We start from the raw sequence: 57,054 nt of genomic DNA, 5'->3' as shown, positions 1-57,054 counted from the left end.
GGGGGTCGTAGGCGGTGTCGTCACCGGGGCATCCGGCGCCACATGAATTGCGGGATCAGGCCCATCACGAAGAAGGCCACGTTCAGGCGGCCGGGGACCGCGACGCGGGTGGCGCCCTTGCCGAGGGCGCGCACGACGGCGTCGGCGACCTGGCCGGGGGTGCTGGACATGGGGGCCGGGTCCATGCCGGTGGTCATCCGGCCGATCACGAAGCCGGGGCGTACCAGCAGGAGCTGGACGCCGGTGCCGTGCAGAGCGTCACCGAGGCCGGCTGCGAAGCCGTGCAGACCGGCCTTGGCGGAGCCGTAGACGTAGTTGGCCCGGCGCACGCGCACACCGGCGATGGAGCCGAACACGACGATCTGACCGAATCCCTGCGCGCGCAACAGGGTGGCCAGTGTCGTCAGGACGCTGACCTGGGCGACGTAGTCGGTGTGCACGACGGCGACGGCGTGCGCCGGATCGCTCTCGGCGCGATCCTGATCGCCGAGCACACCGAACGCCAGCACCGCGGTCCCGATGCCACCGTGCTCGGCGGCGAGCTTCTCCAGCAGCGGCGCGTGGGTGGCGGTGTCGTCGGCGTCGAATTCGACAGCGTGGACGGCGCTCGCGCCCGCGGCACGCACCTGCTCGATCTCGGAGTCCAGAATGCCCGCGCGACGGGCGGCCAGGATCACCACCCGTCCCGGCGCCAGCCTGCGCGCCACCTCCAGGCCGATCTCGCTGCGCCCACCCAGGACCAGGACCGGTCCGTCACTCGTCTGCGTACCCATGCGCCCAGTCTGTCACCTCCGCCACCCGCGAGATCGCCGTCCCCGGCGCCGGGCCGGGGCGGAGGCTGTCGCCGGACGACCGGCCATGGGCGTCGCTCGGTCGGGCGCGACGCACAGTTCTGCCCGGGCGCGCTCCACGGCTCGGCGGCGGGACGCCGCGGCGGTCACCTCTCCCGGCCGGGATCGCATGGCGCACCGGCACCTGGCCGGCTCGGGTGACCTCGACAGCGATGGCGCCCGGCGCGGCGGCTAGCGTCGACGCATGCCGATCACCACCGCCTCGCTGTCCCCCGCCGCGCTCGCCTTCGTCACCGAGCGGCACCTGGCCACCCTCACGACCCTGCGCGCGGACGGGACCCCGCATGTGGTCGCGGTGGGCTTCACCTGGGATCCCGAGGCCGGGATCGCGCGGGTGATCACCGACGGCGCGTCGGTGAAGGCGCGCAATGCGGCGCGGGGCGGGTACGCCGCGGTGAGTCAGGTCGACGGCCCCCGCTGGTTGACGCTGGAGGGCCCTGCCACGGTGCTCGACGACAGCGACGACGTCGCCGAAGCCGTCCGCCGCTACACCGAGCGCTACCGGGTACCGCGTGCGAACCCGACGCGGGTCGTCGTGGCGATCCAGGTGCGCCGGGTCCTGTCGTCGAGCACGCTGAAGTAGCTGCCCGCGAACCGGTTACAGCTGCGTGAGTCCGTGCGGCCGGTTGTTCATCGACTCCACGCCGTCGGCGGTGACCACGACGATGTCCTCGATGCGGGCACCCCACTCGCCGCGGAAGTAGATGCCCGGTTCGATGCTGAACGCCATGCCGGGCTCGAGCACGAGGTCGTTGCCCGCGACGATGTAGGGCTCCTCGTGGACCGACAGGCCGATGCCGTGGCCGGTGCGGTGCACGAAGGCGTCGCCGAGGCCCGCGTCGGCCAGCAGAGTGCGCGCGGCGGCGTCGATGGATTCCGCGGTCACCCCGGGGCGCACGGCGGCGACAGCGGCGGCCTGGGCCGCCTCCAGCAGCGCCATCCGCTCGGCCACCTGCTTGCTCGGCGCGCCGAGCACGTAGGTGCGGGTGGAGTCGGAGAAGTAGCCGGGTTCCACGGGGCCGCCGATGTCGATGACGACCACGTCGCCGGCCTCGATGACGCGGTCGGACACCGCGTGATGCGGATCGGCGCCGTGCGGTCCGCTGCCCACGATGACGAAGGCCGCCTCGGTGTGGCCCTCCTCGATGATCGCGGCGGTGATGTCGGCGGCCACCTCCGCCTCGGTGCGGCCGGGCCGCAGGAACTCGCCCATCCGCGCGTGCACGCGGTCGATCGCCGCGCCCGCCCGGCGCAGGGCGTCGATCTCGGCCTCGTCCTTGATCATTCGCGACTGCCGCAGCACCGGCGTCGCCGACGCGGGCAGCCCGGTGGTCGACTCCGCGAGCGGGATCAGGTGCAGCGCGGGCATGGCGTCGGCCACGGCGATCCGCGAACCGGCGTGCAGTGTCGAGCGCACCAGCTGGTACGGGTCGACACCGTCGACCCAGTCCATGATCGGCAGCCCGAGCTCACCCGCGGCCGAGCCCTCCAGGGCGGCCAGCTCCAGTTTCGGGATCACGACCGAGGGCGTGGCCCCGTCGGCGGGGATCACCAGACAGGTGAGCCGTTCGAAGGATTCCGCGGCCGAACCGATCAGGTACCGCAGATCGGGACCGGGGGTGATCAGCAGGGCGTCCAGATGCGCCGCGCGCATCAACTCCACCGCCCGCTCCAGCCGCTGACCGTAGACCTCCGCCGCGAACCTGGCATCCGTGTGCGCGCTCATAGGTTCCGACGTTACCCGGCGGGACGGGGCCCGCACAGGAACGGTTGCCCGATCGTGGCCTTGCGCGACACCGGCGGCCACCGTCGCGGCCCTCGGGCACCGCGTCGGTGGCTCGGGGCACAATCGAGCCCGTGACCGATGACCAGAATCCCCGTGGCCCCCTGCTGATCCTCGACGGCGCCAGCCTCTGGTTCCGCGCCTACTACGCGATCCCCGACAAGCTCAGGGCGGCCGACGGGCGCTCGGTGAACGCGTTGCGCGGCTTCACCGACATGGTGGCCTCGCTGATCACCAAGCACCGGCCGAGCAGGCTCGTGGTCGGTCTCGACCTGGACTGGCGACCGCCGTTCCGGGTGGCGCTGGTGCCCTCGTACAAGGCGCACCGCCTCGACACCAGCGTCGGCGCGGCGCCCGGCGCCGAGGAGGTACCCGACACGCTCACCCCGCAGGTCGAGATGATCATCGAGGTGCTCGCGGCCGCGGGTATCGCCACCGGCGGCGCCGAGGGGCTCGAGGCCGACGACGTGCTGGGCACCCTCGCCAGCCGGGAACGCCGCGATCCGGTGGTCGTGGTCAGCGGCGACCGCGATCTGCTGCAACTGGTGCGCGACGATCCGGCCCCGCCGGTGCGCGTGCTGTACGCCGGCCGCGGGCTGGCCAAGGCCGAGCTGTTCGGGCCCGCCGAGGTCGCGGCGAAATACGGTGTGCCGCAGCAGAACGCCGGCCCCGCCTACGCCGACATGGCGACCCTGCGCGGCGACGCCTCCGACGGGCTGCCCGGCGTCGCCGGGATCGGGGACAAGTCGGCAGCGCAACTCATCTCGAAGTTCGGTTCCCTCGACGCGCTGATGGCGGCCGTCGACGATCCGGAGGCGGACCTCGCCAAGGGGCTGCGCGCGAAACTCGTGGCGGCACAGGACTATCTGAAGGCCGCGGCGCCGGTGGTCCAGGTGGTCCGCGACGCCGAGGTGATCCTGTCCGGACCCGAAGCGCTGCCGATCACCCCGGCCGACCCGGACCGGCTGCTCGCGCTGGCCACCGCCTACAACGCGGAGAGCCCGATCACCCGCCTGGTCACCGCGCTCACCGCGGTGCACCGCGCCTGAGACGACGCCGGGCCGCCCGCGAATACGCGAGCGGCCCGGAACGACTACGGCCCCAGCCTAGTTCGGGCGACCGACCTCGTAGGTGCCGTCGTCCTTGGTGATCTTGATGCTGACCTTCTTGGCCTCACCGCTGACCTTCAGGTCGCAGGTGAAGGTCGCGTCGACCTCGACCTTCTGGCCCGACGGGCACGACACGTCGGAGACGTCGGCGATGCCGTAGGAGTCCTTCAGCACGCGCGAGACGCCGTCCTGGACCGCGGTGTTGTCGAGTTCGTCGGAGGAGAACACGACGAGCAGCAGGCCGATCACGGCGGCGAGCACCAGCACACCGGCCACGACGAGGCCGATCACCAGCCCCTTGCCCTTCTTGGCGCCGGGCGCCTGCTGCGGCTGCTGTCCCCACTGCTGCTGCGGCTGCTGACCCCACTGCTGCTGGGGCTGCTGGCCCCACTGCTGGGCGCCGGCCGCCTGGGCGTTCCAGTCCTGCGGCGGCGGCTGGGTCTGACCCCACTGCTGCTGCGGGCCGGTCGGCTGCTGCGGCGGCTGACCCCACTGCGGCTGCTGGGCGGGCTGCTGCGGCTGCTGTCCCCACTGCTGCTGCGGCTGCTGGCCACCCCAGTGCTGGGTGGGTTGTGCCTGTTGCGGGTCCTGCGGCGGTTGCGCCGCACCGCCCCAGTGCTGGGTGGGTCCGGCGCCGCCGGCCCCCTGCTGACCTCCCCAGTGCTGGGTGGGATCGTTGCTTCCCTCCCCTGGGCCATTCGGTCCGTACGGGCCGCTCATCCACTCGCCTCCACTCGCATCGTTGTACATACGGTAGCCCCCCGCGCCAGGCCAGCCGCTTTCGCACGACTCCGCCATCACGGTCGGTACGCCAGGAAATCAAATCACAGACGAATCCACTACGCGGCGTCCACTGCGACGACACCCCGCCGCACCGCGCGCACGGCCTTGGCCGCGGTACCCGCGATCTCGGTGTCGTCGGCGGTGTTGTGGATCTGGTCGAGCAGGTCGATCACCTGTCGGCACCAGCGCACGAAGTCGCCCGCCGACAGCGGCGTGCCCTGATCGCCACTGGCCAGCAACGCCTCGGCCAATGCGTCGCCACGCGCCCACTTGTAGACGCCGCCGACGAAACCGAGGTCGGGTTCGCGGGTCGGCGGCAGCTTGTGCCGCGCCTCGTCGGCCCGCAGCTGCGACCACACCTCGATGGTGGCGCCCACCGCCCGCCGGATGGGTTCGGTGGGTCCGGACGCGGTGAGGAACCCGCCTTCGGAGCGGGATTCGTACACCAACGTGGACACCACGGCCGCGAGTTCGGCCGGGCCGAGACCGCGCCAGATCCCCTGCCGCAGCGCCTCGGCGACGACCAGATCGCTCTCGGCGTAGATCCGGGCCAGCCGACGGCCGTCGGCGGTGACCTCACCGCGCTCGACGAACCCGCGCTCCTCGAGCAGGCCGACGATGCGGTCGAAGGTGCGGGCCAGCGAATTCGTCGTCGCGGCAACCTTCTGGCGCATCGACTCGGTCTCGCGGGCCAGCCGCGCGTAGCGCTCCCCGGTGCGGCTCATCTGCTCGCGGTCGGGGCGGCTGTGCGCCGGATGCGAACGCAGGCTGCGCCGCAACGTCGACAGTTCCCTGTCCTCGCCCGCGCGGGTGTGATCGTTGCGCCTGCGCCTGCCCGGCGCGGAGATGCCGGTGCTGCGCAGGGCCGAGGCGAGATCGCGGCGGATGCGCGCGGTGCGGTGGTCGACGCGGCGCGGCAGCCGCATGTGCCCGAGCGCCTCCGCGGGCACCGGGAAGTCGGCCGCGGAGATCCGGCCCGCCCAGTGGTCCTCGGTGAGCACCAGGGGCCGCGGATCGCCGGGGGTCTGATCGGGTTCCAGGATGACGGCCAGACCGGCACGGCGGCCCGACGGGATGGCCACCACGTCGCCGCGGCGCAGCCCGATCAACGCCTTGACCGCCGCCCCGCGCCGATCGGCCCGCCCCTGCTGTTGCAGCTCGCGTTCACGCTGCTTGATCCGGTCGCGCAACGACAGGTACTCCATGAAGCCGCCGTCGACACCGCCGAGCTGGCTCTCCAGTTTGCGCAGCGCGCCCTGGTTGCGCTCGATGCCGCGGACCAGGCCGACGACCGAACGGTCGGCCTGGAACTGGGCGAAGGAGCGCTCGAGCAGGCCGCGCGCCTCCTGCGCGCCCAACCGGTCGATCAGGTTGATCGACATGTTGTAGCCGGGCCGGAAGGAACTGCGCAGCGGATAGGTCCTGGTGGAGGCCAGGCCGGCGACGGCGCTGGTGTCGACCTCGGGCTGCCAGAGCACCACGGCGTGGCCCTCGACATCGATGCCGCGCCGCCCCGCGCGGCCGGTGAGCTGGGTGTACTCCCCCGGCGTGAGTTCGGCGTGCGATTCGCCGTTGAACTTGACCAGGCGCTCGAGCACCACGGTCCGCGCGGGCATGTTGATGCCGAGGGCCAGGGTCTCGGTGGCGAACACCGCGCGCACCAGGCCCTGGACGAACAGTTCCTCGACCGTGTGCCGGAAGGCCGGCAGCATGCCCGCGTGGTGCGCGGCGAGGCCACGGTGCAGTGCCTCGCGCCACTCCCAGTAGCCGAGCACCTCGAGATCACCCTTGGGCAGGTCGCCGGTGTGCTTCTCGATGATCTCGTCGATCCGCTCGGCCTCGCCCGGCCTGCTCAGATCGAGCCGGGCACGCAGGCACTGGGCCAGCGCGCCGTCGCAGCCCGCGCGGCTGAAGATGAACGTGATCGCCGGGAGCAGGCCCTCCTCGTCGAGACGGGCCAGCACCTCGGGACGTGGCAGCGGCCGGAAGTTGCCGCGGCCCCCGCGACCGCGCGGTCCGCCGTAGCCCTGCATGCGGTCGGCGGCCTCGCGCTGGCGGATGAACCGCACCAGGTCCTCGTCGACGAGGACCTTCTGATCGCTGGACTTGGTGTCGAACAGGTCGAACATCCGCTTGCCGACCATCACGTGCTGCCACAGCGGCACCGGCCTGGTCTCGTCGACGACCACCGCGGTGTCGCCGCGGACGGTCTCCATCCAGGCGCCGAACTCCTCGGCGTTCGACACCGTCGCCGACAGGCTCACCAGCCGCACGTCCGGGGACAGGTGCAGGATCACCTCTTCCCACACCGCGCCGCGGAACCGGTCGGCCAGGTAGTGCACCTCGTCCATGACGACATAGGACAGCCCACGCAGCGCGTCGGAGGACGCGTAGAGCATGTTGCGCAGGACCTCGGTGGTCATCACCACGACCGGCGCGTCGGGGTTGATCGACTGGTCACCGGTGAGCAGGCCGACGCTGTCGCGGCCGTAGCGCGCGGTCAGGTCGGCGAACTTCTGATTCGACAGCGCCTTGATCGGGGTGGTGTAGAAGCATTTGCCGCCCGAGGCCAGCGCCATGTGCACCGCGAACTCGCCCACGATCGTCTTGCCCGCGCCGGTGGGCGCGCACACGAGCACGCTGTGCCCGTCCTCCAGGGCCGCGCAGGCGGTCCGCTGGAAGGGGTCGAGTTCGAAGGAGATTTCGCTGGCGAACTGCGCCAACTCGTTGGCCCGCGCGGGAGAATCGGTCACCCGTCAGAGGGTATCGGAGTAGTCCGACACCGGACGGGTGGTTTTCTCCGGGGGCGCGACGGGGTCGGCGGGAGCCACCGGCTCCGGCGTGTCCAGCGGCGAGGCCTCCTCGTCGGAGAGCGGGCCCCAGCCCTCGGCGGCTTCGCGGCGGGCCCGGCGCGCGTCGTTGAACCGGGCGAACTGCACCGCCAGTTCGAACAGCACCGTGAGCGCGAGGGCCAGCGCGAGCATCGAGAACGGGTCCTGCGGGGTCACGACGGCCGCGAAGACGAACAGGCCGAAGATGAGCCCGCGCCGCCACGCCTTGAGCTTCTCGTAGGGCAGCACGCCCACCAGGTTCAGCCCGATGATCACCAGTGGCGTCTCGAAGCTGACGCCGAAGATGATCAGCAGCTGGATGATGAAGCCGAAATACTGGGAACCGCTGAGCGCGGTGATCTGGACGTTGTCACCGATGGTGAGCAGGAACGACAACGCGTGCGAGACGACGATGTAGGCCAGCACCGCGCCCGTGACGAACAGCACGCTGCCCGCGGTGACGAACCCGACCGCGTACCGGCGTTCCTTGGCGTAGAGGCCAGGGGTGATGAACGCCCACAGCTGATAGAGCCAGAACGGCGCCGCCAGCACCACGCCCGCGGTGAAGCCGACCTTCAGGCGCAGCATGAACTGCTCGAACGGCGCGGTCGCCAGCAGACGACAGGCGCCGTCGGGGCTCAGGCTGGCGCGGGCCGACTCGGGCAGCGCGCAGTAGGGGCCACGCAGGATCTCGCCGAGGCTCTCGAGCCCGAGGAACGAATGCGCGTACCAGAAGAAGCCGATCAGCGTGGTGACCGCGATGGCGGCCAGCGCGAGCAACAGCCGCGTGCGCAGTTCCTGCAGGTGCTCGACCAACGACATGGTGCCGTCGGGATTCGTCCTGCGCTTGCTGCGCCGTGGATCGAACGGAATACGCATGGTGGGTGGTGGCCTCTAACCCTCGGTCCGGCGGATGCTCGACGAAACAGCACTCAGCCCCGGAGCTCCTCGTCCGCGCTCCGGGGTGCACACCGGGGTCAGACCGACTTCTGGCCCTGCTGCGGGTCGGCGATCGGCGCCTGCGCCTGCGGTGCCGAGGCGGACAGCTGCTGCTGCGGCGCCGGCGCGGCGGGCTGGGCGGCCGGTGCGGCCGACTCCGACTGCATCTGGCCGACCTCACTCTTGAAGATCCGCAGCGACCGGCCGAGCCCGCGCGCCGCGTCCGGCAGCCGCTTCGCGCCGAAGAGCAGGACGAACAGCACAGCGATGATCAGCAGGTGCGTCCAGCTGAAAGCGCCCATTTTCAGATACCTCCAAAGACCGTGGTGACTACCGATGCTACCTGCCGACCGCGCGTCACGGTCCCGCGCCCGAGGCGGTGTTCGCCACTCGTTCAACCACGGACGGCGGCCGCCGCCGCGGTGAGTTCGGCGAACAACCGGCTGCCGCTGAAGCGGCGCGTGTCCCCGGCCTCCGCCTCGCGGATCAGCTCCGTGAGCCGTCGATTGACCGGCGTCGGGTGGCCGACCATCTCGCCCAGCCGCACGATTTCGCCGCACAACCACGCGATTTCGGTGCGCCGGCCCAGCGCGAGGTCGTCGGCCATCGACGAGCGCGCCAGTGGGTCGATAGCCAGCACCTTGCCGAACACCCGACGGAAGATCGGGTCGGGCACCCGCAGCAGATGCACCATCAGTTCGGGGGGCACCGGCGTCAGCTGGGCGGGCCGAATTCGCGCAGTGTTCATCACCGCGAGCGCTTCGGCCTGCGCGAGCGCGAGGCAGCGCCGGTAGTCGCGCTCGGCGAGTTCCTCCCGCAGCGGGCGCCCCGACAGCGCGTTGATGGGGTTGTTCAGATTGAGCAGCAGCTTGGCCCACTGCACCGGGCGCAGGTCACGGTGCCTGCGCAGCGGCAGCCCGGCGGCGCGGAAGCGCTCGGCGAACCGGTCGACCACCGGATCGTCCTGCACGGCGACGACACCGTCGCTGGCCCGGTGGAACCGGCCGTTGCCGTTGTGCACGACGTTGAACATGACCATGCCCGCCAGCACGATGCTGGTGGGCAGGATCTCCCGGATCAGGGTGTCGTTGCCGATGCCGTTCTGCAGGCTCACCACCGGTGTGCCCGGTCGTAGCCGGCCCGCGACCGTCCGGACCGCGGCGGCGGTGGCCGCCGATTTCACGGTGACCAGCACGAGGTCGGCCAGTTCGGGCTCGTCGGGCTCGAGCGCCAGCCCGAACCGGTCGGGCGTGACCTCGGTCGTTCCGCCGTCGAGGTCGGTCAGGCGCAGGCCGTGCTCGGCGATGTCGTCGAGGACGCGCTGACGGCCGACGAAGATGACGTCCATGCCCGCGGCGGCCAGGTGACCGCCGATGAAGACCCCGATGCTGCCCGCACCGAGGACCAGTACTCGCTGGTTCACGCCGGTTCGGTCTCCCCTGACAAGCCCGCGGCCGCGTAGGCGGCCAGGGCCGCGTCGGCGCGATCACGCACCGCGGCGACCAGTTCCGTGGGACCGAGCGCGCTCACGCCCGTCCCGAAGCCGAGCAGCAGCCGCGCCATCCAGTCCGCGGAGGCGAACCGCATCCCGGCCTCGATGCTGCCGTCGGGGCGCGATTCGATGCGGTGCATCGGGTACTGGTCGAGCACCCAGGCGTAGTCGGCGCGGATGCGCAGCCGGGCCAGCGGCACATCGGGGTCGTCCTGGAACAGGTCGAGGGCGGCCGCGTCGGCGGCGGCGTGACTCGGCGGCCGGGCGGGTTCGTCGAGTTCGGTGGCGTCCTCGATCCGGTCGAACCGGAACAGCCGCACGCCCTCGGCCTGTCTGCACCAGCCCTGCAGGTAGCTGTTGTTGTCGACGAGGATCACCCGGATGGGGTCGACGATGCGCTCGGACACCTCGTCGCGGCTGGCCGAGTAGTACACCAGCCGCACGGCGCGCCCGTCGGCGAGCGCGGCGCGCACGGTGGCCACCACCGGCTGTTCGACGGGAATCGCGGCCGGCCTGCCGGTGATCTCGGTGTCGCTGCTGGCGATGGCGGATTCGATCTTCGCGATGGCGGAGTGCGCGGCGGTCGGGTCGACCATGCCCGGCATCTCCACGATCGAGCGCAGCGCCACCAGCAGCGCGGTGGCCTCGGTGGAGGTCAGGCGCAGCGGCCGGTCGATGCCGGCGGAGAAGGTGACCTCGATGCTCTCCTCGGAGAAGGACAGGTCGATCAGATCACCGGGGCCGTAGCCCGGCAGCCCGCACATCCACAGCTGGTTGAGGTCGCTCATCAGCTGCTTGGTGGTCACCCCGAGTTCGGCGGCGGCCTCGGCGGCGCTGATGCCCGGGTGCGCGAGCAGGTACGGCACCATGTTGAGCAGGCGCGAAAGGCGCAGGGACAGGCGCGAACTCACGACGTCACCTCCGTGTGGTCGAGTACCGACCGTAGCCGGTTCATCACGTCGGCGCGCAGTTCCGGTGGATCGAGCACGAGCACGTCGGGTCCGAGGCCCGTGATCAGCCGGGCGACCCAGTCGCGCGAGCGCACCGGTACCTCGACGACATCACCCGGCCTGCCGCCGAGTTCCCTGGTCTCGAGCTCGGTGCCGATCCGGCGCAGCTCCCGGCCGCGGCCCTTGGCGACCCATACCGTCGCCGAGCCGGTGACGGGCGCGTCGCCGGTGACGCGATCGACGATGGCGCGCAGGTCGGCGTCGGCCGGCTTGCGCACGGCGTTGTGCGGCCCGTACGGGACCACCTCGCCGCCGATGCGCGAGAGCCGGAAGGTGCGCACGGCGTCGCGTTCGCGGTCGTGCCCGACCAGGTACCAGCGCCCGTGCCGGGTGACCACGCCCCAGGGCTCCACGTCACGGGTGACGAACGGGTCGGTGACGGCGCTGTGGTGGCCGAAGCGCACGGCCTGGCCCGCGTCGATCGCCGCGAGCAGTTCGCGCAGCACGGGTTCGGAGCCGCGGGTGCGGGCGGGCACGGCGGGCACCGACACCCCGACGTTCTCGGTTTCGACCGTGACGCCGGCGGCGCGCAGCTTCAGCAGCGCGCCTTCGGCGGCACTCGCGAGCTCCGGGGAGGCCCACATCTGCACGGCGACGGCGACCGCGGCCGCCTCCTCGCTGGACAGGTCGATATCGGGCAGTTCGTAGGCGTCGCGGTTGATCCGGTAGCCCTCGAGCGTCGAGAACCGCCCGACCGGACCCACTTCCAGCGGAATGCCCAGGTCGCGCAACTCGTTCTTGTCGCGCTCGAACATCCGGCTGAACGCCTCGTCGGTCGCGGAGTCCTCGTAACCGGCCACGCTGGCGCGAATGCGCTCCGCGCTCAGGAACTGCCGGGTCGACAGCAGCGCGATGACCAGATTCATCAGCCGCTCGACCTTGGATATCGCCACCCGTAAGAGGGTAATGGTCGCGTACGCGACGTGCGGTCACGCGCCCCCGAATCGTCGGCGCAGCTCACGCTTGAGCACCTTGTGGGTGGGACCGAGGGGCAGTTCGGTGACGAACTCGACCCGTCGCGGGTACTTGTACTTGGCCACCTGTTCCTTGCCGAAGCCGATCACCTCGTCCGCGGTGAGCGGCCCGTCGGGGACGACGACCGCGAGGATCTCCTCGCCGTAGTGGGTGTCGGGCACCCCGATCACCGCGACCTGCGCGATCCGCGGGTGCCGCAGCAGCGCGGCCTCGACCTCGGTCGGGTACACGTTGTACCCGCCGCGCAGGATCATCTCCTTGACCCGGTCGACGATCCGGATGCGGCCGGTCGCGTCGCGGGTGCCGAGATCGCCCGTGCGGAACCAGCCGTCGATCACCGCCGCGGCGGTCGCCTCCGGCCTGCCGGTGTAGCCGCTGAACACGTTGTGCCCGCGCACCACCACCTCACCGGTCGCCCCGACGGGCAGCAGCTCGATCCGGTCGGCGACGTCCGGGTCGGCGATCTCCACGTCGACACCCCACACCGGGTGGCCCACGGTGCCCGGCTCGGTCCCGTAGACCGGCTGGTTCACCGCGGCGGTCGGCGAGGTCTCCGAGAGTCCGTATCCCTCGAGCACCGGCGCCCCGAACGCCTGCTCGAAGTCCTCGAGCACGCTGACGGGCAGGGCGGCGCCCCCGCTGACGCACAGTTTCAGCGCGGGCAGTTCCGCCGCGTCGCGGGCCGCGGCGACCAGGGCGAGGTACATGGTGGGGACGCCGTGGAAGAGGTTGACCCGTTCCGCGGCCATCAGCGCGATCGCCTGGGCCGCGTCGAAGCGCGGCATCAGCACCAGGGTGCCGCCGACGCGCCAGTGCGAGTTCATCGACACCGTCTGCCCGAACACGTGGAACAGCGGCAGCGCGCCGAGGGCGATGTCGTCGGGCCGGATCTCGTTGGCGTCGAAGGTGTTCACGGTCGCGCACATCACCATGTTGAGGTGACTGAGCTCGGCACCCTTCGGCGTGCCGGTGGTGCCGCTGGTGTAGAAGACGACGGCGGTGTCGAGCGGGCCGCGGGAGACGAAGGCCGGGATCGCGTCGCCGGCCAGCTCGCTCGGCGCGACGCTGTCGATCCCGGCGGCGCGGGCGGCCGCCGCGCCGGTGTCGGCCACCATCGGATGGCAGATCAGCAGGGACGCGCCGCTGTCGCGCAGCACGTACTCCATTTCCGGGGCGGTCAGCAGCAGGTGCACGGGCACGACCGTCGCGCCGGCGGCGAGGATCGCGAAGTAGGCCCGGGGGAAGTCGGCGGTGTTGGGGCACAGCAGCGCCACCCGGTCACCGGGCCGGACACCGCGGGCGATCAAGGCGCCCGCCTGTTCGCGGGCTTGGCGCCACAGCTCGGCGAAGGTGAGGCGGGTGTCGCCCTCGATCAGGGCGAGATGGTGCGGACGGCGGCGGGCGGGTTCGGCGAGGATGCTCGCCAGGGACAGGGTGGCGTTCACGATGGTTCCTAGTGTTCGACTGCGATGGCGAAGAAGGGTGGGGTCAACGGTGGAGGTGTAGCGCGAGTCCCTGGCCGACACCGACGCACAGCGTCGCGATCGCGTGCCGCGCGTCTCGATCGGCCAGTTCGATGGCGGCAGTGAGTGCCAGGCGAGCGCCGGTGGCCCCGAGCGGATGACCGATTGCGATCGCGCCCCCGTTCGGATTGACGTGGGCGGCGTCGTCGGGCAGGCCGAGCCCGCGCAGGACCGCCAGCGCCTGGGCGGCGAAGGCCTCGTTGAGTTCGACGACATCGATGTCACCGATCCCCAGACCTGTTCGCGCGAGCAGTTTCCCGACCGCGGGCACCGGGCCGATGCCCATCGTCCGCGGCGGCACACCGGCGGCGCTCACCGCGCCGACCGCGGCCAGCGGGGTCAGCCCGTACCGCCGGACGGCGGTCTCGGACGCGAGCAGGATCGCGACCGCGCCGTCGTTGATGCCGGAGGAGTTGCCCGCGGTGATCGATCCGTCGGGCACCACGGGCCGCAGCCCGGCCAGCGCCTCGAGATCGGTCGCTCGTGGGTGCTCGTCGGTCTCGACCACGACCGGCTCGCCCCGGCGCCGCGGGACCGGCACCGGCGCGATCTCCCTGGCCAGTCGACCGGCGGCGATCGCGGCAGCGGCCCGCTGCTGGGAGCGCAGCGCGAACGCGTCCTGGTCGGCGCGCGCGATGCCGTGCTCGGCGGCGACGTGCTGGGCGGTCTCGGGCATCGAGTCGACGCCGTACCGGTCGCGCAGGCGCGGATTCACCAGCCGCCAGCCGAGGGTGGTGTCGGCGAGTTCGGCCGAACGATCCCACGCCGCGGCGGCTTTGGGCACCACGAACGGCGCACGGGTCATCGATTCGACGCCACCGGCGATCACCAGCTCGGCGTCGCCCGCCGTGATCGCCCTGGCCGCGTAGGCGACCGCGTCCAGTCCCGACGCGCACAACCGGTTGACCGTCACGCCCGGCACCGTCACCGGTAGCCCGGCCAGCAGCGCCGCCATCCGGGCGACGTTGCGGTTGTCCTCGCCCGCCTGATTCGCGCACCCGAACACCACGTCGTCGACGGCGGCGAAGTCCACCGTGGGCAGCCGCTGGGTGAGGGCGGTGAGGACGTGCGCGGCGAGGTCGTCGGGGCGCACGGCGGCCAGCGCGCCGCCGTAGCGGCCGAACGGCGTGCGCACGCCGTCGACCAGATACGCGCGGCCGCTCACAGGCCCATGTTCTTGGCGATGATCATCTTCATGACCTCGCTGGTGCCGCCGTAGATGCGGTTGACCCGGTTGTCGGCGTAGAGGCGGGCCACCGGGTATTCGGTGATGTAGCCGTAGCCGCCGTGCAACTGCAGGCAGCGGTCGATCACCCGGGACGCGACCTCGGTGCAGAACAGTTTCGCCGAGGCGGCGTCGGCGGCGGTGAGGACACCGTTGTCGAGGGCGTCCAGGGCCCGGTCGACGACCGCTTCGGCGGCGTCGACCTCGGCCTGGCAGGCGGCCAGCTCGAACTTGGTGTTCTGGAAGTTCGCCACCGGCTGCCCGAAAACGGTGCGGCCCCTGGTGTATTCGAGGGCGAACCGGATCGCCGACTTGGCCTGGGCGTACGCGCCGACCGCGATGGAGAGCCGTTCCTGCGGGAGGTTCTGGCCCAGGTAGTCGAAGCCGCGGTGCGCTTCGCCGAGCAGGTCGGTGACCGGCACCCGCACATCGGTGAAGGACAGCTCGGCGGTGTCGGAGACCTTCAGGCCGAGCTTGTCGAGCTTGCGGCCGACGGCGTATCCCGGCGCGCTCGTGTCGACCACGAGCAGCGAGATCCCGTGGCGGCGATCGGTGTCCGAGGGCGGCGCGGTCCGCGCGCAGACGATCACCCGGTCCGCGTGCACGCCGCCGGTGATGAAGGTCTTCGCGCCGTTGAGCACGTAGTGGTTGCCGTCCTCGGACAGCTGCGCGGTGGTGCGCATGCCCGCCAGGTCCGAGCCGGTGCCGGGTTCGGTCATGGCGATCGCGAACATCGTCTCGCCGGTGACGAAGCCGGGCAGCCAGCGCCGCTTCTGCTCCTCGGTCGCGAGGTTCTTCAGGTACGGCAGGCACAGGCCCACGTGCACCCCCGAACCACCGAAAGACACACCCGCGCGGGCGGTTTCCTCCATCAGCACAGCCTGGAACTTGAACGAGTCGATCCCGGCGCCGCCGTACTCCTCGGGTACCTCGATGCCGAAGACACCCAGCTCGGCCAGGCTGCGATAGAACTCGCGGGGCACGATCCCCGCCTCGTACCACTGGTCGTACACCGGCACGACCTGGCTCTCGATGAAGGCCCGCGCGGTCTTGCGGAACGCGTCGTGCTCGTCGGTGAAAACTGTGCGCTGCATGTGTTGTTCTCCGAGATCAGAGACGGCGTCCGCCGTCGACGTACAGGGTCTGGCCGGTGACGAAGCCGGCCTGGTCGGAGGCCAGGAAGGCCACCACGTTCGCGATGTCGTCGGGTGTGCCGACCCGGCGCAGCGGCGTGATCGCGGCCGTCTTCGCCTGCAGGTCCGCGGCGCTCACGCCGATCCGGGCCGCGGTGGCCGCGGTCATCTCGGTGGCGATGAAGCCGGGCGCGACGGCGTTGACCCGGATGCCGAACGGCCCGAGTTCCATGGCGAGGGTGCGGGTCAGGCCCTGGATGCCCGCCTTGGCGGCGGCGTAGTTGGCCTGGCCGCGATTTCCGAGCGCCGACACGCTCGAGGTGTTGACGATGGCGCCGCCCCCGCGTTCGACCATCCGCGCCTGCGCGGCCCTGCTGCACAGGAACGCGCCGCGCAGGTGCACGGCCATGACGGTGTCCCAGTCGTCCGCCGACATCTTGTACAGCAGGTTGTCGCGCAGCACGCCGGCGTTGTTGACGAGCACGTCGAGCGAGCCGAGATCGGCGACCGCGCGCGCCACCGCCGCGGCGACCGAATCCTCGTCGGCGACATCGCAGCCGATGCCGATGGCGGTGCCGCCCGCCGCGTTGATCCGGCCCGCGGTGAGCACCGCCGCGTCGGCGTCGAGATCGACGACGGCCACGGCGCAGCCGTCGGCGGCCAGCCGGGCGGCGGTGGCGGCGCCGATGCCGCGGGCAGCGCCGGTGACGAAGGCGGTTCTGGTGGTCATGCGGGTACTCCTGGTGTCAGACAAGGGCGTTCACGCCGGTGAGGGCGCGGCCGATGAGCAGTTTCTGGATCTGGGTGGTGCCCTCGTAGAGGGTCAGCACGCGCGCGTCGCGCAGGTACTTCGCGACGGGGTACTCGTCGATGTAGCCGTAACCGCCGAACACCTGGATCGCGTTGTTGGCGGCCTTCACCGCGGCCTCGGAGGCGAACAGCTTCGCCATCGAGGCCGCCGTGCCGAACGGTTCCCCGCGGTCGACGAGATCGGCGGCCCGCCAGGCCAGCAGCCGCGCGGCCTCGGTGTCGACGGCGATGTCGGCGAGCAGTTCCTGCACCAGCTGGTAGCCCGCGATCGGCTTGCCGAACTGCTCGCGCTCCCCCGCGTAGCGCACGGACGCTTCGAGGCAGGCACGCGCCACCCCGACACATCCGGCGGCTACACCGATCCGTCCCTTGTCCAGGGCCGCCATCGCGATCCGGAAGCCCTCGCCCTCCGCGCCGAGGCGCAGGGCGTCGGGAACGCGGACCTTGTCCAGGATCAGTTCGGCGGTGGCCTGGCCGCGCAGGCCGAGCTTGCCCTTGATCTCGGTCCGGCCGAACCCCGCCGTCTCGGTGGGCACCAGGAACGCGGTGACGCCGCGCGGGCCGGGGCCGCCGGTCCTGGCGAACACCAGCGCGAGATCGGCCCAGGTCCCGTTGGTGATGAAGATCTTGGTGCCGTCGATGACCCAGTCCGCGCCGTCGCGGGTCGCGCGGGTGGTCAGGTTCGCGGCGTCGGAACCGGTCCCTGGCTCGGTGAGCGCGAAGCAGCCCAGCTGCTCGCCCGCGCACAGACCGGGCAGGAATCGGGTCTTCTGCTCCGCGCTGCCGTAGCGGGCGATCGACTTGCCGACGAGGCCGAGCGACACCGACACGATGCCGCGCACCGAGCTGTCGCCCCGTCCGAGCTCCTCGAGCAGCACACAGTAGGCGAGCATGTCGCCGCCCGAACCGCCGTACTCCTCGTCGATCCCGATGCCGAGGAAGCCGAGCGCGCCGAGCTTGCCGACGATCGCCGGGTCGACCGATTCCTCGCGATCCCACCCGGCGGCGAACGGAACGACTTCCTTGTCCACCCAGGTGCGGGCGAGTTCGCGCAGGTCGCGATGCGCTGGCGTGAGTTGGAGATCCACGGGACCACTCCTGAACCGAACGTTGTTAGGTTTACTCGGGCACCGTATCCTAACGGTGTTCGGTTAATCAAGAGGCAGATCGGCGATCGGTGATAGCGTTCGAACCCGCACCGATCCCCGAGCAGACAGGAGTGGCGGATGGCCAGGCCCCGCGTGCCGCTGTTGAGCCGCGAGCGCATTCGCGAGGCCGCGCTGACACTGATCGACCGGGACGGCCTGGCCGAGGTCTCCATGCGCAAACTGGCCGCGGAACTGGGCGTCCAGGCGGCCTCGCTCTACGGCCACTACCCCACCAAGGACGACCTGTTCGACGACATCGCCACGGGCGTCATGAGCCACGTGGACACCTCGGCGTTCGACACCGCGCGCTGGGATCTCGCGCTGGCGGACTGGGCGCGCAGCTACCGCTCGGCGCTGGTCGCGCATCCGAACTTCGTGCCCTATCTGGCGGCGGGCCCCGGCCGGCGCGCGGAGAACCTGCGCGCCGCCGACGCCGTGCACGGCGGCCTGGTCGGCGCGGGCTGGCCACCGCGCTACGCCACCATGATCGGCGCGGCCACCCGCTACCTGGTGATGGGATCGACCGTCGGCTCGTTCGCGGGCGGTTTCGCCGACGACGTGCAGGTCTACCGGGACCGCTACCCGCACCTGAACCAGGCGCACCTGCTGCGCGCGGTGGCCGACGAGATCGACGACGACAGCTTCGAGCTGGCCCTGAGCGCATTCATCGCCGGATTGGGCGCCACCTACGCGACGGTCGTCGGCGCCGGCTGAACCCGCGAACGACGACGGGACCGGTGGCGCCTACGCCTTCGCTCCCATGCGCCGCCGGTCCCGTCATCTGTCCCCCCGTCCGGGGGTGTCGCCTACATCGAGGCGATCAGCCGGTCGACGCGCTCGTCGACCGACCGGAACGGATCTTTGCACAACACGGTGCGCTGTGCTTGATCGTTCAACTTCAAATGCACCCAATCGACCGTGAAATCGCGCCCGGCCTCCTGGGCCGCGGTGATGAAATCGCCGCGCAGCTTGGCCCTGGTGGTCTGCGGCGGGGTCTCCACCGCCGCGTCGACGGCCTCGTCCTCGGTGATCCGCTTGGCCAGGCCCTTGCGCTGCAGCAGGTCGAAGACGCCGCGGCCGCGCTTGATGTCGTGGTAGGCGAGGTCCAGCTGGGCGATCTTCGGGTCCGACAGCTCCATGCTGTAGCGGTCCTGGTAGCGCTGGAACAGCTTGCGCTTGATCACCCAGTCGATCTCGGTGTCGACCTTGGCGAAGTCCTGCGCCTCGACCGCGTCGAGGGTGCGGCCCCACAGGTCCACCACCGCGTCGACCTGCGGATCCCGGTCGCGATTGCGCAGGTGCTCGACCGCGCGGGCGTAGTACTCGCGCTGGATCTCGAGCGCGCTGGCCTGCCGTCCGCCTGCCAGCCGTACGGGACGGCGGCCGGTCAGATCGTGACTCACCTCGCGGATCGCGCGGATCGGGTTGTCCAGGGCGAAGTCGCGGAAGGACACGCCCGCCTCGATCATCTCCAGCACCAGCGAGGCCGTGCCCACCTTGAGCATGGTGGTCGGTTCGGCCATGTTGGAGTCGCCGACGATCACGTGCAGGCGCCGGTACTTCTCGGCGTCGGCGTGCGGCTCGTCGCGGGTGTTGATGATCGGGCGCGAGCGGGTGGTCGCCGAGGAGACGCCCTCCCAGATGTGCTCGGCGCGCTGCGACAGGCAGAACGTGGCCGCCTTCGGCGTCTGCAGGACCTTGCCCGCACCGCAGATGAGCTGGCGGGTCACCAGGAACGGCAGCAACACATCGGAGATCCGGGAGAACTCGCCCGCGCGGACCACGAGGAAGTTCTCGTGGCAGCCGTAGGAGTTGCCCGCGGAGTCGGTGTTGTTCTTGAACAGGTAGATGTCGCCGCCGATGCCTTCCTCGGCGAGCCGCTGTTCGGCGTCTATGAGCAGGTCTTCCAGGACCCGCTCACCGGCCCGGTCGTGGGTGACCAGCTGCACCAGGCTGTCGCATTCGGCCGTGGCGTACTCGGGATGCGATCCGACGTCGAGGTACAACCTGGCACCGTTGCGAAGGAAGACATTAGAGCTACGGCCCCAGGACACCACCCGGCGGAACAGGTACCGGGCCACCTCGTCGGGGGACAGCCGACGGTGACCGTGGAAGGTGCATGTCACACCGAACTCGGTCTCGATCCCCATGATTCGTCGCTGCACACTATCGACACTACAGCCATGACCAGTGCCCGCGCGGCGCTCCGGACATCCCATTCGCATACGTGTTCACAACGATTCGGACAGCGAACGATCCGGTGACCCGCACGCGGTCGGGCCCGCGAACCGTGCTGGTTCGCGGGCCCGACCATGATCGTGACGGCGGTGTCTACTCCCCCGCGCCGTCCTCGGGTTCGGGCAGCGTCACCTCGGTGACCTGCTTGTCCGCGGATCCGGCCAGCGCCTGCTCGAGCGGGGCGCCCTGCAGCCTGCGGAACGCCCGGCGCGGGCGGGACTGCTCCAGGGTGGCCACCTCGAGCGAGGCGACACCGAGGGTGCGCTTGTCCTTGTCGGCCTCCGGCTGCCCGGCCTGCAGGGCCCCGATCGCCACCTTCAGCGCCTCGTCCAGGCTCAGACCCGGCTTGTAGGCCGACTTGAGGGCGGTCAGGATCGGCTCGGTGGTGCCGCCCATGACGACGTATTCGCGTTCGTCGACGATGGACCCGTCGAAGGTGATCCGGTACAGCACCGCGGCGGGCGCCTGTTCCGGATAGCCGACCTCGGCGACACACAGCTCCACCTCGTAGGGCTTGAGCTGATCGGTGAAGATCGACCCCAGGCTCTGCGCGTAGAGATTGGCCAGCGAACGACCGGTGACATCGCGCCGGTCGTACTGGTAGCCCTTGAGGTCGGCCTGCAGGATGCCGCCCCGGCGCAGGGCCTCGAACTCGTTGTACTTACCGACCGCGGCGAAACCGATGCGGTCGTAGAGTTCGCTGATCTTGTGCAGGGTCGCCGACGGGTTCTCCGCGACGAACAGCACACCCTTGTCGTACACCAGCACCACCACGCTGCGGCCTCGACCGATGCCCTTGCGGGCGAGCTCGGTCTTGTCCCGCATGATCTGCTCGGCGGACGCGTAATACGGCAGCGTCATGCGCTGGCACCCCCGTTCTGCGCGGCGCTCCGGTCGGCCGCGATGGCCGTGGCGACCGCACCGAGTCGTTGCTCGTCCACCTCGACCGCGCCCTCGGCGTCGATCAGCACCACCGTCGGGTAGATCCCGCGCAGCGGGTCGGGCCCACCGGTGGCGGTGTCGTCGTCGGCGGCGTCGACCAGCGATTCGACCGCGATACGCAGGGCGAGATCCTGGTCGAGACCGGGGCGGTAGGTCTTCTTGAGCGAGGACTTGGCGAACATCGAGCCCGACCCCACCGCGGTGTAGCCGAACCGTTCCTCGCTGCGCGACCCGACGACGTCGAACGAGACGATCCGTCCGGCCTTGTCGGGATCGGTGACCTGGTCGTCGTAGCCGACGATCAGCGGCACCACCGCCAGTCCCTGCATCGCGGCGGGCAGGTTGTCCCTGACCATCTTCGACAGCTTGTTCGCCTTGCCGTCGAAGGTGAGCGGGACGCCCTCGATCTTCTCGTAGTACTCCAGTTCCACTGCGAACAACCGCACCATCTCCACGGCCAGCCCGGCCGTGCCCGCGATGCCCGCGGCCGAGAAGGTGTCGGTGATGTACACCTTCTCCATGTCGCGCGAGGCCACCAGGTTGCCCTGGGTGGCGCGGCGATCGCCCGCGATCAGCACACCGCCGCGGTAGCTGACCGCGACGATGGTGGTGCCGTGCGGCGCGAAGTCCGCGCCGGCGGTGAGATCGCCCGCGCCGAACCTGTTGGCGGGCAACAGGTCCGGCGCGTGCATACGGAGATGTTCGGTGAACGAGGACAGCGCCTGTCCGGCATGGAGGCGCAACGGGTCACCTGAGGTCACTGGCCGCCCTTCTGCACATAGGCCCGCACGAAGTCCTCGGCGTTCTCCTCGAGCACGTCATCGATCTCGTCGAGCAGGTCGTCGGTCTCCTCCGCGAGCTTCTCGCGGCGCTCCTGTCCTGCGGCGCCGTCGCCCTCGGGCCCCTCGTCCTCGTCGCCACCCCCGGCGCGCTTGGTCTGCTCTTGTGCCATGGCAGCCGACCTCCTCTTCCACTCAATGATCGTGCTCGTCCTTCAACCCTACCGAGCGGATCCGACAACATGGTCGATTAGCGATCGGATTGTCGCCCGGTCGTGCCGGTATCGGCCTCAGTGGGTGAGCTGGTCGACCAGCTCGGCGGCCGACTCCGCGGCGTCGAGCAGCTTGCCGACGTGCGCTTTCGTGCCCCGGCGCGGCTCCAGCGTGGGGATGCGCACGAGCGAGTCGCCGCCGAGGTCGAAGATCACCGAATCCCAACTGGCGGCGGCGATGTCGGCGCCGAACCGGCGCAGGCACTCGCCGCGGAAGTAGGCGCGGGTGTCGGTGGGCGGGTTGGTCATGGCGTCGAGCACGTCCTGCTCGCTGACCAGCCGCTTCATCGATCCGCGCGCCACCAGGCGGTTGTAGAGGCCCTTGTCCAGGCGCACATCGGAGTACTGCAGGTCCATCAGGTGCAGCTTGGGCGCGGCCCAGCCCAGGCCCTCACGGCTGCGCATGCCCTCGAGCAGGCGCAGTTTGGCCGGCCAGTCGAGCAGGTTGGCGCATTCCATCGGGTCGCGCTCGAGCAGGTCCAGGACCATGGCCCAGTTGTCGACGATGTCGCGCACGCGCGGGTCGTCGTTGCCCTCGCGGTCGACGAACTTCGCGACCCGCTCGTGGTAGAGCCGTTGCAGCGCAAGGCCGGTCAGCTCCCGGCCGTCGGCCAGGGCGACGGTGGCGCGCAGCGACGGATCGTGGCTGATCTGGTGCACGGCGGTGACCGGGCGGGCCAGCTGGAACTCCGAGAGGTCCTCGCCCGCCTCGATCAGGTCGAGCACCAGCGCGGTGGTGCCGACCTTGAGGTAGGTCGACATCTCGGCCAGGTTGGCGTCGCCGATGATGACGTGCAGGCGCCGGTATTTGTCGGCGTCGGCGTGCGGTTCGTCGCGGGTGTTGATGATGCCGCGCTTGAGGGTGGTCTCGAGACCGACCTCGACCTCGATGTAGTCGGCGCGCTGGGACAGCTGGAAGCCCGCGTGGTCGCCGGACTGGCCGATGCCGACCCGACCGGAACCGCAGATCACCTGGCGCGAGACGAAGAACGGGGTGAGGCCGGCGATGATGTGGCTGAACGGGGTGTCGCGGTTCATGAGGTAGTTCTCGTGGGTGCCGTAGGAGGCGCCCTTGCCGTCGACGTTGTTCTTGTACAGCTGCAGGCGCGGGGCGCCGGGCACACTGGAGGCGTGCCGGGCGGCGGCCTCCATCACCCGCTCGCCCGCCTTGTCCCAGATGACGGCGTCGAGCGGGTCGACGACCTCGGGGGCGGAGTACTCCGGGTGGGCGTGGTCGACGTAGAGCCTGGCGCCGTTGGTGAGGATCATGTTCGCCGCGCCGACCTCGTCGGCGTCGATGACCGGGGCGGGCCCGCTCATCCGGCTCAGATCGAAACCGCGCGCGTCACGCAGCGGGGATTCCACCTCGTAGTCCCAGCGGGTCCGCTTGGCCCGCGGCACCCCCTCGGCGGCCGCGTAGGCGAGCACGGCCTGGGTGGAGGTCAGGATCGGGTTGGCCGTCGGCTCCGTGGGGGTCGAGATGCCGTACTCGACCTCGATTCCGATGATGCGCTGCATGCCGTCGAGCCTAGGCGACGCGTCCGACCCGCACCCGCATCTCCGTCCAGTGGACCCCGGGTCCCCCTCCCGGCGGACCCGGGGATGGTCCTCGCGGGCGATCCGGTCGCGCCGCCGCGGTCGCGATACTCGGTCCATGAGCGAATCCGTGCAGCAACTCGCCCCCGGAACCACCGAGCGACCAGGCCGATTGATCGCGCTGGATGTCCTGCGCGGTATCGCCATCCTGGGGACGCTCGGCACGAACATCTGGATCTTCACCGATCCCGCCGGGCTGGTCGGCTACATCGAGCATCTGGGTGGGGCGGCCGAGAACGGCTGGGGCTGGACCGAGCGGGTGTTGCAGCAGCTGGCCCAGGGCAAGTTCCTCGGCCTGTTGACGGTGATGTTCGGCATCGGCCTGGCCATCCAGCAGTCCTCGGCCCGCCGTGGCGGCCGCCGCTGGCCGGGGAAGTATCCCTGGCGGGCGGGCCTGTTGTTCCTCGACGGTCTGCTGAACTTCCTGCTGGTCGCCGAGTTCGACGTGCTGATGGGCTACGCGGTGACCGGCCTGGTGGTCGCCTATCTGCTGGCGACGAGCGAACGGGCCCAACGACGCTGGCTGATCGTGGCCGCTTCGATCCACGTGACCATGCTCACCCTGATCGCGGCCGCGTTGGCCTTCGCACCCGACGGCGAGCGGGCCGCCGCGGCCCCGCTGGACCCGAATCCGTATGCCGACGGCTCGTTCTGGGATCTGGTGCTGTTCCGCCTCGACAACGTGCTGGCGTTCCGGCTCGAAGCGATACTGGTGTTCCCCATGTCGGTGGCGCTGTTCCTGCTCGGCGCGCGGCTCTACCACGCCGGGGTGTTCCGGCCCGAGGGCGCGCGGATCCGGCAGCGGCTCATGGTGATCGGTTTCGCGGTCGCGGCGCCGCTGGACTTCGCGGTCGGCGTCTTCGGTGGCGGTGGCCTGGTCATGCTCACCCGCTACGGGACCGCGCCGTTCGTGGCGCTGGGCATCCTGGCCGCGGTGGCGCAGTTCTACCTGCGCCGCCCGCGCGTGGGGTTCGCCGGTGCTCGGCTCGGCGAGGTCGGCCGGACCGCGCTCAGTTGCTACATCCTGCAGAACCTGATCGCCGGAATCCTGTGCTACGGCTGGGGTTTCGGGCTGGCGGCACGGACCTCCGAGGCCGCGCGGGTCCCGTTCACGATCGGGATCTACCTGCTGGTGGTCGCGCTCATCACCCTGTTCGCCCACCTGTGGCTGCGCCGATTCCAGCGCGGCCCGGTGGAGTGGCTGTGGCACCGCACCTATCAGCTGGTGGCGGAGTGAGTCAGCGGAACCGCTCCTCCGGCGGCGGCGCGGCGTCCGGGGCCACGAGCAGATCCGACACCAGCGAATCCCGTTGCAACGGAACGCCGAGACTGCGAGCGTTGCCTTCGAACAGCGACAGCACCGATTCGGTCAGGATGCCCTGGATCTGCTCGGTGGACAGCACCGGCTGCGCGTCGGCACGCCAGCTGGCCACCACCCCGTCGACGAGCCCGACCATGCCGAATGCCATGGGCCTGGCCCTGGCGGAGTCGATGCCGAAGCGGGCCAGGCTCGCCGCGAACATGTCGGCCAGCTGTCCACCGACCTCGCGTCCCGCGCCACCGAGACTGGCGCCACTGCCCTCGGGCGCGGCGTCACCGAGGAAGCGGTGCAGATTGGGATGCCGGTCGATCCAGCCGAGATAGGTGCCGATGGCGCCGCGCACCGCGTCCTTGAGGGTGCCGTCGGGGCGCAGCGCGGGCAGCAGCTCCGCGAGCAGCAGTTCCAGGATGCGCTGCCGGGCCAGCGCGTCGAGCTCGGCGCGGCCGCCGACATGGCGGTACACCACCGGTCGGGGCAGGGCCAGGTGCTCGGCGATCAACTGCACCGAGATCTCGACGCCGTGCTCCTCGATCACCTCGACGGCCGCGTCGATCATCTCCGCACGGCGTTTGGCCTTGTGTCCCTGCCAACGGGTGGCCCGCCCGTCGCCGACGGGTTGCGCGTGCTGAGCGGATGGTGCGGTCACAGTGGTCACGATACGCGTGCCCGGGGTGCGCGAGACACATCGTCGCAGTTACCCGGGCTCGGTATGCTCGTCGGCATGCGGTCTCCGGCGATGGTCACGGTCTACGCGGTCCTCGCGTACCTGTTGCCCGCCGTCGCGCTCGTGAGCATGCCCGGCGCGGAGACGGCGCATCTGGTCGCCGCGGGCGCGATCGCCGCCACCATGGCCTGCGCGCTGGTCGCGCTCACCGGCCACCGGCTGGTTCCCGTCCGGGTGGCCGCGATGGGCCCTCCGCGATCGGCCCAGCGCCGCCTGCGCGGCGCGTTCCTGCCCCAGAGCAATCCGGACGCGGCGGGGCGGCCACGACCTCGGGCACCGGGAGACGACCACCTCTGACGGGCCGCGCGCCTGTCGGATCCGGTGATCCCCTTCCTCGCTCGTGCGTTCGCGCACGCCCTTCCGGACAGGTCGTTCCGTCATGCTCGATATCGTCTATTTCCCGGTGTCCGCCGCGCTCTGGTGCTGGCACCGGCTCTTCGCCCTCCCCTTGGGTCCCGCGCACGGGCTCACCTGGTTGCTCGCCGTGGTCGCGCTCGTCGTCACCGTGCGGGCCCTACTGATCGTCCCCGCGCTGCGCCAGGCCCGCTCCCAGGCACTGCTGCGCTCCCTTCAACCCGAGATCGACAAGATCCGCCGCCGCCATGCCGACGACCAGCGCGCGCAGGCCGAGCGGATCCGAGCACTACATCGCGAGCACGGCGTCCGCCTGTTCGCGGGCCTGGTCCCGCTGCTCGCGCAGGCGCTGGTGTTCCTCGGCCTGTTCCACGTGCTGCGTTCGTTCGACCGCACCGGCGCGCACGCGGTGGGTCCGTTCACCTCGACCGACACTCCCCTGTCCGCGGCGGCGAATCGGGAGACGGCGAACTATCTGCTGGGCGTGCCCGACGTGCACGCGTTCCTCGACGCCCGGATCTTCGGTGCGCCGCTGTCGGCGACCATGACCGCCGCGGGCGAGCACCTCGCGTCCGTGGCCGTGCTCGTCGTCCCGCTGGTGCTGCTCGCCGCGCTGGCGACCCACCTCACCGCGCGGCTCACGCCCCCGGCCGCGGACGGCACCGCGGCGATCATGCGCCGGTTGTCGCTGTGGGTGTTCCCGGCGGGCGCGCTGGTCAGCGGGGCGATCCTGCCGATCGCGGTGCTGGTCTACTTCGCCACCAACGCGTCGTGGACCTGCGGTCAGCAGTACCTGATCCGCCGCAAGCTCGCCGCCGAGGCCGCCGTCGCCACGACCGAGGCCGCCAAGCGGGCGAGCGCGTCGGCGCCCCGGCCGGGGGCGAAACCACGCCGGCGGTGAGGGGCGCCGCCCGGGTTACCCTCGGGCGGTGACCGCGAATCCAGAGTCGGAACTGCTGGCCGTCTACGACGCCGAGGGCCGCGTGATCGGGTCGGCCGAGCGCGGCGTCGTCTATCGCGACGGACTCTGGCACGCCAGCGCCGGAGTGCTGGTGCGCTCGGGTGACGGCAGCCGGATCTACGTCCATCGGCGTACCGACAGCAAACTCGTCTTCGCGGGGATGCACGACTGCCTGGCCGGCGGCGTGGTCGACGCGGGCGAGGACCCCGCCGCGACCGCGGTGCGCGAACTGCGCGAGGAACTCGGCATCGACGGCGTGACGCCGGTCCCGCGCGCCACCGCTTCATGGGACGGCGCGTGGGCCGCAAAGCCGTTGCGCTGCCACCTGTTCGGCTACGAAGTGCGCTGGGACGGGCCGATCCGGCACCAGCCGTCCGAGATCGCGGACGGCTGGTGGTGGCGCGACGACGAACTGCGGGCGCACCTGCGCGACCCGGCCTGGCCGTTCGTCCCCGACACCCGGGTCCTGCTCGACGGCCTGCTGGACGGCAGAGGCTGACTCAGTAGACGATCACCTGCCAGGTCTGCATGCTGAACGGCAGGTCACAGGCCGTTTCGGAGTGGAATCCACCGAACGCGGGCTGACCGTACCGCTCGTAGCTGCTGAACCAGTTCCACCAGGCCCAGCAGGTGACCCGCACCTGGTGCCAGACCGGATCGCCGCACTGGGAGAACGCGCCGGTGCCCGCGATGGGGTTCACCGAGCAGTGCCCCGGCGGCTGGGCCTGGGCGGGTGCGGCGAGCAGGGTCGAGGCACCGATGAGTCCGGCGGCGGTGACGCCGACGGCGAGCTTGCGAAGCGATTTCATGTCAACCTCCCATGTCCCGATGATGTGATCTACATCATGGGAATCGCGACGCCCGTTACGGTCGTGCCCGAATAGTTACCCGCGAGCTATCGCGGATCAGCCCAGTTCGCGCAGCGATTCGTCGTCCCGGGCCACGACCGCGCCACCGTCGGCGGTGAGCACGATGGGCCGCTGGATCAGTTGCGGATGCTCGGCGAGCGCGGTCAGCCACCGGTCGACATCGGCATCGGTGCGCCCCCAGCCCGCCATGCCGAGTTCCTTGGCGACCGCCTCGCCGGTGCGGGTGATGTCCCACGGCTGCGCGCCGAGCCGGACCAGCACCGCGCGCAGTTCCGCGACCGTCGGCGGATCGTCGAGATACCGGCGCACCGTGTACTCGACCCCGGCGGCGTCCAGGTGCGCGGTGGCGTTGCGACTCTTCGAGCATCGCGGGTTGTGCCAGATCTCGGTCGGTTCGGAAGTCATCCGCCCAGCGTAATGGGTTCGCGATCAGGCGCGGTGGCGCGCGCACGGCGACGAGCCGATACTGGAGACATGACCTCCACTTCGGAAAACCCTTACGGCACACCGACAACGACCGGCCCCGAACCGCTGCGGCCCTACCAGCACCGGGTGAACAGCTTCGTGCGCGGCCTGCTGAAAGTGCCGGTGCTGTCCGGCATCGTCGGCAAGCGGCTCGCGACCCTGCACGTCACCGGGCGCAAGTCCGGCACGGTCTACGACGTGCCCGTGGCCTACACGGTGCACCAGGACTCCCTGCTCGTCGGCACGGCGCTGCGGCCGTGGGTGAAGAACCTGCGCGGCGGCGCCGAGGTGCGCCTCACCCGCGGCGGTGCGCCCGAGACCTTCACCGCCACCGTGCATTCCGACGAACAGTCCGTACTCGAGCTCTACGCCGTCATCGCCAGGGACAACAAGCAGAACGCCAAATTCAACGGCATCGGGTACACCGCCGACGGCGAACCGTCCAAGGCCGACATCTACCAGACCTGGCAGCAGGGCGGCGTCGTGGTCGAGCTGACACCGCGCTGAATCACCCACCGCCCCAACCAGCTCCGGCCGCGCGGACGCCGGGGTCTGGCTCCCGGCGCCCGCGACTGGCAGGATGCGCGATACATCGTCCGGCAGCACCCCATCTCGAGGAGACACCGTCCAGGTGAGCAGTCACACGCAGGACCGATCCATCGTCGCCACCGTCCGCCGCGCGGCCCTCGGCCTCACCGCCGCGCTGGCCGCCCTGGTGGCGGTCGCCCCCGCCGCCCCCGCCGCTCCGGTCCACCAGACGGTGCCCGGTTGCGCGCCGGCGCTCGCCGGCACCCCCAACGGCAAGCAGTGGCCCGTCGAGCCCGCCCTCACGATCGACCAGGCCGCCGCGCACACCGCGACGCTGGAGACCACCTGCGGCACCATCACGATCGCGCTCGAGGCCGCCGCCGCGCCGCGCACGGTCAACTCCTTCGCCTTCCTCGCCGGCGAGGGCTACTTCGACCACACCCGCTGCCACCGCCTCACCACCGACGGCATCTACGTGCTGCAGTGCGGCGATCCCACCGCCACAGGGACCGGCGGCCCCGGCTACCGCTTCGGCGACGAGAACCTCGCGGGCGCGGTCTACCCGGCGGGCACCGTCGCGATGGCCAACGCGGGCCCCGGCACCAACGGCAGCCAGTTCTTCCTGGTCCACCGCGACACGCCGCTGCCGCCGAACTACACCCCCTTCGGCCGGGTGACCGCCGGGCTCGACGTGCTCACCACCGTCGCCGACGCCGGTGTGGTCGGCGGCGGCCCCGACGGCAAGCCGGTGGCCGACGTGGTCCTCAACACCGTGACGGTCGCCCAGGGCTGACCCCTACGAGCGAGGGCCGCGTCTCCCTGGTGGGAGACGCGGCCCTCGCCGTGCGGGTGGGTGGATCAGCCCGCGCTGATCGAGCTGAACAGATTCTGGATCGTCTGCAGGATCACTTCGGTCAGGAACTCAGCAGCTGAACCGGCCATGGGGCACACTCCTCGGTTACGCGTCCTCATCAGGCGTGACGAACAAGTGAAGCATGCCCTATTCACTCTTTGTCGCGCGGCGTTTTCGGTGAAAAATATTCACCGAACCCCGCGACGCGCGGGAGGCCGCGTCCCCAGGGAACGCGGCCTCCGTCCGGACGTGGACCTACAGGTACTGACCGGTGTTGGACTCGGTGTCGATCGCGCGGCTGGCCGAGGCGTTCTTGCCCGTGACCAGGGTGCGGATGTAGACGATCCGTTCACCCTTCTTGCCCGAGATCCGTGCCCAGTCATCGGGGTTGGTGGTGTTGGGCAGGTCCTCGTTCTCGGCGAACTCGTCGACGATCGAGTCGAACAGATGCTGTATCCGCAGACCCGGGTTGCCGGTGTCGAGCACGGACTTGATCGCGTACTTCTTCGCTCGGTCCACGATGTTCTGGATCATCGCGCCGGAGTTGAAGTCCTTGAAGTACAGGACCTCCTTGTCACCGTTGGCGTAGGTGACCTCCAGGAACCGGTTGTCGTCGCTCTCGGCGTACATCCGCTCGACGACCTTCTCGATCATCGCCTCCACGCACGCGGCCTTGTCGCCGTCGAACTCGCGCAGATCGCTCTCGTGCAGCGGCAGCGTCTCGGTGAGGTACTTCGAGAAGATGTCCTGTGCCGATTCCGCGTCGGGTCGCTCGATCTTGATCTTCACGTCGAGGCGGCCGGGCCGCAGGATCGCGGGGTCGATCATGTCCTCGCGGTTGGACGCGCCGATCACGATGACGTTCTCGAGGCCCTCCACGCCGTCGATCTCCGAAAGCAGCTGCGGCACAACGGTGGTCTCCACATCGGAGGAGACGCCCGAGCCACGGGTGCGGAAGATCGAGTCCATCTCGTCGAAGAACACGATCACCGGGGTGCCCTCGGAGGCCTTCTCGCGCGCCCGCTGGAAGATGATCCGGATGTGGCGTTCGGTCTCGCCGACGAACTTGTTGAGCAGCTCGGGGCCCTTGATGTTGAGGAAGAAGGACTTGGCCTCCTTGGCGTCCTCACCACGGGCTTCGGCGATCTTCTTGGCCAGCGAGTTGGCGACGGCCTTGGCGATCAGAGTCTTACCGCAACCGGGCGGACCGTAGAGGAGCACACCCTTGGGCGGGCGCAGCGCGTACTCACGGAACAGATCCTTGTGCAGGAAGGGCAGTTCGACCGCGTCGCGGATCTGCTCGATCTGCCTGCCGAGACCACCGATGTCGGTGTAGTCGACGTCGGGAACCTCTTCCAGGACAAGGTCTTCGACCTCGGCCTTGGGGATGCGCTCGAAGGCGAAGCCGGCCTTGGTGTCGACCAGCAGCGAATCACCGGGGCGCAGACGGCGAATCGGGGCGTCCGGATCGTCGAGGTCGTCGAACTCGGCCAGCTTGCTCAGCGGGCCGGACAACCACACCACGCGCTCCTCGTCGGCGTGGCCGACCACCAAAGCGCGGCGGTTGTCGTCGAGAATCTCGCGCAGCGTGCCGATTTCACCGATGGCGTCGAAGTTGCCCGCCTCGACGACGGTGAGCGCCTCGTTGAGGCGGACGGTCTGGCCGTACTCGAGGGTGGCGACGTCGATGTTGGGCGAGCAGGTGAGGCGCATCTTGCGACCGGAGGTGAAGACGTCGACCGTCTGGTCCTCGTAGGCGTGGATGACGATGCCGTAACCGCTGGGCGGCTGTCCGAGCCGATCGACTTCCTCGCGCAGGGCGATCAGCTGCTGACGCGCTTCCTTGAGCGTGTCCATCAGCTTGCCGTTGCGGATGGTCAGCGAATCGATCCGTGCTTCCAATTCGCGTGTGCGATCCGGCGAGTCGGCGAGTTGCCTGCGGAGAGCAGCCGCCTCGGCGCGTACCGCCTCGAGCTCTCGCCAGGCCGCCGAATCCGAATTCTCGTTGGGGCTCATGATGCTGCTCCTCCCAGTCCCGGTCTTTCAACGCTACCGGGCGCGGTCCGTTCTCGCTTTCCGACATGGTTTCGTCGTGATCACATCTTGTACGGTCGGTACGACATCCAGCGACGAATATTCTCCTGTTAGGCTCCCCTAACACCCCGCACGGGGCACTCGCCGTCGAACCGAAAGGTTGCTGAGCATGCTCCTTCCTCCCCGCACGATCCGTGTCACCGTCGCTACCGCCGCAGCGGCGCTCGCCGTTACCGTCGGACTGACCGGTTGCGGCGGCTCCGACGATTCCTCGACGAACGCCACCAGCAGCAGTACCAGTATCGCGGCCGCTCCGTCCAGCATTTCGGCAACTCCGGCTCCGTCCGGTGACAACGCCGGCGCCCCCACCGCCGATTCCCTGAAGGCGACGCTGGTGCAGTTCGCCGACCCGGCGCTGTCGACCGACGAGAAGTCGAAGCTGATCGTCAACGGTGAGGCGCGCAAGGCCAACATCGATCAGATGAACGGCATGCTCGCGGGATACACCCTGTCCTTCGCCGTCGCCAACGTGGTGCCCAGTGGCAACAGCGCCACCGCCGACGTGACCATCACCTCGCCGCACGGCACCGCGCCCGCCTTCCCGGTCACCTGGGAGAACGTCGACGGCACCTGGAAGCTGTCCGACGCGAGCGGCTGCCTGCTGCTCGGCTTCGCGCAGGCGCCCTGCACCCCCGCCTGAGCGCTCCGCACGGGCGCGCCTGAGTAGTTCCCCGCGCCGGGCGCGTAGGTCCACGGTGGGCGCGCTGGGCGGGGTCTGCGATCGTCTCCGGTATGAGTGTCGTTCCCGGGGTCGCGGCCGTCGCGGCGAACACCCCCGCCGATCGCGACCGGGTGCTGGATCTGCTGCGGCTGTCCTCGCTGCTGGTCGTCGTGATCGGCCACTGCCTGATGCTGACGGTCACCGTGCGCGACGGGCAGGCGCGGTTCGGCAACGTCCTCGCCGACCTGCCCGTTCTCCAACCGCTGACCTGGCTGTTGCAGGTGCTGCCGCTGTTCTTCTTCGCGGGCGCCGCCGCGGGCGCGCGCGGGCTCGGAGCCGGGACGGCCTGGGGCCCTTGGCTGTTCCGGCGCACCCAGCGGCTGGTCCGGCCGCTGGTGTACTTCCTCGCGGCCTCCGTGCTGCTGGTGCTGGTCGCGGGCCGGGTGCTGGGGCCCGGCTGGGACCATCCGCTCGCGGTGACCAGCGTGCAGCTGCTGTGGTTCCTCGGCACGTACCTGGTGGTCCTGGCCTGCGTGCCGATGCTCGCGGCCGTCGTCACCGACGGTCGCCGGTTGTTCGCTGTCGTCGCTGTCCTCGTCGGGCTGACGGCGGTCGTGGACGCGATACGGCTGAACGGTGGACCCGCCGCGCTGGGCTACCTGAATCTGCTCGTCTGGCTGATCCCGGCCGTGCTCGGCATCGGTCATCTCCGCGGACTGCTGCCGCGCCGGACCGCGGCGGCGGTGGCCGCCGCCGTGCTGGTCGTGGACGTGTTGCTGGTGGCGCTGGGCCCCTACGAGACGAGTCTGGTGACCGTGCCGGGCCAGCGGCTGTCGAATCTGGCGCCACCGTCGCTGTTGCTGGCCGGGCACGCCGTGGTGCTGTGCTGTGCGGCCGTGGCCGCCGTCGGGTGGCTGCGCCGGATCGCCCACCGCCCGCGCGTGTGGTGGGTGACGGTGATCGGCAACACCGGCGCCATGACGCTGTATCTGTGGCACATGCCCGCCCTGCTCACCGTGATCGTGCTCGGGCACCTGGCCGGCGTCGACCGGTCGGGTCCGGCACACCCGGGGTTCTGGGCGCAGACGGGGGTGCAGCTCGGCGTCACCCTCACGCTGACCTTCGTACTGTTCCTGGCCTTACGCGGCCTGGAGAACTCGCCGCTGCGCTGGTGGGACGGCGCCGTCGCGCCGGTCCGCGGGGCGCGCTCGGCGCTGACGGTGGGCGCGGTGGCCGCGGCCGGGTCGGCGATCCTGCAGGCCACCCGCTTCGGCCTGACCGCGGACGGGTGGCGCTGGTTCGCCGTGGCCGCGGCGGCACTGGTGGCGGCGCGGCTGCTGACCCGGCCGTGAGCGGCGCGGACGAGCATGCCCGCGCCGCCAGGACGCTCAGCCCTTGGACGGACGGCGCTGCGGCTTGGGGGTGACGGTGCCCTCGGCCAGGCGCCGCGCGCTCACCAGGAACGCCGTGTGCCCCTGCATCCGGTGCTCGGGCCGCACGGCCAGGCCGACCACGTGCCAGCCGCGGACCATCGACTCCCACGAGCGCGGTTCGGTCCAGCACTCCTGCTCGCGCAGCGCCTCGACGACCTTCGACAGCTGGGTGACGGTCGCGACGTAGACGATCAGCACACCGCCGGGCACCAGCGCCTTCGAGACCGCGGGCAGCGCGTCCCACGGCGCGAGCATGTCCAGCACCACCCGATCGACCGGTTCGCCCTCGTACTGCGCGACGTCGGCCACCGTGAGCGACCAGTTCGACGGACGCTCACCGAAGAAGGTCTCCACATTGCGCACCGCGTGCTCGGCGTGATCGTCGCGGATCTCGTAGGAGATCACCTCGCCCTCCGGCCCGACCGCGCGCAGCAGCGAACAGGTCAGCGCGCCCGAACCGGCGCCGGCCTCGAGCACCCTGGCGCCGGGGAACACGTCGCCCTCGTGCACGATCTGCGCGGCGTCCTTGGGGTAGATGACGGCGGCGCCGCGCGGCATCGACAGCACGTAGTCGACCAGCAGCGGCCGCAGCGCCAGGTAGGGGGTGCCGTTGGTGGACTTCACGACGCTGCCCTCGTCGGTGCCGATGAGCTCGTCGTGCTTGATGCCGCCGCGGTGGGTGTGGAATTCCTTCCCTTCCTCCAACACCACCGTGTAGAGGCGCCCCTTGGCATCGGTCAGCTGCACCCGGTCCCCGATGGCGAATGGACCGGTCCGTCTGGCCGTCATGGATCTCCGTTCTTCGAATGGACTCCCCAGCCTGCCAGGTCGCCGCCGACCACCCGAAACGGGGTGAGTCCCGCCGATTCCCCGGACGTGTCGGTGGCGGCCGATACCCTGCGCAGTATGTCAGTGCCTGTGCCCGCGTCCCTCGCCGACGACGCCGCCGACGGACCCGTCACACGGTCGCGGCCGGCGCTGTCACCTTCGCGGGCAAGCGATTTCAAGCAGTGCCCGCTGAAGTACCGGTTCCGGGCGATCGATCGGATTCCGGAGCCGCCGACGCGGGCGGCGGTGCGGGGGACGGTCGTGCACGCGGTCCTCGAGGACCTGTTCGCGCTGCCCGCCGAGCAGCGCCATGCCGGGCGCGCGGCCGAGCTGGTGCCCGGCGCGTGGGAGCGGGTGCGCGCGGACCGCGACGGGCTCGACGAGTTGGTCGCCGCGGGCGGTCCCGAGGCGCTGTTCGCGGAGGTGCGCCGCCTGGTCGCGAGCTACTACGAGCTCGAGGATCCGACCGCGTTCGAACCGCACGCGCTGGAGGAACGGGTCGAGGTCGATCTCGACGGCGCCGTCCCCCTGCGCGGATTCGTCGACCGCATCGATATCGCGCCCAACGGTCTGCTCCGGGTGGTCGACTACAAGACCGGCCGCTCCCCCGGCCCGCTGCACGAGGCCCGCGCGCTGTTCCAGCTCAAGTTCTACGCCCTGATGATCCTGCGCACCCGCGACATCGTGCCCGCGCAGCTGCGGCTGATCTACCTCGCCGACAAAGTGCTGCTCACCTACGCCCCCGAGCGCGCCGAACTGGAACGTTTCGCCCGGATCCTCACCGCGCTCTGGGAGGCCATCCTCGTGGCGGGCCGCACCGGCGACTTCCCCGCCAATCGCAACGCGATGTGCCGGTACTGCGAATTCCAGCACCTGTGCCCGGAGTTCGGCGGCACGCCGCCGCCGTATCCGGGCTGGCCGCACGGGGAGCCTGCACCGACCGAGCTCGGCATCCCCGACGTGCGTGCCGACGAGGACGTGTGAGCCCGGCTCAGTCCCAGCGCACCGGCAGCGCCGAGGGCCCGCGCAGCGCCGTCCCCACCTGACTCGTCACCGCGGCCGACGGGCCGTCCTCGACCAACCGCAGGCCGGGCAATCGGGTCACCAACGCGGTCAGCCCGGTGCGCAGCTCGGCCAGCGCCAGCCAGCTGCCCAGGCAGCTGTGCGGCCCCTGCCCGAACGACAGCATCGTGGTGGTCCGCCTGCCGATGTCGAACCGGTGCGGATCGGCATACTTCGCCGGATCGCGGTGCGCGGCGTTGATCGAGAAGATCATCGGCGTCAGCGCCGGGATGTCGAGGCCCTGCCAGTGCACCGCCTCCGGGCACGCGCGCGGCAGCAGCCCCACCGGCGGTTCCCAGCGCAGCCCCTCCCAGATCGCCCACTGCGCCTGCTCGGCCGGGTCGGCGGCGACCGCCGCGAGCTGGTCGGGATGAGACAGCAACGCCGACACGGTGTTCCCGAGCGCGAGCATGGTGGTGTCGGCGCCCGCGGGAAACAGCAGCCGCAGGAAGGCCAGCACCTGATCGTCGGTGAGCTGCTCACCGTCGACGGATTCGGTGACGAGCTGCGAGATCAGATCCTCGCCAGGCGCGGCGCGGCGGGCGGCGATGATCGGGACGACGTAGTCGGCGAACTCGCGCGAGGCCCGTTCGGCCGCGGCCGGATCCAGCGGGAAGTAGAACAGGTCGTGCGCCCAGCGCAGCACGGTCGCCTCGTCGGTGACGGGCAGTCCGAGCAGCCTGCTGATCACCAGAACCGGGTAGCGGGTGGTGAATTCGGTGACCAGGTCGGCGGTGCCCGCGGCGGCGAACCGGTCGATCAGTTCGTGGGCGATCGGTTCCAGCAGCGGCTCGATCCACCCCGTCACCTGGCTGCGCCGGAACGGCGGCGACACGATGGCGCGGTGCACGCGGTGCTCGTCGCCCGCCATGCACTGCAGGGTGCGACCGAGCACGGGTTCGGTGGTCATCGAGTACACCGCCCTGGCCGGGAACGTCTCCTCGTCCTTGAACGCCGCGGCCACCAGGTCGTGGGTGAGCAGCAGCACCGCGCGCACGCCGGCGAACGGGACCACCGCGTAGGGCTTGCGGGAGCGCAGGTCGGCGAGCAGTTCGTGCAGGTCGGGGGTGTCCTGGAAGGCGAAGTCGATGTCCTCGACGTCGAGCCGGTCCAGAATCGATGGAGTCGTCATACAATCCTCCTGACACGAGTATTCGTGTCCGCTATCCGATTTTTCGGTACGCAGAAGGTAGGCGACCGAGACCCGAACGACAAGGGGCAGTTTGTGCACGGTTCACCACCGACCGAACGGGTCGTCGCCGTCGTGGAACTGCTCACCCGGACGCGGACCCCGCGCACGGCGGCCGCGGTCGCCGACGCGCTCGGGCTGAGCCGCTCCACCGTCGCGGCCATCCTCGCCACCCTGGAGGAACGGCAGTGGGTGCGGCGCGGGCCGGACCTCACCTACCGGCCCGGGCCCGCCCTGCCGGGCTCGACCGCGCGCGCCGACCTGCCCCCGGAGGCCGCCGCCGAGCTACGGGCGCTGGCCGACCGGGTCGGCTGCGGCGCCGCGCTGTCGGTGGTCACGCCCTCGGCGCTCACCTTCGTCGCGCTCGCCGCGCACAACGGCCGGGTCCCGGCCGGGGTCACCGTCGGGACCCGGCTGCCCCTGCGCGCCCCCGCCGCCGCGAGCGTCATCGCCTTCGCCGGGCCGGACCGGCAGCGCGCGTGGCTGGATTCGGCCGATCCCACCCAGCGCCGGGAACTCACCGACGCGCTGACCGAGATCCGGGCCGCCGGGGTCGCGGTCTGGGGCATCGACCCGGCCGACCTCGGCACCCTCGACGTCCTGGCCGAGGTGGCGGGCCACCTGGCCGACTCACCCACCACCGGGCCGCTGCGCCGGCGCGTGCTCGGGCTGCTGGCCGGGCTCAGCGGCTATCCGCACACCGTCGCCGACCTCGACAGCGCGCGCGATCTCCCGATCGCCTACCTGGCGGCCCCGGTGTTCGACGCCGACGACCTGCCGCGCTGGGAACTCCAGCTCGGCCCGCTGCGCGCCGCGGTCACCCGGCCCGAGCGCGACCACTACCGCGCCGAGCTGCTCGCCGCGGCGCGGCGGCTCACCCTCAGACCGTGAAGTCGCGGAACAGCAGCACCGAAAGACCCAGGCCGACAGCGAGATTCACCACCACAGCGGAGCCGAACACCGCGATCGGCCGCCACCCCGCCTCGCGCAGGCCGCGCAGCGAGAACTCGAGGCCGATCGAGACGAACGCCAGGATCAGGAACCAGGTCCGCAGATCGTTGATCACCGCCAGATGCGCGGCGCCGGTCTTCTTGTCGACCGACTGCAGGTAGAGGGTGCCGATGATCGAGGCGGCCAGGAAGCCGAGCACGAACTTCGGGAATCTGGACCAGAATTCGCCCAGGCTCGGGCGGGCCGCACCCGGAGTGCGGTCGACGCGGAAGGCGAACCAGGCGGTCAGCGCGATCGCGACGACCCCGATGAGCGCGTTCTGCGTGGTCTTGACGATGGTGGCGATCTTCAACGCGTCCTCCCCCGCGAGCGCGCCCGCCGCCGCCACCGCCGCCGTGGTGTCGATGTTGCCGCCGATCCACGCCCCCGCGACCGCGGCCGACAGGCCGAGCACGTCGGCGAGCCAGGGCAGCAGGAAGATCGAGGGCAGTGCGAAGATGATCACCAGCGAGGCCGCGTAGGCGATCTGCTCCCGGCGGGCCTGCACCGCGCCCGCCGCCGCGATGGCCGCGCTGACGCCGCAGATGGAAACCGCCGAGGACAGCAGCGCCCGCAGCTTGTCGTCGAGCCCGAGCAGCCCGCCGAACCACCAGGTGAACCCGAAGACGATCGTGATCAAGGCCAGCGCCTGCACGATCGCCGGCGCGGCGGCCGTCACCAGGATCTTCAGATTGATCGACGCGCCGAGCAGCACCACGCCGGTCTTGATGAAGAACTCGGTCCGGAACCCGGCCGAGAGCCGATCCCGCAGCCCCAGCTTGCCCAGCACGACATTGCCGAGCAGGCCGATCGCGATCGCGTACACCGGGTATTCCACCGACTTGGCGACCCGCTGGAACGGCGTGCCCTCGGCCCACCGCGGCGCCTGGGTGTCGAAGTAGCGGGTCAGCGCGCCCAGCGCGAGCACCAGCGCGATCCCGGCCACCACATCGACGGCGGCCGGTTTCGGATCGGCCTGCAGCGCGGCGGTTTCGGTGGTTGTCCGTGGCTCGCTCATCACGGCACCAGCCAGCCGGGAATCGCGCCGACCAGCACCAGGCCGATCAGGGCGAGGCCGACGACGGTCGCCAGCCAGTCCTCGTTCCAGGTGAACGCGCTGCCCGGGCGCGGCTCGGGTGGTGTCTGCGACACGGTGACTCCTTGGTTTTCCTCATCGAGAAACCGCAAGGTAGCAACGCGCTCCCCGCCCCACACCGATTGCGTTCAGCCTGAGCCGATCTCGCGGATCGCGGCGCCGCGCGGGCGATAATGGCCGACGAACGGCGACGGCCCGGCGAGTGTGATGCTCGCCGGGCCGTCAGCGCGATCACTCAGAAGGCGCGGCAGGACCGGATGTCGGTGGCCAGGATGGCCTTCGCGCCGAGATCGGCGAGCCGGTCCATCAGGTCGTTGCCCTGCTTGCGCGGGACCAGGGCGCGCACCGCGACCCACTCGGGGTCGGTCAGCGGGGACACCGTCGGCGACTCGAGGCCGGGGGTGATGGCGACGGCCTCGTCGAGCAGCGACTTGGGGCAGTCGTAGTCGAGCATCAGGTACTGCTGGGCGAACACCACACCCTGGATGCGGGCGATGAGCTGGTTGCGGGCCCGGTCGTCGCGATCGGAGCCGGTGCGCTCGATGAGCACGCCCTCCGAGTCGCACAGCGACTCACCGAAGGCGACCAGATTGTGCTGGCGCAGGGTGCGACCCGAACCGACGACGTCGGCGATCGCATCGGCCACGCCGAGCTGGATGGAGATCTCCACCGCGCCGTCGAGCCGGATCACCTCGGCCTCGATCCCGAACCGCGCCAGATCCGCGCGCACCAGGTTCGGGTACGAGGTGGCGATCCGCTTGCCCGCCAGATCCTCGACCTTCCACTCGTCCCCGGCCGGGGCGGCATAGCGGAACGTCGAGCGGCCGAAGCCGAGGGAGAGCCGCTCGGTCACCGGCGAGCCGGAGTCCAGCGCCAGGTCGCGGCCGGTGATGCCGAGGTCGAGCTCACCGGAGCCGACGTAGATGGCGATGTCCTTGGGCCGCAGGAAGAAGAACTCGACCTGGTTGACGGGGTCGAGGACGGTGAGCTCGCGAGAATCGGTGCGTTTGCGGTAACCGGCCTCGCTGAGGATGGAGACGGCCGATTCCGACAGCGAACCCTTGTTGGGAACAGCGACGCGCAACATGGGAATGGGGACCTTTCGGGGAGAAGCGGAGGGGACGACGTGTCGACGGGACGGATCAGCCGTCACAGATGTCGGTACACGTCCTCGAGCTTCAGCCCGCGACCCACCATCATCACCTGGACCCAGTACAGCAACTGGGAGATCTCCTCGGCGAGGGCTTCGTCGCTCTCGTGCTCGGCGGCCAGCCAGATCTCCCCGGCCTCCTCCAGCACCTTCTTACCCTGGAAATGGACGCCGGCGTCCAATGCGGCCACGGTGCCCGACCCCTCGGGGCGGGTCTGGGCACGCTCGGTCAGCTCGGCGAACAGGGATTCGAAGTTCTTCACGATGAGTGATTGTTTCACACCGTGTACACCGGTTTTCCCGCGCACCGCGGCCGTCGGGGGCCACGATGCGCGGGGACCGGTCAGGACTGGTCCGCGAGGAGTTCGCGCAGGTCGGCGACCGCAGTACGCAGGTGGTCGGCGAAGGCGTACATCTCCTCGGCCACCGACTTCGGCGTGGCCAGGTAGATGTTCCAGCGGTCGGGCAGCAGCACGTAGGCGATGCCGATGCACTTCGGGCTGGTGGAGCCGAAGCCGAAGTAGCGGATGTACTGCGACGGCGCCGAGCTGGTGCTCAGGTAGTCGTCGCGCATGATCGTCCAGCCGGGGCTGTCGAACAGGGCGATCCGCTCGTCGGCAAGGCCGAGTTCGGGGCCGCGCCTGCGCTGGATCCACTCCAGCTCCCACAGGTGCTGTTCCGGCGCCTGTCCTGCCTGGCACTCCTTGGCCCGGCCGACGTGGGCGCTCGCCGCCGCGCGGGCCGCCGCCAGCTGGGTGGCGCGGTCGGCGGTGTCGTCGACCATCGCGTCGACGAAGGCCACCATCTCCGGGGTCACCACGCGCATGGCCTCGGTGCGACCGTTGCGGAACTGCCGGGTCGCGATGGACTCGTAGGTGGCGCCGGTCAGGCCCTTGCTGCGCCGGTGGGCGAGCTGGTAGGCCAGCTGGGCGAAGGCGTCGGGCGAGATGCCGAGCCGCTTGGCCGCCGCGGTCCCGAAGTCGTCGAAGGAGACCAGCGAGGTGGCGGTGTCGGCGGCGAAGCGCGCGAAGTCGGCGCCCGCCGCGGCGATGTCGGCCCGCGCGGCCGAATCGAGGACGAACTCGATCGGCTCGACCGAGGGCAGCCCCTGGGCCCGCGCGCCGCTGGTAGCGGCGTGGTCCTGCGCGGTCCGCTCGAGCAGCGCGTCCACGAACGACAGCACGGTGGTGCCGTCGAGCCCGCAGTGCTCGATGTTGATGCCTGCCTGGCCGTCGGCGAAGACGATGAACGACACCGACTTGTCGAAGTACCGGTTGGCGCTGTCGCCGTGCAGCAGCTGATCGCAGGCGTGCAGTTCGTCGCGCGGGGCGAAGTCCTCCAGGCACACCGCGAACAGCGCGGTCTCGATCTCGTCGAACGCGGCGAGGTTGGCGGGCTCGGTGCGCAGCGCGGCCCGGCTGCGCGCCCATTCCGCGCGCGCCTTGGTGGTGAGGTGGCCGACGGCGGTGTCGGTGGCGGCGGGCTTGGTGCCGCCCTTGATCACGGCGCGCAGCCCGTCGACGACGTCGGAGAACGCGTACGGCGCGCCGTCGGCGCCGATCACGTCCATCCGGAACGCGTTGCCGCGGTAGAAGACCACGATGTGGCGGGCGTCCGACGGACCCGGCCACTCCGCGCTGTACGGCTTGCGCACGGAGTCCTGGATCTCGCCCGGGATCCGGGTCTCTGAGAACAAGTACTTGTTCTGCCACATCGACAGCTGCTGACCGCGCTGGGTGACCGGCGGGATCTGCTCCTTGTCCAGCGCGAGCTTGTAGTCCACGGCGGCGCCGACGAGCGCCGCGGCCCGCTCGGTCTGCCCGGCCACGGTCGAGGCCGCGAGCGGGGTGTCGTCGCGGAAGAGGAACACGAAGTTGGCGTTGAGCGCGATCCGATCGCGGCGGCCCAGGTAACGCGAGGGCCAGAACTCGTCGAGCCAGCTGCCGACCCCGGGCGTCGCGTCGTATTCCGCGAGCGCGGCGTGCAGGGTCCGGCCCGCACCACCGGGCCGCAGCAGCTCGGCTACTGCGGCCTCGGTGGTGGCGAGTTCGTCGGCGTCGAGCAGCGGTCGGCACCACTGCAGGAACCGCGCGCAACTGTCGTCCAGTGTCGGCAGCGGTACCCGGGGCAGGGTGTCTTCGGCGGCGAACGTCGGTTGGTTCAATCCAGATCCTCAGGTCTCGATGGGATGCGGGCGGGAGACGAACAGGTTGGCGTAGAGCCAGCCCTCGGCTTCGTGGTCGGTGGTGTCGATTCCCTTGGCGGCCAACGCATCCAGCACCTGGGCGCGTTCCTGATCGGAGGCGAAGCGACGCTGCTGGAACATACCGGGACGTTGCTCGCTGCGATAGCCGAGCGCGGCGAGTTCCTCGGCGATGGGGCCGAAATCGAACATCCGCAACACGAAATGCGCCATCCACGGTCGCTTGTGTGGATCCGCTTGCGCGACCCTGGACAGGGTTTTCTCGGTGATGTAGCCGACACAGCCGGTGGAGATCACCAGATCCGCCGAGGCGAGCACACGGCGTTGCGCCTCGGTCGGCTCGGTGGCCTCGAGGTCGGCGTGCACGTAGTCGTGCAGGAATCCGGCGGCGTGAGCGTAGGCAAGCGCCGGGCGTGCGGCGTCCATCCCGACGAAGCGTACGTCGGGCAGCAGGTCGGTGCGTAACCGCTCCCGGTCCGCCGCGATCAGCCCGACCTTGTCGGTCTCGGCGTGGTCGCGATAGTGCCCGGCCAGCTCCTCGACCGTGGTGCCGGTCCGCAGCAGCGCCGCGTTCACCCCGTAGGAGCACCCCAGGTCCAGCACCGTCGGGATCCGGTCCGGCCGGGCGGCGCGCAGCTGGCGCAACTGCTCCTGGAAGTGCGGCTTGGCCAGTTCCGGAATCCGGTAGTCCAGCTCGTTCATCCGCGCGAAGTAGGCACGCGGATCAGGACTTTCGTAGATGTCGTCGAAGGATGCTTTGCCGGTGGTGTGCAACGGAACGGACATGGGCGGTTCCTCTCAGTCGAGCAGTCGGTCACCTCGGACGGCGTCGGCCGCGGCGGCCACGTGGTCGGGCAGGACACGGCCGAACAGCTGCCTGGTGCGTTCGACAGTGCCGATCACCCCTGGCCGGTCCGTGTAGGCGAAGATCGCCGAATGTCGTTGGCCCGCACCGGCCACCTCGGTGACGCGGTGCAGGGAGAAGCGGCCCTTGAACAGCTGCAGATCACCGGGGCGCAACTCCAGCGCGCGGATGAACCGCTCGCCCTCGCCGGTGAGCACGGACCGCACGTCGTCGAGATGCTCGGCGCGCGGATCACGGATGTTGGGGCAGTACTCGAAGACGCCACCGGCCTCGGGGCGCCGGGTGAGCATGCTGACGGTGAACTCGTTGGTGTCGAAATGCCACGGATGCGACATGCCCGGCTCGACGACATTGAGGCACAACCCGGCCAGTGGATCGGCGAATTCGTGCAGCTCGTCGAGTTCGAAGCAGTCGGCGACGAAACGCTGGAAGACGGGGTCGGTGTAGAGGCGCTGGATCAGCGCGTCGGCGGGGATGCGGTCGCGGGCGACGAAGGCGTTGCCGCGATCGAGCACGATCCGGGCCGGATGATCCTCGGGCAGATCGGCGTCGAGCGGGATGTTGTAGGCGTTGACCCGCTCCACCTTGTAGTGGGCGTGCGGGGCGATCCGCTCCCCCTCCACGCGCAGCGTGGCCCACAACTCCGGCCGGATGAATCCGCGCAGGACCGTGCAGCCGTCCTCGGCGAGTTCGGCCCGCGCGGCCGCCACGGCGGCGCGCCTGCCGTCACCACCGAGTTCGGTGAGCGGATACCGTGCGATGTCGACGATTTCGTCAAGCCCCCGCATGCCTGTCATGCGTTCATTTTGCGGGAACTTTCCGCGACACGCCCGCGTTTCGCCGAATCCGGCCTATCCCGAACAGATCACAGTGAGATGAATTCGACTGTGCGGCAAGAGTTTTCGAAAATTCAACCGCGATCGCGGAATTATCACGGTAGGCTATTACGCCCTATCTCGCTGCGCCGCCGAGATGTTCGTCGCGCACCGCGGTCGCGGCCCGCAGATCGTCGACCGACAGACCTACCAGTGTTTCCCGGAATACCCGCCCAGGCACCTCGGGAACCGCGATTTCGCAGGGAATCACGATCAGCGCGCAGCCTGCCCCCTGCGCCGCGAGCGCGCCGGTGGGCGAGTCCTCGACGGCCACGCAGTCGCCGGGCGCGAGACCGAGCAGCTCGGCGGCCCTGCGGTAGATGGCCGGGTCGGGCTTGCCGTGCGCCACCTCGTCACCGCAGACGGAGATGTCGAAGAAGTCGCGGCCCAGGGTGTCGAGGCCGTACTCGGCGAGCGAGCGCTTGGTGTTGGTCACCAGGGCACAGCGCAGATCGGCCTCGCGCACCATCGCCAGCGCGTCCTTGGCGCCGGGGCGCCACGGGATCGGGCCGAGCATCAACTCGGTGACCCGCTCCTCGAGGAAGTCGCCCGCCTCGGCGATCACCTGCGGCGTGGCCGGTACGCCGATCCCGTCGAACAGGATCCGCAGGGCGTTCGGGCCCGCGGCGCCGATCAGCGCGTGGCGGACCTCGTCGGACAGTTCCCTGCCGTGTTCGCGGGCGAGCTCGCGCACCGCGATGTCCCACAGCTTCTCCGAATCGAGCAGCGTGCCGTCCATATCCCACAGCACCGCGGCCGGTCGCGCGCTCACCTGGTTCTCGCCTCGTTCTCGTCACGTCGGGTCGGACCGGTGATCACCGGTCCGGTCCAGCGTAGCGGGTGCGGCTCAGACCCCCGACGCGGTGATCTGCAGCCCGCTCCCCGCGCCGCCGACCTGGATCCAGCGATTCTCCGAGCTCACCGAGCCGTTCGTGAGGTGGTAGGTGAGCGAGACGACGGCGCGGTTCTCCCCGCTCGGAGTGATCGCGCCCACGCTCACCGAGCGCACGGTCGACCAGAACGAGGAGTACTGGCCGAACCCGCCGGTCTGGGCCTGATAGCCCGGCGCGAGCTGGGCCCACGCCCCGCCGACGTTGCCCGGCAGCATGCCGTAGTACCCGGCGATGAACTGGCTGATCCGCTCGGGTGTCGGTGGTCCCGCCTGCGTGGTCGTCGTCGTGGTCGGCGCGGGCGTAGAGGTGGGCTTGGCCGAGGTGCTCGTTGCCGGGGCGGTCGTCGCGGTGGGTCCGCTGGGGGTGACGGTGACGGGCACGGTGACCGTCTCCTGGTCGGGCACGATCACCACGGTGCTCACCTTGCCGTCGACGACGGTGGTGACGGTGACCGGATCCGCGGCCCGCCGACCGGGATCGGCGCCGCGATCGCGGGTCAGCACGAGGACCACCAGCATCACCGTGAACGCCGCGACGGCGGCGGCGAGCAGCAGGATGGCACGATTGTTGTTGTGCGCGGACTCGGTGCGCGCGGGCGGATTGGCGCCTGCCGGTGGCGCACCCGAGGGCGACACCGCGCCGGTGCCGTTCCCGCCCGTCGGCGCGTGAAGTGCGCCGTCCCCCGTCCCAGTGGGACGCTGACCCGCGCTCGCCGTGGAACCCGGTCCCGCCGCACCGGCGCCCCCCGACGATCCGCCGGTGATGGCCGAGCGCGCCGCCTTGGCCAGCGCGAGGCCACCACCCAGAAGTCCCGCTGCGCCGGCCTTCGCGGCCGACCCCGTGGTGGGCGCGGTCGGCTGCGGCAGCAGCGTGGTGGCCGCCTCGCTCATCGGCAGCACCTTCGTCGCCGTTGCCGGCAAGGCCGGAACCCGGCCCGCCGCAACGTCTTCCAGTGCCTTCCTGGCCTGTGCCATGGTCGGCCGCTCCTCGGCCGACGCGGTGAGCAGCCACATCAGCACCGGGCCCAGCGGCCCGGCCCGCTTCGGCTCCGGCACGACGCCGCGCGCGACCGCGTGCAGCACGGCCAACGGGTTGTCGCCCTCCCCGAACGGCGGGGCGCCCTCCACCGCGGCGTAGAGGGTGGAGCCGAGCGCGAACACGTCGGCGGCGGGCTTCGGGTTGTCTCCCCTGGCGATCTCGGGCGCCAGGTAGGCCGGGGTCCCCGCCAGGAACCCCGTGGCGGTGACGGTGACGTCGCCGGTGGCGTGCGAGATGCCGAAGTCGGTGAGCTTGACCGTGCCGTCGTCGCCGACGAGCAGGTTGGCAGGCTTCACGTCGCGATGCATGATCCCGGCGTCGTGGGCCGCCGACAGCGCCGCGGCGGCCTGCGCGCCGATTCCGGCCACCTCGATCGGGGGCAGGGTCGCGCCGCCTGCCAGCTTCACCGCCAGACTCGGCGCGTTCATGTACTCCATGACCAGCCACGGCTGGCCGTCTTCCTCGGCGACGTCGAAGACGGTGATGGCGTTCGGGTGGTGCAGGCGCGCGGCGATGCGGCCCTCGCGCATGGCGCGCAACTTCGCCTCCAGCGCCTGGGTTCCGGTGAGACCCGGCGCGAGCAGCAACTGCTTCACGGCCACGGTGCGGCGCAACCGGACATCGGTGGCACGCCACACGACCCCCATCGCGCCCGTGCCGATCGGGTCGGTGAGCCGATAGCGACCCGCGATCAACCGATCCGATGTCATAGCTTGTGCCCCTCCTGCAATACCGCCGAGTCGTCCAGCCCTCCGCGCCACAGCGGGATGAAACTTTCCGAAAATCCTACGTGCTGAACTGCTTTGCCCTGCGCCGAGGGCGATCCGCTCCAGGCACTCCACACCGCGTCGTGACCGGACTCACAAACGACGCCGGACCGGCCCGCGCGGGACCGGTCCGATCAGCCGAGAACTGTCAGTGTGTCAGGCGTTGAAGTACTTCGCCTCCGGATGCAGCAGCACGAACGCGTCGGTGGACTGCTCGGGGTGCAGCTGCAGTTCCTCCGACAGCGTCACCCCCACCCGGTGCGCCTCCAGCAGGTCGACCAGTTTGGCCCGGTCCTCGAGCTCCGGGCAGGCGCCGTAGCCGAAGGAGTACCGCGCACCGCGGTAGCCGAGCTTGAAGTACTCCTGGATGTCGGCGGGATCGTCGTCGGCGACGGAGTGGCCCTCCAGGGTCAGCTCCTCGCGCACCCGGCGGTGCCAGTACTCGGCCAGCGCCTCGGTGAGCTGCACGCCCACGCCGTGCACCTCGAGGTAGTCGCGGTAGTTGTCGGCCGCGAACAGTGCGTTGGCGAAGTCGGCGATCGGCTGACCCATGGTGACCAGCTGGAACGGCAGCACGTCGACCTGCCCGGTCTCGCGGGCCTTGTTCCGCGAGCGGATGAAGTCGGCGATGCACAGGAACCGGTCGCGCTGCTGACGCGGGAAGGTGAACCGGAACCGTTCCGGCGCGTCGGCCTCCGGCTCGGTGAGCACGACGACCTCGTCGCCCTCCGACACCGCGGGGAAGTACCCGTAGACGACGGCGGCGTGCTGCAGCACTCCCTCGGTGGCGAGCCGGTCGAGCCAGGCCCGCAGCCGCGGGCGGCCCTCGGTCTCCACCAGCTCCTCGTAGGTCGGTCCGTCACCGCTGCGCTGACCGCGCAGGCCCCACTGCCCCAGGAACAAGGCGCGCTCGTCGAGCAGGCCCGAGTACTCCTGCAGCGGAAGGCCTTTCACCACACGGGTGCCCCAGAACGGCGGCGTCGGCACCGGCAGGTCTGCGGCGACGTCGGAGCGCTCGGGCACCTCGATCGGCACCTCGGCGGCCTTGCGCTCGGCGGCGATCCGCTTGGACCGCTCGTGGCGGGCCTTGCGCTCGGCGGCCTTCTCCCTGGCGGCGATCGCCTCCGGGCTGTCGGGGTCGAGGCCACCGCCGCGCTTGACGGTCATGATCTCGTCCATCAGGCGCAGGCCCTCGAACGCGTCGCGGGCGTAGTGCACGTCGCCGTCGTAGACCGCGGTGAGGTCGTTCTCCACGTAGGCGCGGGTCAGCGCGGCGCCGCCGAGGAGCACGGGGAACTGCTCGGCCACGCCCTTGGCGTTGAGCTCCTCGAGGTTCTCCTTCATCACCACGGTCGACTTCACCAGCAGGCCGGACATGCCGATCACGTCGGCCTTCTTGTCCTGCGCGGCGTCGAGGATGGTGGCGATCGGCTGCTTGATGCCGAGGTTGACCACCTCGTAGCCGTTGTTGGACAGGATGATGTCGACGAGGTTCTTGCCGATGTCGTGCACGTCGCCCTTCACCGTGGCCAGCACGATCCGGCCCTTGCCGGAGTCGTCGGTGGCCTCCATGTGCGGTTCCAGGTGCGCGACAGCGGTTTTCATCACCTCGGCCGACTGCAGCACGAACGGCAGCTGCATCTGGCCGGAGCCGAACAGCTCACCGACGGTCTTCATGCCCGACAGCAGGGTCTCGTTGATGATCCGCAGCGGCGGGACCGACTTCATCGCCTCGTCCAGGTCCTCGCCGAGGCCGTTGCGCTCGCCGTCGACGATGCGCTGCTCGAGCCGCTCGAACAGCGGCAGCGCGGCCAGTTCCTCGGCGCGCGAGGCCTTCGACGAGGCCGTGGACACGCCCTCGAACAGGGCCATCAGCTTCTGCAGCGGGTCGTAGCCCTCGCTGCGGCGGTCGTAGACCAGGTCGAGGGCGACCTGGCGCTGCTCCTCGGGGATCCGGCTCATCGGCAGGATCTTGGAGGCGTGCACGATCGCCGAATCCAGGCCCGCCTCCACGCATTCGTGCATGAACACCGAGTTCAGCACCTGCCGGGCGGCCGGGTTCAGGCCGAAGGAGATGTTGGACAGGCCGAGGGTGGTCTGCACATCGGGGTGCTTGCGCTTGAGTTCGCGGATCGCGTTGATGGTCTCGAGACCGTCGCGCCGCGACTCCTCCTGGCCGGTGCCCAGGGTGAAGGTCAGCGTGTCGACGATGATGTCGGACTCGAGCAGGCCCCAGTTGGTCGTGATGTCCTCGATCAACCGTTCGGCGATCGCCACCTTGGCCTCGGCCGTGCGGGCCTGGCCCTCCTCGTCGATGGTCAGCGCGACCACGGCGGCGCCGTGTTCGGACACCAGTCGCATGATCTGCTGGAAGCGGGAATCCGGGCCGGCGCCGTCCTCGTAGTTCACCGAGTTCACCGCGCAGCGGCCCCCCAGGTGCTGCAGACCCGCCTGCAGCACGGGCGGTTCGGTGGAGTCGAGCATGATCGGCAGCGTCGAGGAGGTGGCCAGGCGCGAGGCCAGCTCGTTCATGTCGGCGGTGCCGTCGCGGCCCACGTAGTCGACGCACAGGTCGAGCATGTGGGCGCCGTCGCGGGTCTGGTCCTTGGCGATCTCGAGGCAGCGCTGCCAGTCCTCGGCCAGCATCGCGTCGCGGAATGCCTTGGAGCCGTTGGCGTTCGTGCGCTCGCCGATCATCAGGATCGAGGCGTCCTGCTCGAACGGGACGGCGGTGTACATGCTCGACACGGCGGGCTCGTGCTCGGGCGCGCGCCGCGCCTCGATCGGCGGCAGCGTGGACTCGACCGCGCGGACCGCCTCGGCGACCTGGCGGATGTGCTCGGGGGTGGTGCCACAGCACCCGCCGACCAGCGACAGGCCGAATTCGGAGACGAACCCGCTCATCGCGGCCGCGAGCTCCTCGGGGGTGAGCGGGTACTCCGCGCCGTTCGCGCCGAGCACCGGCAGGCCGGCGTTCGGCATCACCGACACCGGGATCTGCGCGTGCCGCGACAGGTGCCGCAGGTGCTCGCTCATCTCGTCGGGGCCGGTGGCGCAGTTCAGGCCGATCATGTCGATGCCGAGCGGTTCCAGCGCGGTCAGCGCCGCGCCGATCTCGCTGCCGACCAGCATGGTGCCGGTGGTCTCCACGGTGACGTGGGTGATGATCGGGATCCGGCGGCCCGCGGCGAGCATCGCGCGCCTGCTGCCGGTGACCGCGGCCTTCACCTGCAGCAGGTCCTGGCAGGTCTCGACGAGGATCGCGTCGGCGCCGCCGTCGAGCATGCCGAGCGCGGCCTCGGTGTAGGCGTCGCGCAGCGCGGCGAACGGAGCGTGGCCGAGGGTGGGCAGCTTGGTGCCGGGGCCCATCGAGCCCAGCACGTAGCGCGGGGTGCCGTCGGCGGCGGGGCCCATCTCGTCGGCGACCTCGCGAGCCAGGCGGGTGCCGCGCTCGGACAGGTCACGGATGCGGTCGGCGATGTCGTAGTCGGCGAGGTTGGGCAGGTTGCAGCCGAAGGTGTTGGTCTCGACGGCGTCGGCGCCCGCCTCGAAGTACGCGCGGTGGATCGCGCGCAGCACGTCGGGCCTGGTGTCGTTGAGGATCTCGTTGCAGCCCTCGAGGCCGCGGAAGTCGTCGAGCGTGAGATCCGCGGCCTGCAACATCGTGCCCATCGCACCGTCGCCGATGACGACACGCCGTCGCAGCGTGTCGAGGAGCGTGGTATCGAACCCGGCGGGCGAGGACGCAGACATGAATCAAGACTAATGGGCGACACCGACGAACCGGACCACTGTGGGTGATCGGAGTGGCCTGCGACACAGCGCGCGCCGGAAACACGCAACAGCGCCGGTCACCGCAAAACAATTCGCCACAGACACTAGGCTGACCGGGTGGATGCCAGTGAGACCCCCGAGACGGAACTGCCGACGTTGCGCAATCCCGTGCTGGTTGCTGCCTTCGAGGGCTGGAACGACGCCGGTGACGCGGCCAGTGGCGCGGTCGAACATCTGGAGTTGATCTGGGACGCCGAGCCGCTCGCCGAACTCGATTCCGAGGACTACTACGACTACCAGGTCAACCGTCCGACGGTGCGTCAGGTCGACGGGGTGACCAGGGAGATCCAGTGGCCCTCGACCATGCTCTCGGTGTGCTCGCCGCCCGGTAGCGACCGTGACGTGGTGCTGCTGCGCGGCATCGAACCGAACATGCGCTGGCGCAGCTTCTGCAACGACCTGCTCGAGTTCATCGAACAGCTGGGCGTGGAGACCGTGGTGATCCTCGGCGCGCTGCTGGCCGACACCCCGCACACGCGACCGGTGCCGGTGACCGGTTCGGCCTACAGCCCCGAGGCCGCCGAGCGGTTCAGCCTGGAGCAGACCAGATACGAGGGCCCGACCGGGATCACCGGCGTGCTGCAGGACCAGTGCGTGAAGGCCGGGGTGCCCGCGGTGTCGTTCTGGGCGGCGGTGCCGCACTACGTCTCCCAGCCGCCGAACCCCAAGGCGACCATCGCGTTGCTGCACCGGGTCGAGGACGTCCTCGACATCGAGGTCCCGCTGGGCGAGCTGCCCAAGCAGGCCGAGGAGTGGGAGGCGGCGGTCAACGAGATGACCGTCGGCGACGAGGAGATCAACGAGTACGTGCGCTCGCTCGAGGAGCGGGGCGACGCGGCGATCGACCTCAACGAGACGATGTCGAAGATCGACGGCGACGCGATCGCGGCGGAGTTCGAGAAGTACCTCCGGCGGCGCGGCCCAGGCAGTTTCGGTCTGTAGTTGTCACCGCTGGCCTGAGAGTCTTCGCTCGCGCGAGCGAAGGCGACGGCGGTTCGGCAGCGGCAGAGATCGTCAGCGCCGTGCTGCTGACCGGTGGGCGGCCGGAGCGCGGCCGCTACCGAGATGGTGGTTCGGATCCGGAGCCGGCCATGGTCAGCGCTCCAGGGTGAGCACTTGGGCGGCCGCCTCGTGTGCCAGCTTCGCGATCAGCAGGTCACGTGGAATCGTCTGGCCCGCAAGGTGATCGAGGGACGGCACCACCACGTGGTGTGCGTCGGCCCGCTTCAATTCCTGGGTGAGCTCGGCGAACGCCGCACCGTCACCCGCGGTCGATTCATGGAACGTCGCGGCGAAACACATCCCCGCGGTGCGCGCGAGGCTGCGTAGCGCATCCTCCAATTGGTCGCCCTGGCCTTCGGCCAGATCGTCCCGCAAGTATCCATAGATCAACGCTTCCACCCGAACCTCCGTTGGATTGGGATCGCTGTTCTGTTGTCGGATCCCCCCGCGCCGCGCCGTGCGCCGCGCGGGGGTACTGCGTTGCCCTGCAAGCTCTCCCACAGGGCGGGTGTCCGGTCTGCGGGCCGGGCACCTACTTACAGCATGCGGATTCGGCGCCGTTCGCAGCAGATGTCAAGCCGATGACATCTACATGCCCTATTCGGGACGCCGAACGTTAACTGGTGGAATACTACCGCCGTGACCGCAACTGATGATCGACCCGTCTGGGCTGTCCGGATGCGCTCGGAACGTGACGCGAGGGGGTGGTCGCAAGCCGATGCCGTCCGCGCGATGCGTGCCAAGTCCTCCCACAACCTGCCGACAGACAGTACTCTGCTCCGCAACTGGCGCCGCTGGGAGTCCGGCGAATCGCGCCCCGACGAGTTCTACGCGCCGATCATCGCGGCTGCGTTCGACACCGTCCCCGCCGCGTTCTTCCCCAAGTCCCGGCCCAACCGCGATGACGAGCTGTTATCGGCGACGGGTATGGACACCCTCGAGTTCATCGGCAGGCTCCGGATGTCCGATGTCAACAGCGCGACGCTGGACGCGGTGCGGATCACCGCCGAACGGCTGTGCTGCGAGTACGCCTACGCCGACCCGCACGACCTGCACGCCGAGGGCACGGCCTGGCTGCGCCGGATCACCTCGCTGCTCGACGGCAGGCTCACCCTGAGCCAGCACCGGGAGATCCTGGTGCTCGCGGGCTGGGTGGCGTTGCTGGTGGGTTGCGTCGATTACGACCTCGGACACCGGGCCGGCGCCGAGGCCACCCGGCGGGCCGCCGATTCGCTGGGCCGCGAGGCGGGCAGCGTCGAGATCTCCGCGTGGGCGGCCGAGATGTCGGCCTGGTTCGCGCTCACCCAGGGAAATTTCCGTGGCGCGATCGACGTCTCCGAGAAGGCGATGTCGGGCACCTCCGCGATGGGTGTCGGCGTGCAGCTGGCCGCGCAGCGCGCCAAGGGCTGGGCCAGGCTCGGCGACCGCAGGGCGGTGCAGACCGCGCTCGACGAGGGCAGGGCGATCCTGTCGCGCACCGGTCATCCGGCGGATCTGGACAACCATTTCGTGGTCGACGCGACCAAGTTCGACTTCTACGCGATGGACTGCTGCCGGGTGGCCGGGCAGGACCGGCTCGCCGAGCGCTACGCCAACCAGGTGATCAAGGACTCGACCAGGCCCGACGGCTCGATCCGCAATCCCATGCGGGTCTCGGAGGCGCGGCTGACGCTGGCCGTGGTGGCGGTGCGTGACCGCGATCTCGAACGGGCCGTCGACGAGGGGGTCGCAGCGTTCACCGCGGGCAGGCGTTCGCTGCCCTCGCTGGCCTGGATCGCGGGCGAGGCCGCGCGCGAGATCATCGAACGCTATCCCGGAGACCCGCGCACCCAGTCGTTCCTCGAGCAGCTGCGCTCGCTCAACGTCGGGTGAGCGGCGCCTACCAGACGGGCGAGGCACGCCGTCGCGGGACGGGTGCCCCGGCCGCGTCGGTCCCCACCACTAACCTGACTCCGGTGACCGACCTCGCCGACGGCCTGCCCAGCGCCGTACCCGCCCTGTGGGACGAGCGGCTGCGGTTGTTCTCGTTCGCGACCGCCGAGAAGCGCGCCGATTACCTGCGGGTGCTGCGCGCCTTCGATAGCGCCCGCGCCGCCTACGTGGTGCTGCTGCACGCCGACGACGTCGCCGACTGGATCGCCAGGGCCGAGACCGGCACCCACGCCGGACCGGCCGGTGTGCCGCTGCCCGCCGCCGAGATCGGGCCGCTGCTCGAACAGCTGCACCGCTGGGGTGTGCTCGAACGCAGCTACGACGGCACCCGCGCGGCCACCCTCGCCGAGTACCGCAACCGGCACTACGTCTACCAGTTCGCGCAGGCCGGCTTCCAGGCCTACCGGGCGGTGGCCGGCGTGCTGACGGCCAGGATGGACGACGCGTCGCTGTCGCGGCTGGTGCTGCCCGAACTGCTCGCCGATCTGGGCACCCTCGCCGCCGCCAATCGCGACGCCGACGCCGAGCGCGTCTACACCACGCTGCGCAGGCTCGACGCGGCGCTCACCGACATGGCCGCGCGGGCCGCGCACTTCTACCTGTCGCTGGGCGATCTGGTGCGCACCACCGAGATCACCCCGGAATCCTTTCTGGCGCACAAGGACGCGCTGCTGGCGCACATGCGCGAGTTCAGCATGGATCTGGCCCGGTTCGCGCCGCGCCTGGCCGCCGCGATCGGCGAGGTCGAGGACACCGGGGTCGATCAGCTGATCGCGCGGGCGGCGAGCTGTGACGAGCGGGTGCTGCTCAGCCCGGGCGAACGCGAGGCCGACTGGCGGGCACGCTGGGACGGCCTGCGCACCTGGTTCGTGTCGGCGGGCGGGGATTCCCCGGAGACGTGCGAGGCCGACCGGCTGCGCGAGGCGACGATGAGCGCGATCGCCGCGGTGCTCTCGCTGCTGCGGCGGGTCACCGAGACCCGGCGCGGCGGGGTCAGCCGGGAATCCGCGCTGCGGCACCTGGCCGCCTGGTTCGTCGACACCCCGACCCTCGGCAGCGCGCACGCGCTCTACGACGCGGTGTTCGGCCTCGGCAAGCCGCGCCATCTCGCGCTCGAGCACCCCGACGCGGAACTGATCCCGGCGAGCCGATCGTGGTGGGACGCACCGCCGTTGGAGATCTCGCGCACCCTGGCCGAGACCGGTCGCGCGCCCAGCGCGGGCGCGCCGGCCCGGATCGCGCGCAACGACGCGGGCATCCGGCGCCTGCGCGAGGCCCAGCTGGCGGCGCAGCGCGACCGGGCGGCGGCGGCCGCGTCGCTGGCCACCGGCGCGGTACACGAGCGCGTGCTCGACGCCCGCGAGACCGAGGTGCTGTTGCGCCTGCTCGACGCGGCGTCGACGGCGTGGGTGCCGGTGAGCGGACGGGTCGACGGCACCACGGGTTCCGACAACGGCGTCACCCTGACGGTGCGGCCGTGCGACGGGTCGACGGTGATCCGCACCGCGGCGGGGTTGCTGCATCTGAACAATCGCCGCCTCGAGGTCACCGCGACCACGCGCAAGGGGGCGAAACGATGAGACAGCGGCGCCGCATCGACGCGCTCGCCCTGGACAGCTACCAGCGCGCGGCCAGGGTGATGCTCGCCAATCACCTGGTGACCAGGGTCTATCCCGATCGGATCGCGCTCCCGCTGGTGCGGCGCTGGGCCACCGAGCTGCGCGAGGACCTGGCCGAACTGTTCGGGTACCGGCTCGAGGTCACCGAGACCACGGCCCGGTTGTATCCGGTGCACGACCGGCTCGACGAGACGGTGCCCGCGCGCAGCGTCAACGATCGGGTGTTCGACCGCCGCCGCTACGCCTATCTGTCGCTGGCGCTGGCGGCGCTGGGTCGCGCCGGCGACCAGATCACGCTGTCGGAACTGGCCGAGCACGTGGCCGATTACGCGAGCCGGATCGAGGGCCTCGAGCTGTCGACCGACCGGGCCGCCGATCGGGACGCGTTCGTCGACGCGGTCGGCTGGCTCGGCGCGCGCGGCGCGCTGACCCTGGCCGACGGCGACGCGGGCGGGTGGGCCTCGGACCCCGAGGCCGGGGAAGCGCTCTACGACATCGATCGCCCGGTGGTGTTCGCGCTGTTCCGGCCGCCGCGGGCCCTGCAGCACCTGCACAGCGTGCGCGGCCTGCTCGCCGACGCCGAGCCCTCGCCCGCCGAGTCGGCGCGCAGGCTGCGCCGCGCTCTCGTGGAGCGCCCGGTGGTCTATCTCGAGGATCTGCCGCCCGCCGAGCGCGCGCTGCTCGCGCAGGACCGCCTCGTCGGCGAGGTCGAGGAGTGCACGGGTCTGCGCGCCGAGCGCAGAGCCGAGGGCGTGGCGCTCATCGACACCTCGGGCCGCTTGTCCGACACCAGGTTTCCCGGCACCGGCACGCTCGCGCAGGTGGCCCTGCTGCTCATCGGCGAGATCGCCGACATGGTGCTCGACATCGATCATCCGCTCCCCCGTCGCCCCGATCCCGGGCCCGACGACGAGCTGCTCGACCGGCTCGACGAGGCCATCCCGGCGGCGGGCGTGTTCGCCCCGCTCGCCGAGGACGGTGACCTCCCCGACCCCGACACGGTGGAGACCGACGGCGAGGACACCGAGCCGGTCACCTATCCGTTCCTGACCGCGGAGTGGGTGCGTGACACGGTCACCGCGCTCACCGACCGCTACGGCGCGACCTTCGCCGCGCAGTGGCAGGCCGATGTCGGCGGCCTCACCACCGAGGTGCTGGCACTGCTGGCCAGGCTGCGGCTGACCCGGCCGGTCGAGGACGGGTTGCTGGTGCTGCCCGCGCTGGCCAGGTACCGCGGCGCGGTGGTCACCGTCCGGGTGCGCCGGGCCGAGGAATTGTTCGTCACCGCCGCGGAGACCAGCGGCGCCGCAACGGGAGGGAACTGAGCAGATGTCGCTCATTCACGGCGGAGTGCGTTTCGTTCCGACCCGCGCCGGGATCGTCAACCTGTGGGACTACCGCGATCAGGAGTTCTGCTTCGCCGACGGGCGCCTGGTGCTGCGTGGTCCCAACGGGTCGGGCAAGACCAAGGCCCTGGAGGTGCTGTTCCCGTTCGTGCTCGACGGGCGGATCGAGCCGCGCAGGCTCAACCCGTTCGCGGGCGAGGAACGCACGATGAAGTCGAATCTGCTGTATCGCAAGCAGGAGTCGGCGTATTCGTACGTGTGGATGGAGTTCGCGCGCGGCAGCTGGGACGATCCCGAGGTCGTGACGGTGGGGATCGGCATGCGCGCCACCCGGTCCTCGGACAAGGTGACGCGCTGGTACTTCGTCGCCGACGGCCGCGCCGGTGTCGACTTCTCCCTCATCGGTCCCGACGACCGGCCGCTGACCCGCAAACAGCTCGCCGAGCAGATCGGCAGCGACGCCATCGTCGACCGGCCGGTGGAGTACCGGGCCGCCATCGACGCCAGGATGTTCGGGCTCGGCGTACAGCGCTACGACCAGCTGATCAACCTGATTCTCACGCTGCGCAGGCCCCAGCTCGCCAAGAACCTGGACCCGCGCGGGCTCTCGCAGGCGCTGACCGACGGCCTGCGCCCGCTCGACGAGCAGCTGATCCTGGACGC

General features: G+C 70.6%; 54 protein-coding genes (1 of these 54 only partly in view). 18 read left to right on the top strand and 36 right to left on the bottom strand.

Annotated features, from left to right (window positions below):
* Positions 1-20 precede the first annotated feature (20 nt).
* On the bottom strand, positions 21-773 hold the full coding sequence (gene dprE2, locus DFR69_RS31350) for a decaprenylphospho-beta-D-erythro-pentofuranosid-2-ulose 2-reductase (protein WP_110041295.1): 753 nt from the start codon (positions 771-773) through the stop codon (positions 21-23).
* 262 nt (positions 774-1,035) lie between these two features.
* On the opposite strand from dprE2, the gene DFR69_RS31345 reads away from it, so the two are divergent.
* Positions 1,036-1,434: a PPOX class F420-dependent oxidoreductase gene (locus tag DFR69_RS31345; RefSeq protein ID WP_110041294.1), complete on the top strand. Its 399-nt coding sequence runs from the start codon at positions 1,036-1,038 to the stop codon at positions 1,432-1,434.
* Between the two features lie 15 nt (positions 1,435-1,449).
* Here DFR69_RS31345 and DFR69_RS31340 read toward each other — a convergent pair whose 3' ends face one another.
* The gene (locus DFR69_RS31340) at positions 1,450-2,577 is read right to left on the bottom strand and encodes a M24 family metallopeptidase (protein WP_110041293.1); all 1,128 of its coding nucleotides are present in this window, start codon (positions 2,575-2,577) and stop codon (positions 1,450-1,452) included.
* 131 nt (positions 2,578-2,708) lie between these two features.
* Between DFR69_RS31340 and DFR69_RS31335 the strand changes: the two genes are divergently transcribed.
* Complete coding sequence (locus tag DFR69_RS31335; protein ID WP_110041292.1) at positions 2,709-3,683, top strand: 5'-3' exonuclease; 975 nt, start codon at positions 2,709-2,711, stop codon at positions 3,681-3,683.
* 57 nt (positions 3,684-3,740) lie between these two features.
* Here DFR69_RS31335 and DFR69_RS31330 read toward each other — a convergent pair whose 3' ends face one another.
* From DFR69_RS31330 to DFR69_RS31275, 12 genes are all read right to left on the bottom strand, one after another.
* A complete protein-coding gene (locus tag DFR69_RS31330; protein WP_110041291.1) occupies positions 3,741-4,463 on the bottom strand; it encodes a DUF4333 domain-containing protein in 723 nt (240 codons plus the stop codon).
* Between the two features lie 119 nt (positions 4,464-4,582).
* Positions 4,583-7,279: a DEAD/DEAH box helicase gene (locus DFR69_RS31325; protein WP_110041290.1), complete on the bottom strand. Its 2,697-nt coding sequence runs from the start codon at positions 7,277-7,279 to the stop codon at positions 4,583-4,585.
* Positions 7,280-7,282: 3 nt separating this feature from the next.
* Positions 7,283-8,236, bottom strand: coding sequence for a twin-arginine translocase subunit TatC (gene tatC / locus DFR69_RS31320; protein WP_110041289.1), 954 nt, complete (start codon positions 8,234-8,236; stop codon positions 7,283-7,285).
* A 98-nt stretch (positions 8,237-8,334) separates the two neighbouring features.
* Positions 8,335-8,598 (bottom strand): Sec-independent protein translocase subunit TatA, encoded by a 264-nt coding sequence (gene tatA, locus DFR69_RS31315; RefSeq protein WP_110041288.1) that lies wholly within the window; start codon positions 8,596-8,598, stop codon positions 8,335-8,337.
* Between the two features lie 92 nt (positions 8,599-8,690).
* Positions 8,691-9,719, bottom strand: coding sequence for a 2-dehydropantoate 2-reductase (locus tag DFR69_RS31310; protein WP_110041287.1), 1,029 nt, complete (start codon positions 9,717-9,719; stop codon positions 8,691-8,693).
* Entirely contained in the window at positions 9,716-10,699 is a 984-nt protein-coding gene (locus DFR69_RS31305) for a helix-turn-helix transcriptional regulator (RefSeq protein WP_110041286.1), read from the bottom strand. Before DFR69_RS31305 ends, DFR69_RS31310 begins: the two co-directional genes overlap by 4 nt.
* On the bottom strand, positions 10,696-11,691 hold the full coding sequence (locus DFR69_RS31300; protein WP_110041285.1) for a helix-turn-helix transcriptional regulator: 996 nt from the start codon (positions 11,689-11,691) through the stop codon (positions 10,696-10,698). Before DFR69_RS31300 ends, DFR69_RS31305 begins: the two co-directional genes overlap by 4 nt.
* Positions 11,692-11,727: 36 nt before the next feature.
* Positions 11,728-13,218 carry a long-chain-fatty-acid--CoA ligase gene (locus DFR69_RS31295; protein WP_110041284.1) on the bottom strand — a complete coding sequence of 497 codons (1,491 nt, stop codon included), beginning with the start codon at positions 13,216-13,218 and terminating at the stop codon, positions 11,728-11,730.
* A 43-nt stretch (positions 13,219-13,261) separates the two neighbouring features.
* Positions 13,262-14,461, bottom strand: a complete 1,200-nt coding sequence (gene pcaF / locus DFR69_RS31290; protein ID WP_110041283.1) for a 3-oxoadipyl-CoA thiolase — start codon at positions 14,459-14,461, stop codon at positions 13,262-13,264.
* Positions 14,458-15,615, bottom strand: coding sequence for an acyl-CoA dehydrogenase family protein (locus DFR69_RS31285; RefSeq protein ID WP_110041282.1), 1,158 nt, complete (start codon positions 15,613-15,615; stop codon positions 14,458-14,460). Before DFR69_RS31285 ends, pcaF begins: the two co-directional genes overlap by 4 nt.
* A gap of 16 nt (positions 15,616-15,631) precedes the next feature.
* Positions 15,632-16,384: a 3-oxoacyl-ACP reductase FabG gene (gene fabG / locus DFR69_RS31280; protein WP_110041281.1), complete on the bottom strand. Its 753-nt coding sequence runs from the start codon at positions 16,382-16,384 to the stop codon at positions 15,632-15,634.
* Between the two features lie 16 nt (positions 16,385-16,400).
* Positions 16,401-17,552 (bottom strand): acyl-CoA dehydrogenase family protein, encoded by a 1,152-nt coding sequence (locus DFR69_RS31275; protein WP_110041280.1) that lies wholly within the window; start codon positions 17,550-17,552, stop codon positions 16,401-16,403.
* Between the two features lie 138 nt (positions 17,553-17,690).
* Between DFR69_RS31275 and DFR69_RS31270 the strand changes: the two genes are divergently transcribed.
* Positions 17,691-18,326: a TetR/AcrR family transcriptional regulator gene (locus DFR69_RS31270; RefSeq protein ID WP_110041279.1), complete on the top strand. Its 636-nt coding sequence runs from the start codon at positions 17,691-17,693 to the stop codon at positions 18,324-18,326.
* Between the two features lie 92 nt (positions 18,327-18,418).
* Here the strand turns inward: DFR69_RS31270 and pafA are convergent, their stop codons facing one another.
* The 5 genes from pafA to dop form a co-directional block, all read right to left on the bottom strand.
* Positions 18,419-19,777, bottom strand: coding sequence for a Pup--protein ligase (pafA, locus tag DFR69_RS31265; RefSeq protein ID WP_186817494.1), 1,359 nt, complete (start codon positions 19,775-19,777; stop codon positions 18,419-18,421).
* Positions 19,778-19,943: 166 nt separating this feature from the next.
* Positions 19,944-20,711, bottom strand: a complete 768-nt coding sequence (prcA, locus tag DFR69_RS31260; RefSeq protein WP_110041277.1) for a proteasome subunit alpha — start codon at positions 20,709-20,711, stop codon at positions 19,944-19,946.
* The gene (gene prcB, locus DFR69_RS31255) at positions 20,708-21,553 is read right to left on the bottom strand and encodes a proteasome subunit beta (RefSeq protein WP_186817493.1); all 846 of its coding nucleotides are present in this window, start codon (positions 21,551-21,553) and stop codon (positions 20,708-20,710) included. Before prcB ends, prcA begins: the two co-directional genes overlap by 4 nt.
* Positions 21,550-21,744: a ubiquitin-like protein Pup gene (locus tag DFR69_RS31250; protein WP_067492090.1), complete on the bottom strand. Its 195-nt coding sequence runs from the start codon at positions 21,742-21,744 to the stop codon at positions 21,550-21,552. The genes prcB and DFR69_RS31250 overlap by 4 nt, the downstream gene beginning before the upstream one ends.
* Positions 21,745-21,861: 117 nt before the next feature.
* Entirely contained in the window at positions 21,862-23,361 is a 1,500-nt protein-coding gene (dop, locus tag DFR69_RS31245) for a depupylase/deamidase Dop (protein ID WP_110041276.1), read from the bottom strand.
* A 136-nt stretch (positions 23,362-23,497) separates the two neighbouring features.
* On the opposite strand from dop, the gene DFR69_RS31240 reads away from it, so the two are divergent.
* Positions 23,498-24,676: a DUF418 domain-containing protein gene (locus DFR69_RS31240; protein ID WP_110041275.1), complete on the top strand. Its 1,179-nt coding sequence runs from the start codon at positions 23,498-23,500 to the stop codon at positions 24,674-24,676.
* Between the two features lies 1 nt (position 24,677).
* Here the strand turns inward: DFR69_RS31240 and DFR69_RS31235 are convergent, their stop codons facing one another.
* Positions 24,678-25,406, bottom strand: a complete 729-nt coding sequence (locus DFR69_RS31235; RefSeq protein WP_232999306.1) for a TetR/AcrR family transcriptional regulator — start codon at positions 25,404-25,406, stop codon at positions 24,678-24,680.
* Positions 25,407-25,481: 75 nt separating this feature from the next.
* Between DFR69_RS31235 and DFR69_RS31230 the strand changes: the two genes are divergently transcribed.
* The 3 genes from DFR69_RS31230 (at position 25,482) to DFR69_RS31220 (ending at position 27,298) form a co-directional block, all read left to right on the top strand.
* Positions 25,482-25,781, top strand: a complete 300-nt coding sequence (locus DFR69_RS31230; protein ID WP_244198551.1) for a DUF6412 domain-containing protein — start codon at positions 25,482-25,484, stop codon at positions 25,779-25,781.
* Positions 25,782-25,863: 82 nt separating this feature from the next.
* The gene (gene yidC, locus DFR69_RS31225; protein WP_110041272.1) at positions 25,864-26,739 is read left to right on the top strand and encodes a membrane protein insertase YidC; all 876 of its coding nucleotides are present in this window, start codon (positions 25,864-25,866) and stop codon (positions 26,737-26,739) included.
* Between the two features lie 28 nt (positions 26,740-26,767).
* A complete protein-coding gene (locus DFR69_RS31220; RefSeq protein ID WP_110041271.1) occupies positions 26,768-27,298 on the top strand; it encodes an NUDIX hydrolase in 531 nt (176 codons plus the stop codon).
* A 1-nt stretch (position 27,299) separates the two neighbouring features.
* Here DFR69_RS31220 and DFR69_RS31215 read toward each other — a convergent pair whose 3' ends face one another.
* Both DFR69_RS31215 and DFR69_RS31210 read right to left on the bottom strand, forming a co-directional pair.
* Positions 27,300-27,608, bottom strand: coding sequence for a hypothetical protein (locus DFR69_RS31215; protein WP_110041270.1), 309 nt, complete (start codon positions 27,606-27,608; stop codon positions 27,300-27,302).
* Between the two features lie 96 nt (positions 27,609-27,704).
* Entirely contained in the window at positions 27,705-28,073 is a 369-nt protein-coding gene (locus tag DFR69_RS31210) for an arsenate reductase family protein (protein ID WP_110041269.1), read from the bottom strand.
* 69 nt (positions 28,074-28,142) lie between these two features.
* Here DFR69_RS31210 and DFR69_RS31205 point away from each other — a divergent pair, with 69 nt between their 5' ends.
* Positions 28,143-28,640, top strand: coding sequence for a nitroreductase/quinone reductase family protein (locus DFR69_RS31205; RefSeq protein WP_167456475.1), 498 nt, complete (start codon positions 28,143-28,145; stop codon positions 28,638-28,640).
* Positions 28,641-28,764: 124 nt separating this feature from the next.
* Positions 28,765-29,454, top strand: coding sequence for a peptidylprolyl isomerase (locus tag DFR69_RS31200; RefSeq protein ID WP_110041267.1), 690 nt, complete (start codon positions 28,765-28,767; stop codon positions 29,452-29,454).
* Between the two features lie 315 nt (positions 29,455-29,769).
* Here DFR69_RS31200 and arc read toward each other — a convergent pair whose 3' ends face one another.
* Positions 29,770-31,530, bottom strand: coding sequence for a proteasome ATPase (gene arc, locus DFR69_RS31195; RefSeq protein ID WP_110041266.1), 1,761 nt, complete (start codon positions 31,528-31,530; stop codon positions 29,770-29,772).
* A 187-nt stretch (positions 31,531-31,717) separates the two neighbouring features.
* Between arc and DFR69_RS31190 the strand changes: the two genes are divergently transcribed.
* Both DFR69_RS31190 and DFR69_RS31185 read left to right on the top strand, forming a co-directional pair.
* On the top strand, positions 31,718-32,248 hold the full coding sequence (locus tag DFR69_RS31190) for a WKL family lipoprotein (RefSeq protein WP_110041265.1): 531 nt from the start codon (positions 31,718-31,720) through the stop codon (positions 32,246-32,248).
* 92 nt (positions 32,249-32,340) lie between these two features.
* Positions 32,341-33,621 carry an acyltransferase family protein gene (locus tag DFR69_RS31185; protein WP_110041264.1) on the top strand — a complete coding sequence of 427 codons (1,281 nt, stop codon included), beginning with the start codon at positions 32,341-32,343 and terminating at the stop codon, positions 33,619-33,621.
* Between the two features lie 36 nt (positions 33,622-33,657).
* Here DFR69_RS31185 and DFR69_RS31180 read toward each other — a convergent pair whose 3' ends face one another.
* On the bottom strand, positions 33,658-34,491 hold the full coding sequence (locus DFR69_RS31180; RefSeq protein WP_110041263.1) for a tRNA (adenine-N1)-methyltransferase: 834 nt from the start codon (positions 34,489-34,491) through the stop codon (positions 33,658-33,660).
* Positions 34,492-34,608: 117 nt separating this feature from the next.
* Here DFR69_RS31180 and DFR69_RS31175 point away from each other — a divergent pair, with 117 nt between their 5' ends.
* Positions 34,609-35,514 (top strand): RecB family exonuclease, encoded by a 906-nt coding sequence (locus tag DFR69_RS31175; protein ID WP_110041331.1) that lies wholly within the window; start codon positions 34,609-34,611, stop codon positions 35,512-35,514.
* 7 nt (positions 35,515-35,521) lie between these two features.
* On the opposite strand, the gene DFR69_RS31170 is transcribed toward DFR69_RS31175, so the two are convergent.
* Entirely contained in the window at positions 35,522-36,724 is a 1,203-nt protein-coding gene (locus DFR69_RS31170) for a cytochrome P450 (protein WP_110041262.1), read from the bottom strand.
* A 93-nt stretch (positions 36,725-36,817) separates the two neighbouring features.
* Between DFR69_RS31170 and DFR69_RS31165 the strand changes: the two genes are divergently transcribed.
* Positions 36,818-37,672: a helix-turn-helix domain-containing protein gene (locus tag DFR69_RS31165; RefSeq protein WP_110041261.1), complete on the top strand. Its 855-nt coding sequence runs from the start codon at positions 36,818-36,820 to the stop codon at positions 37,670-37,672.
* On the opposite strand, the gene DFR69_RS31160 is transcribed toward DFR69_RS31165, so the two are convergent.
* The 10 genes from DFR69_RS31160 to metH form a co-directional block, all read right to left on the bottom strand.
* On the bottom strand, positions 37,662-38,789 hold the full coding sequence (locus DFR69_RS31160; RefSeq protein WP_110041260.1) for a YeiH family protein: 1,128 nt from the start codon (positions 38,787-38,789) through the stop codon (positions 37,662-37,664). The genes DFR69_RS31165 and DFR69_RS31160 overlap by 11 nt on opposite strands.
* A complete protein-coding gene (locus tag DFR69_RS35630; protein ID WP_261774652.1) occupies positions 38,789-38,923 on the bottom strand; it encodes a hypothetical protein in 135 nt (44 codons plus the stop codon). The genes DFR69_RS31160 and DFR69_RS35630 overlap by 1 nt, the downstream gene beginning before the upstream one ends.
* A 179-nt stretch (positions 38,924-39,102) precedes the next feature.
* Entirely contained in the window at positions 39,103-39,954 is an 852-nt protein-coding gene (gene hisG / locus DFR69_RS31155; protein WP_110041259.1) for an ATP phosphoribosyltransferase, read from the bottom strand.
* Between the two features lie 62 nt (positions 39,955-40,016).
* Positions 40,017-40,280: a phosphoribosyl-ATP diphosphatase gene (locus DFR69_RS31150; protein WP_110041330.1), complete on the bottom strand. Its 264-nt coding sequence runs from the start codon at positions 40,278-40,280 to the stop codon at positions 40,017-40,019.
* Positions 40,281-40,360: 80 nt separating this feature from the next.
* On the bottom strand, positions 40,361-42,181 hold the full coding sequence (locus DFR69_RS31145) for a choline/carnitine O-acyltransferase (protein ID WP_110041258.1): 1,821 nt from the start codon (positions 42,179-42,181) through the stop codon (positions 40,361-40,363).
* Positions 42,182-42,190: 9 nt separating this feature from the next.
* The gene (locus tag DFR69_RS31140; RefSeq protein WP_110041257.1) at positions 42,191-43,006 is read right to left on the bottom strand and encodes a class I SAM-dependent methyltransferase; all 816 of its coding nucleotides are present in this window, start codon (positions 43,004-43,006) and stop codon (positions 42,191-42,193) included.
* Between the two features lie 12 nt (positions 43,007-43,018).
* Complete coding sequence (locus DFR69_RS31135) at positions 43,019-43,882, bottom strand: HalD/BesD family halogenase (RefSeq protein ID WP_110041256.1); 864 nt, start codon at positions 43,880-43,882, stop codon at positions 43,019-43,021.
* A 154-nt stretch (positions 43,883-44,036) separates the two neighbouring features.
* A complete protein-coding gene (locus DFR69_RS31130) occupies positions 44,037-44,732 on the bottom strand; it encodes an HAD family hydrolase (RefSeq protein WP_244198550.1) in 696 nt (231 codons plus the stop codon).
* A 75-nt stretch (positions 44,733-44,807) separates the two neighbouring features.
* Positions 44,808-46,601: a serine/threonine-protein kinase gene (locus DFR69_RS31125; RefSeq protein ID WP_110041255.1), complete on the bottom strand. Its 1,794-nt coding sequence runs from the start codon at positions 46,599-46,601 to the stop codon at positions 44,808-44,810.
* A gap of 213 nt (positions 46,602-46,814) precedes the next feature.
* Complete coding sequence (metH, locus tag DFR69_RS31120) at positions 46,815-50,411, bottom strand: methionine synthase (RefSeq protein WP_110041254.1); 3,597 nt, start codon at positions 50,409-50,411, stop codon at positions 46,815-46,817.
* Positions 50,412-50,549: 138 nt separating this feature from the next.
* Here metH and DFR69_RS31115 point away from each other — a divergent pair, with 138 nt between their 5' ends.
* Positions 50,550-51,434 (top strand): PAC2 family protein, encoded by an 885-nt coding sequence (locus DFR69_RS31115; RefSeq protein WP_110041253.1) that lies wholly within the window; start codon positions 50,550-50,552, stop codon positions 51,432-51,434.
* A 153-nt stretch (positions 51,435-51,587) separates the two neighbouring features.
* On the opposite strand, the gene DFR69_RS31110 is transcribed toward DFR69_RS31115, so the two are convergent.
* Complete coding sequence (locus tag DFR69_RS31110) at positions 51,588-51,893, bottom strand: hypothetical protein (RefSeq protein ID WP_110041252.1); 306 nt, start codon at positions 51,891-51,893, stop codon at positions 51,588-51,590.
* 333 nt (positions 51,894-52,226) lie between these two features.
* Here DFR69_RS31110 and DFR69_RS31105 point away from each other — a divergent pair, with 333 nt between their 5' ends.
* The 4 genes from DFR69_RS31105 to DFR69_RS31090 all read left to right on the top strand — a co-directional run.
* A complete protein-coding gene (locus DFR69_RS31105; RefSeq protein WP_110041328.1) occupies positions 52,227-53,366 on the top strand; it encodes an NsdA family TPR-like regulatory protein in 1,140 nt (379 codons plus the stop codon).
* A 140-nt stretch (positions 53,367-53,506) separates the two neighbouring features.
* Positions 53,507-55,006 (top strand): TIGR02677 family protein, encoded by a 1,500-nt coding sequence (locus tag DFR69_RS31100; RefSeq protein WP_110041327.1) that lies wholly within the window; start codon positions 53,507-53,509, stop codon positions 55,004-55,006.
* The gene (locus DFR69_RS31095; protein ID WP_110041251.1) at positions 55,003-56,370 is read left to right on the top strand and encodes a TIGR02678 family protein; all 1,368 of its coding nucleotides are present in this window, start codon (positions 55,003-55,005) and stop codon (positions 56,368-56,370) included. The genes DFR69_RS31100 and DFR69_RS31095 overlap by 4 nt, the downstream gene beginning before the upstream one ends.
* Positions 56,371-56,374: 4 nt before the next feature.
* Positions 56,375-57,054, top strand: the beginning of a protein-coding gene (locus DFR69_RS31090; protein ID WP_244198548.1) for an SbcC/MukB-like Walker B domain-containing protein. The gene runs 3,997 nt beyond the window's last position; only the first 680 of its 4,677 coding nucleotides appear in the window; the start codon lies at positions 56,375-56,377; its stop codon lies beyond the right edge, outside the window.

It is taken from the genome of Nocardia neocaledoniensis (assembly GCF_003182135.1).
GTDB lineage: Bacteria > Actinomycetota > Actinomycetes > Mycobacteriales > Mycobacteriaceae > Nocardia > Nocardia neocaledoniensis.
Note: the sequence above shows the minus strand (reverse complement) of the source record. Positions and strands in the feature narration are given on the sequence as shown.

Excerpts from the sequence above, each read along its gene's own strand:
- dprE2 (WP_110041295.1), bottom strand. The coding sequence starts at position 773 with ATGGGTACGCAGACGAGTGACGGACCGGTCCTGGTCCTGGGTGGGCGC.
- DFR69_RS31345 (WP_110041294.1), top strand. The coding sequence starts at position 1,036 with ATGCCGATCACCACCGCCTCGCTGTCCCCCGCCGCGCTCGCCTTCGTC.
- DFR69_RS31340 (WP_110041293.1), bottom strand. The coding sequence starts at position 2,577 with ATGAGCGCGCACACGGATGCCAGGTTCGCGGCGGAGGTCTACGGTCAG.
- DFR69_RS31330 (WP_110041291.1), bottom strand. The coding sequence starts at position 4,463 with ATGAGCGGCCCGTACGGACCGAATGGCCCAGGGGAGGGAAGCAACGAT.
- tatC (WP_110041289.1), bottom strand. The coding sequence starts at position 8,236 with ATGCGTATTCCGTTCGATCCACGGCGCAGCAAGCGCAGGACGAATCCC.
- tatA (WP_110041288.1), bottom strand. The coding sequence starts at position 8,598 with ATGGGCGCTTTCAGCTGGACGCACCTGCTGATCATCGCTGTGCTGTTC.
- DFR69_RS31285 (WP_110041282.1), bottom strand. The coding sequence starts at position 15,615 with ATGCAGCGCACAGTTTTCACCGACGAGCACGACGCGTTCCGCAAGACC.
- fabG (WP_110041281.1), bottom strand. The coding sequence starts at position 16,384 with ATGACCACCAGAACCGCCTTCGTCACCGGCGCTGCCCGCGGCATCGGC.
- DFR69_RS31270 (WP_110041279.1), top strand. The coding sequence starts at position 17,691 with ATGGCCAGGCCCCGCGTGCCGCTGTTGAGCCGCGAGCGCATTCGCGAG.
- prcA (WP_110041277.1), bottom strand. The coding sequence starts at position 20,711 with ATGACGCTGCCGTATTACGCGTCCGCCGAGCAGATCATGCGGGACAAG.
- DFR69_RS31250 (WP_067492090.1), bottom strand. The coding sequence starts at position 21,744 with ATGGCACAAGAGCAGACCAAGCGCGCCGGGGGTGGCGACGAGGACGAG.
- dop (WP_110041276.1), bottom strand. The coding sequence starts at position 23,361 with ATGCAGCGCATCATCGGAATCGAGGTCGAGTACGGCATCTCGACCCCC.
- DFR69_RS31240 (WP_110041275.1), top strand. The coding sequence starts at position 23,498 with ATGAGCGAATCCGTGCAGCAACTCGCCCCCGGAACCACCGAGCGACCA.
- DFR69_RS31230 (WP_244198551.1), top strand. The coding sequence starts at position 25,482 with ATGCGGTCTCCGGCGATGGTCACGGTCTACGCGGTCCTCGCGTACCTG.
- yidC (WP_110041272.1), top strand. The coding sequence starts at position 25,864 with ATGCTCGATATCGTCTATTTCCCGGTGTCCGCCGCGCTCTGGTGCTGG.
- DFR69_RS31215 (WP_110041270.1), bottom strand. The coding sequence starts at position 27,608 with ATGAAATCGCTTCGCAAGCTCGCCGTCGGCGTCACCGCCGCCGGACTC.
- DFR69_RS31210 (WP_110041269.1), bottom strand. The coding sequence starts at position 28,073 with ATGACTTCCGAACCGACCGAGATCTGGCACAACCCGCGATGCTCGAAG.
- DFR69_RS31205 (WP_167456475.1), top strand. The coding sequence starts at position 28,143 with ATGACCTCCACTTCGGAAAACCCTTACGGCACACCGACAACGACCGGC.
- arc (WP_110041266.1), bottom strand. The coding sequence starts at position 31,530 with ATGAGCCCCAACGAGAATTCGGATTCGGCGGCCTGGCGAGAGCTCGAG.
- DFR69_RS31190 (WP_110041265.1), top strand. The coding sequence starts at position 31,718 with ATGCTCCTTCCTCCCCGCACGATCCGTGTCACCGTCGCTACCGCCGCA.
- DFR69_RS31185 (WP_110041264.1), top strand. The coding sequence starts at position 32,341 with ATGAGTGTCGTTCCCGGGGTCGCGGCCGTCGCGGCGAACACCCCCGCC.
- DFR69_RS31180 (WP_110041263.1), bottom strand. The coding sequence starts at position 34,491 with ATGACGGCCAGACGGACCGGTCCATTCGCCATCGGGGACCGGGTGCAG.
- DFR69_RS31175 (WP_110041331.1), top strand. The coding sequence starts at position 34,609 with ATGTCAGTGCCTGTGCCCGCGTCCCTCGCCGACGACGCCGCCGACGGA.
- DFR69_RS31170 (WP_110041262.1), bottom strand. The coding sequence starts at position 36,724 with ATGACGACTCCATCGATTCTGGACCGGCTCGACGTCGAGGACATCGAC.
- DFR69_RS31160 (WP_110041260.1), bottom strand. The coding sequence starts at position 38,789 with ATGAGCGAGCCACGGACAACCACCGAAACCGCCGCGCTGCAGGCCGAT.
- hisG (WP_110041259.1), bottom strand. The coding sequence starts at position 39,954 with ATGTTGCGCGTCGCTGTTCCCAACAAGGGTTCGCTGTCGGAATCGGCC.
- DFR69_RS31140 (WP_110041257.1), bottom strand. The coding sequence starts at position 43,006 with ATGTCCGTTCCGTTGCACACCACCGGCAAAGCATCCTTCGACGACATC.
- DFR69_RS31135 (WP_110041256.1), bottom strand. The coding sequence starts at position 43,882 with ATGACAGGCATGCGGGGGCTTGACGAAATCGTCGACATCGCACGGTAT.
- DFR69_RS31125 (WP_110041255.1), bottom strand. The coding sequence starts at position 46,601 with ATGACATCGGATCGGTTGATCGCGGGTCGCTATCGGCTCACCGACCCG.
- metH (WP_110041254.1), bottom strand. The coding sequence starts at position 50,411 with ATGTCTGCGTCCTCGCCCGCCGGGTTCGATACCACGCTCCTCGACACG.
- DFR69_RS31105 (WP_110041328.1), top strand. The coding sequence starts at position 52,227 with ATGCGTGCCAAGTCCTCCCACAACCTGCCGACAGACAGTACTCTGCTC.
- DFR69_RS31095 (WP_110041251.1), top strand. The coding sequence starts at position 55,003 with ATGAGACAGCGGCGCCGCATCGACGCGCTCGCCCTGGACAGCTACCAG.